Consider the following 51,721-nt stretch of genomic DNA (forward strand, 5'->3'; position numbering starts at 1 on the left):
TGATTTAGCGTATAACACGGATGTGTTTACAGCGACTTTCTGTTTTTGCCCGTTGCCGGTGCAGGCACCGTAATCTCCCGGCTCTGTCTGTTTCAGATACCGGAACCCCGGTTTTACTCTTTCATCCTTATCTTGAATCCCCGGCGGATTGCCTGAATAATAGTCGCCACTGAGATAAGGAAAATACGATGAAACAACTGATTATCGGATTACTGGGTGTGGTGGTGCTGGTCGGCGTACTGCTGGTCTCCAATTACAACAGCATCCAGACACAGGACGAAGCGGTGACCGCCTCCGCCTCTGAAATGCTCAACCAATACAAACGCCGCGCGGACCTGATCCCGAATCTGGTGAAAACCGTGCAGGCTTCCTCGGACTTTGAACGTCAGGTCTTACAGGATGTTGTGAATGCACGGGCAAAAGTCGGGCAGATGAATATCAATGTCAGTGACCTGAGCGACCCGGCACTGCTCGCCAAATTCCAGCAGGCGCAGACTGAACTCGGCTCCTCGCTCTCCCGCCTGCTTGCAGTATCAGAACGTTATCCTGATCTGAAAAGTAACGCACTCTACAGTGACTTAATGGTACAGCTGGAAGGCAGCGAAAACCGGATCGCCGTGGCGCGCGGCCGCTATATCGAAAGTGTCCGTGAATACAACACCACTATCCGGAAATTCCCGGCCGTGATTATTGCTGACTACATGGGATACACCGGCAAACCGAACTTCAGCGTTGAAAATGAAGCGGAAGTCACCACCGTTCCGGATGTGCAATTTCAAAAATAAGCTGGCTGAACATCCTTAACAGATGGCAGGATAAATTGAGTTTCCGGGCAAAATCCGTTAGAAGGAGAGGATAATACTAAGGAGTTATCGTGATTACCGAAGAGTTTCTCTCCAATAATGTGCTCAGCCTGATTGTGCTGGTGCTGTGTCTGCTGGGTTCCGGCGGGCTGATGATTTATAACCGTAAACGGGAAAAGGGTGAGCATGCCACATTAGTACATGTTTCCCAGTTTATCATGTGGGCGCTGGGGGTCATTATCCTCGGGGATTTCGCCGAACAGGGGATTGACCACTTTCAGTGGCGCTTTATCACCGCAGATACGGTCGGGATGATTTGCACCACACTGATTGTGCTGATGCTGATCCGCAAACTGTTCCTGATGATAAACCGCCTGGCCGCCGCACAAATCAAACGCGGCAGTGATATCACCTCGGCACATATTGTCTCCCGCGTACTGAAAATCCTGATTGTGATTGTGGTGTTCCTGTTCTACGGCGAACACTTCGGCATGAGCCTGTCCGGCCTGCTGACCTTCGGCGGTATCGGTGGCATTGCTATCGGTATGGCGGGGAAGGATATTCTCAGCAACCTGTTTTCCGGCATCATGCTCTATTTTGACCGTCCGTTTAAAATTGGTGACTGGGTCAGTTCACCTGACCGGCAGATAGAAGGAACCGTGGTGGAAATCGGCTGGCGTATCACCAAAATCATTACCTTTGATCACCGCCCGCTTTATATTCCGAACTCGCTGTTTTCCTCCATCAGTGTGGAAAACCCGGGGCGCATGACCAACCGGCGGATCAAAACCACCATCGGGCTGCGCTATGAAGATGCGGAGAAAATTTCGCAGATTGTCAGTGAAATACGCGCTATGCTGAAAGCGGAGAGCAGCATTGATCAGCACCAGACATTGCTGGTCTATTTTGATGAATTCGGTGATTCCGCCCTCAATATTATGGTGTACTGCTTTACCAAAACCACGGTCTGGGCAGAGTGGCTGGCAGCACAGCAGGCGGTGTATCTGAAGATTATTGAGATTGTGCACCGCAACGGTGCGGACTTTGCTTTCCCGAGCCGGACACTCTATATGGAACGCAACAGTGTCTCCCGCGAACCGCCGGGAGTGTGATCTGACACCTTGCACCATCCCCCTTGTTTCCGTTATTGTGCCGCCGGTTAATTCCTGAGACGTTCATCAGAGGCGGCACAATATGGCGAAATATTTTTCCATCGGTGAGATGGCAAAGCTCCATAAAATCAGCATTCAGACACTGCGTTATTATGACCAGCTGGGGCTGTTCCGCCCGGTGTATGTTGATCAGGAAAGTAACTACCGCTATTACACGATCGATCAGTTTTCCCAGCTGGATATTATTAAGTATCTGAAATACCTGGGTATGCCGCTGAAGGAGATCAAACATCGCCTGGAAGACAGCGACACACAGATCCTCAGCCTGCTGACCCGGAAAATTTCTGTGGTGGATGAGAAAATCCGCGAGCTCGAGCTGATTAAAAAAGTCCTCTCCACCAAAAAAGAGACGCTGGAAAAAGGGATTGATACCGACAGTATCGGCAAAATCACCCGCCGTTATATTCCGCGCCGTCATATTTTATCGATGAATTATGAGCCTGGTCTGAGCTTTGAGGAGACCATGGAGTTCTCACGGCGGCACATTGCCAATATCCTCGAGGAAAACATTTCTATTTTCTACGGCGGCGTCAGTGGTCTGGTCTCCCGCGAAGAATTTCTGGCCACACAGCAGGTGCATTATCTGAACAGTTTTGTGATTGTCGAGCGCGACCTGTTTAATCCGCAGGTGCAGGACAAAATTACAGAAATTCCCGACGGTGAATTTATCTGCCTGATGTATCAGGGGTCTTACAGCGAAAATACGGCAGCATTTAAAGCGCTGACGGATTATGCGGAATACAAACGCATTCCGGTGGATGACATGATGTATGAAATCCCGGTGATTGACCCGCTTTCCACCAATGATGAGCGCCAGTTGCTGACAGAAATTCAGATCAAAGTGAAACGGCGTGAAATTGATACCCGCTGCCTGGTGTAAAACTCTCCCTCTGCTATAGGTATTAATGCTTTCAATACAGAAACAGGCTGACATTGCTCAGCCTGTTTTGCTTTTCTCCATCGTATAATTACCCGTTTTGTGATGCGTATCTACTATCTCTGAATTGACTCTATAGTAGCTGGAGAGTCTATAGTTATCCACATTACAGCAATGGTTAAAAAGGTCGTTACCGCCACACTATTACCCCCGCTGATCCTGAATCAGCAACCCGAACTCACTAATGATAATAAATGATGACATGCGGATCAGAGTGCTGATCTCATGAGGAGTCTGTTGTGCAAAAAAATACTGATTATGATTTGGAAACCAAACTGATCCACCAGGGTCATTCACCGGATCCGGCCACCGGCGCGCTGGCCAGTCCTATCTACCAGACCGCCACATTTGCGGCGCATTCTGTGGAGCATTTTGAAGAATTGTGCCGGACATGGGGCTATGTCTACAGCCGCGAGTGCAACCCGAACCTGACTGAACTGGAGAGCAAACTGGCGATGCTGGAAGGGGCGGACAGTGCGATTGTCAGCGCATCCGGCATGGGGGCGATTGCCTCAACCCTGCTGTCACTGGTGAAAACCGGCGATCATATTGTCAGCGCGGACGGGATCTTCTCCCACACCCGGCTGCTGATGACAGAACTGCTGGCAAAATTCGGCGTGGAAATCACCTTTGTTGATGCCACGGTCAGTGACAACATCCGCGCTGCCATGAAACCGGCGACAAAACTCGTGTATGTGGAAAGCCCGCTTAATCCGTCTCTGGAGCTGGTGGATATCCGCGCGGTGGCAGACATTGCCCATCAGAACAAAAGCCTGCTGATTGTTGACAGCACCTTCTGTACGCCGATCCTGCAACGCCCGCTGGAGCTGGGTGCAGATCTGGTGGTTCACAGCCTGACCAAGTTTATGAACGGCCACGGTGATACCCTGGGCGGCGCGGTTATCGGCTCCCGCGAGCTGATCGAACTGATCAAATGGCCGGGGTTATGCTGCTTTACCGGCGCGGCACTGGCACCAAACAATGCCTGGATGATTATGCGCGGGATGAAAACCCTCGATATGCGCATGAAAAAACACTGTGAAAACGGCCTGGCACTGGCGGAATTCCTGACATCTCAGAACGAAATCGAAGAAGTCCGTTACCCGGCACTGAAAAACCATCCGCATTATGAACTGTGTCAGTCACAGATGAACGGCCTCGGCGGCGGTATTGTCTCTTTCCGTCTGAAAGAGGACATTCACGGCCTGACCCGCGACCAGGTGAGCCGCAAATTTGTGAACTCCCTGAAACTGACCACCATTGCCACCAGTCTGGGTGAAGAGCACACCCTGGTCCAGATGAACGGCGAAAACCTGATCCGTATTGCTGTCGGACTTGAATCAGCAAAAGACATTATTGCGGATTTCCGCCAGGCCCTGGATGCAGTTCACGGCTGATAAAAAGAGATAATAATTATGGCAAATCACATGGCAAATCAATCCCGCGTCAGACGGATGCTGATTCTGTTTCTGCTGGCATTCGGCACTACCGCAATGTACAGCCTGCCTTACCTGAAGTCTTCGTTCTATGATCCGATGCAGCAGGCGCTGGGGCTGACACACATTGAGATTGGTAACCTGCTCAGTCTGTATGGCCTGATCGGTATGTTTTCTTACTTTTTCGGCGGCTGGTTTGCGGATCGTTTTTCACTGCGTAATCTGATCACGTTTTCGCTGATCGCCTCCGGGTCACTGGGATTTTGGTTTGCGACCTTCCCGTCGTATAACACGATCCTGCTGATCCACATTCTGTGGGGTGTCACGACGATCCTGACATTCTTCGCCGCATCGATCAAAGTGGTGCGGATGCAGGGTACGGAAAAAGAGCAGGGGCGGATCTTCGGGTTTTACGAAGGACTCTCCGGCGTATCCGGCACACTGATCTCGTTCACCGGTCTCTATTTCTTCGGCAAATTTGCCGAGGCGGCAATCGGCTTCCGTTACGTCGTCTGGCTTTACTCCGGCGCTTCTGTGATCTGCGGCGTGCTGCTGTTCTTCCTGATCGCGCACCGCAGCAGTACCACTGACAGCGGCGAACCGGAAGAAAAAACCACATTCCGTTCGCTGATGAGTGTGGTGAGCATGCCGAAGGCGTGGCTGATCGGGCTGATTATTTTCTCCACCTATGTGGTGTTCTCCAGCCTGACGTATCTCAGCCCGTATCTGTCACAGGTGTATGTGGTACCGATTACCCTGGTGACGGCGCTGTCGATTATCCGCACCTATGTGATCAAAATGGTGGCCTCTCCGGTGGCGGGGATCGTGACGGATAAAGTCGGATCATCTATCAGTGTGATGTTTGTCGGCTTTATCATCATGGCCGTGAACTGTGCTCTGTTCCTCGTGATCCCGAAAGGTAACGCCTTTATGTGGTTTGCGGTGGTGAATATGGTGGTACTGAGTGCGTTACTGTTTGCCTTCCGCGGTATCTATTTTGCCTCTGTTGCAGAATCGAAAATCCCGATGAAAACCACCGGCGCGGTGGTGGGTTTTGCCTCCTTTATCGGCTTTTCCCCGGACGCGTTCTATTATTCCGTTGCCGGCTACTGGCTGGATAAATACGGCGAAACCGGCTACAGCTATATCTTTATGCTCTCGGTCGCCTGTGCGCTGCTGGGTGTGGTGGCAACCTTCCTGCTGCGTCAGATCAACCGCCGGGAAGCGGCGGGCGGCGGAATGACACTCTCTCCGTCAGTCTGAAGATACAGAAAGCCCCCCGAAACGGGGGGCTTTGCACAAAAAGCGTCCTGCTGATTAATAGCGGTATTCCACGCCCAGCCAGAAGTTACGGCCTTCTTCCATATAGCCGTTGGTGTACCCGTAGGATTTATCAAACAGGTTATTGACGGAGGCATTGGCGGAAATGCCGTAACCGAAGTCATAATCCACGCGCAGGCCGGTGAGAGCATAACCGGCCACTTTGTCATTATTGTCGTTATACTGATAGCTCCAGGCACGGAACTCTTCGGACAGGGTGATCGACAGTGGCTCTATCGGTGTGACTTTCACCCAGGCATACATTTTATGCTTCGGCAGCCCTTCAGCATGATCAACATCTTTCGGATCACTGTGGATGTAGCTGTAGTTGATCCCGGTTTTCAGCCAGTCACTGACTTCGCCTTTCACGCCCAGATCCAGCCCGGTGTAATCCACACGGCCACTGTTCTGGTTCTGGAAGTAGCGGTCACCGTTTTTAATCACTGTGTGCGCGAGGATCGCATCATCCACTCGGTTGTGATAGATGCTGGCCTGGTAGCCCCATTTATCGGTGATATTCCCTTCATAGGTTAAATCGAAGGTCAGTGCGCGTTCGGCTTTCAGGTTCGGGTTAATGATACCCAGCGAACCGTCTTTTGGTTTTTCAGTGGTATAGCGCTCTTTCTGTGTCGGGAAGCGGCTGCGGTCAGACACGGAGAATCGCACGTTGTCCTGGTTGGCGAAGGTGTATTTTGACATCACTTCCCAGTTAAAGGCGTGCTGATCATTATCATCCGCACCTTTATCCGCCTGGCGGCTTTCGCGCCAGTCATAGCCGATGGCACCGATAAAATCGAGATCAGACGTGGCCGCCCACTGGTATTCGGTGGCGACAGAATAAGTGCGATCTTTGTAACGCAGAATATCCCCGTTACGCTGTTTCTGTGCGCGGTGAACGTCATCTTTCCAGTGCGCGGAGAATGACAGCAGATCACGTTCACGCATGTCGATCCCTAACTGGAGAGAGGCACCGTTGCTGAAATCATCGTAATAGCTGTAATCGTACCCTTTGCCGTCTTTTTTATACATCAGCAGGGTATTTTCAAACTTGTCATGGAACAGACGACCCTGGAGATTTACGCCGTCTGTCAGCTGAGTGGTACTGTTGAAATAGTAGCTCTCTTTGTTGTAATCCGGCCATTCCCACCAGCTGTATTTGCCTTTGCCCGGCACTGCAGACGGCGAACTGTCTTTGCTGCCATCCTGCTTCAGATAGGTAAAGACATACTGATCGGTTTCACGCGGGGTCCAGCCCACTTTCACCATGCCGCGTTTATCATCGGATGAGGAGTGCGCACGGCGGCCGTTGCTGCCAGCCAGGGCATTGTCATCATCGGAGCCCGGCAGGCCGAGGAAACGCTGTTTGTACTGGCTGCCGCTGACCTGGATAAACCCGAGGTCGCTGCGTGCGCCGACACGGGCGCTGGTGTTATAGGCATTATCCGCGCCGCGTGCGAAGCCCTGGCTGAATGATACGTTGGCCTCAAACGGTTTTTTCGGGGTGGCGGTGGTGAGGTTGATTGCACCGCCCATCAGGTTCGGGCCCTGTAACAGCGAGGTATAACCTTTGCTCACCTCAATACTTTCCAGTTCGCTGGTCATAAAGCGGCCGAGGTCAAGGTTGCCGTCATACGGGACATAAGTCGGGATCCCGTCGAAGAACACCGGCACCTGGCGGCTGTCAAAACCACGGACTTTAACGGTCAGCTCATTACGATTGCCGGATTTTTCGAGAACCACACCCGGCATGGTGCTGATGGCTGTCGCCGCATTGGTTTTGTTCAGCGACTGCATCTGCGGCTGTGTGATGACATCCGGATTGGAGGCCACCGGGCTGCCCCAGACGGTCAGAATATCTGCGCTTTCTGCCTGTACCGCAGGCGCGGTTGCCAGCAGAATAGCTGAGCAGAGTAGAGTTCGTTTCATTGTTATTTTTCCTGTTACCGATATGTATTTATTTATATAACGACTTGCAAAACAAAAGGATAAAACGGCCGGTTCAGTGACCTGACCGGTTTATCCCTTAACTCACTATAAGGTTGTGCGGTTTTCCGTCAGCGCGGATATAACCGGACTTTAATATCCGCCGGGGACGCATAATACGGCGCGGACGTGACAAACAGCTTCACGCCGGTATCCGCATACTGCCCGATGGTCTCTGCATTCAGCCCGCCTGCAGCAGACAGTGTGCAGTCCGGTGCCAGCACCGCCGCGTCTTTGACGAGACGGCGGATATCATCAGGACTGAATTTATCCAGTTGCAGCACATCAGGGCGGCCTTTCAGCGCCTGATAAGCTTCATCCGGATTGTCCGCTTCGGCAATAATGGTCTTTTCCGGGGCTTCACGGCGCAATGTTGCAATCGCTGCACACCAGTTTTCCGGCTCTGCCAGGAAACGGCGGTGATTGGCAAACAGCAGAATAGTTTCCGCGCAGCCCTGACGGTGAATAATGCCTTTCCCGGCCAGTACAGCAGCGGTTGCCAGCAGCTTGGTACCGGGGATATTTTTACGGGTGCAGGCCAGCTGTGCGTCCGGCTGATACTGACGAAGGGTATCCACCATGCAGCGGGTCATCTGTGTTACGCCGCTGCTCCACTCAATCACATTCTGGACAATCTTCCAGCCCTGATGCAGTGCTTCCGCACGACCGGTTGCGGTCAGCAGCAGAGCGCCTGCTTCCGTATGATCGCCGTCATTAGCGTGTAATTGTGTCTGTAATCCGAGTTTTTCCAGTAACTTCTGACCCAATGTCAGCCCGCTGACATAACCGGCCTGCTTGCGGGAAAAGTGCATTTCCCCGCTCTGTGCGCCGATGCCGAGTGCGCGGGTGGTGAGATCACCGTAATGGATGTCCTCCAGCAGGAGGCTGTCCAGAAAGGCATCACTGTAGTAGATCACTTCTGACCTCCCGGCAGCAGCAGGGCGGATTCCGGTACCACACTCCAGGAAACCATGGCCCAGTCGCGGGTGGCCGGCACCACCGGCAGGCCGTCAGCCGCCTGCTGGTCGTAATAGCGGCGCAGCAGTGTCATTTCATGGTCATCAAGCTGTCCCAGCGACCAGATCACACCTTCGGCAAACTGCTCAAAGGTCATATTGTCGCGGCTCTGGCAGTTCGGACTGCGGATAAATTCCACATCCGGATGAATGCCGAGCTGGTTGAGAATATTCACCGCGTAAATATAAGTCGGCAGTGTGACCGGTGTGCGGCCGATGGCGCGGATCACGCGGATATCGACAAATGTCGGGCTGACAGTGTGGGTGGTGTAAACCCGCAGCCGCGCGTGACGGTTCAGTTTCAGCAGCGCGGCCTGTAAATCCATCACCAGGGTGGAGCGGGAAGCCACAGCGATATCGCACGGCGGCAGGGCTGACCAGTCATCTTCCCAGGCGCAGTGACGGAAGGTGACGTGTGAGCAGCCCTGAGTCTCAGCCCGCTGACGCCCGACTTTCAGCATCCCTTCGCTGTAATCAATACCGGTGACCTGCTCAAAGCTGTCTGCCAGCTGCAACGCGACAGAGCCCGGCCCGCAGCCGACATCCAGCAGGGTTTTCGCGCCGGTGGTATCGACAATCTCTTTAAAGCGGATCAGGTACGGATCGGCGGGATTCGCACAGTTTTGTGCCATTTTCTCCGCACGTTTGTCCCAGTGTTCCGGATCTTTGCGGGTACGTTCGGCCTGTGCGAGATGGGCGCGGTAGAGTTGTGCGAAATCGATATCATCAATAGTCATGAGCATCCCTTATAAGCTGGCTGCGCGAAGTGGGCAGCAATATGTTCTGGTGTCACATGATAGAGTGCCGCCAGGGTTTCCGGTGTGAGCAGCGCGGCAGGTTTATCCTGGCAGGCGGGGCTGTCTTTGCTGAGCATCACAATGCTGTCTGCCACGGCGGCCGCATGCTGCGGGTGGTGGGTGGACATCAGCACGGTGATCCCTCTCTCACGTAACTGTTCGATTTTATTCAGTAATTTTATCTGATTGCCGAAATCGAGGCTGGCCGCCGGTTCATCCATAATCAGCAGCCCCGGCTGTTGTACAAGGGCGCGGGCAATCAGTACCAGCTGTTTTTCCCCGCCGCTCAGGCAGGAATAGGAGCGCTGTGCCAGATGGGCGATCCCCATATGATCCAGTTCCTGCTCTGCCATCTGCCGTTCAGCGCGTCCCGGGGCGGCAAACAGGGAGAGATGGGCACTGCGTCCGAGTGCGACCATATCCGCCACCCGGAAAGAAAACGGCATATTGTGCGCCTGCGGCACATAGGCAACGCGGCGGGCGAGTGCGGCGGCACTCCAGTCACGCAGCGGTGTGTTATCAATGCGGATCTCCCCGGCCTTTGGTGGTAACAGGCCGAGCAGGGTTTTCATCAGCGTGGTTTTGCCGCAGCCGTTGGCACCGAGCAGACAGATAATTTCTCCCTGATGTAATTGCAGATTTATGTCAGTGAGTATTAACTTCTCTCCGTAGCCGACCGCCAGGCCGCGGGTGGTCAGGACATCGCTCATCCGTTCCTCCGGGTCTGCAACAGCAGAAAAATAAAGAAAGGTGCACCGACCGCAGATGTCAGAATGCCGAGCGGCAGTTCAATCGGGGCAATGGTGCGTGCCAGTGTGTCTGTCAGCAGCAGCATGATGGCGCCGATCAGCAGTGACACCGGCAACTGGTGGCTGAAGTTAGCACCCACTAACAAGCGGGTGATATGCGGGACAATCAGCCCGAGCCAGCCGATAATTCCCGCGACAGAGACCGCACTTGCGGTGATCAGGGTGGCGGAGGCAATAAAAATCAGCCGCGTCACGGTGACATTCAACCCGAGTGCGCGGGCTTCTTCATCACTCAGGCTGAGCAGATTCATACGCCAGCGCAGCAACAGAAGCGGCACCATCCCGGCGAAAATCAGCGGGGCGGTGGTTTTAATATCATCCGGTGAAATCGCGGACAGGCCGCCGAGCAGCCAGAAGGTCATGGCGGGCAGTTGGGTATAGGGATCGGCCAGAATTTTCATCAGGGAAATGGCCGAGCCGCACAGGGCACTGACAGCGATCCCGACCAGCACCAGCGCCAGTACCGGATCATGCTGACGCGCCAGCCGGGCGACAGAATAGACCAGGGCAACCACACACAGCCCGCCGGTGAAGGCGAACAGCTGGATAGTGAGCATTGACTGACCTGCAAAAATTCCTAGGATCGCACCAACCCCGGCACCTGCGGAAACACCCAGGATATCCGGTGAAACCAGCGGGTTACGGAACATGCCCTGATACGCCGCCCCGGCTATCGCCAGTCCGCCGCCGATAATCAGTGCGGCGGCAATGCGCGGCAGACGGATTTGCCAGAAGACCGTCATATCGCGGCTCAGTGCCGGATCATCCGCGCCGCTGTTGCCGGTGATTTTTGCCTGGATCACATCCCACAGCTGCTGTGGAGTCAGTGAGAACTTACCAACATTCAGAGCAATGCCGGTGACCAGCACCAGCAGCACAAGCAGTAACAGGGTTTTGGCGGAGGTGGTCATCGGGCGGATAACAGACTGTTAATCTGTGCCTCCGATAGCGGAGAGTGATAGAACAAACTGAAAAACAAACCGGTGTCTGCTTTCAGATCGGTACTCTCCGGCTCAAACTGTGCCTGAAGGCGGCGCAGTCCTAAAAGCCGGTTCAGCCCCGGCGGGCTGTCGAGCCAGCCGAACGGCAGCCCGGCATAGTAAAATACCTGCTTATTCTTCACCGCATCCAGGCTCTGCCAGACCTCACTCTGCATAATCGCATCATACGTCACGGCATCCTGGGCGATAATAATATCGGGGTTCCACTGCAGTAATTGTTCGAAAGAGACTTCCGCCAGTCCCTGCATATCCGGGACATCCGCGACATTCTCAAACCCCAGTAATTCCGGGGCTTCGCTGTGAATCGAACCACGCAGACCGGTTTGCAGGCCTTTCGCGCCGCGAGCCAGATAAAAACGGCGTTTGTGTGTCTGACGATCGGCAAAAGCAGCAGCATCCTGCAGCCATTTCTCTGCCAGCTGTGCCTGGTGTTCCGTGCGTTCTGTTTTTCCCAGCAATGCACCGGCCTGACGCAGCAGATCCGGGGTTTGTGTCAGATTGCCGGACAACAGAATATACGGAATACCGGTCTGGCGGCTGAAACGGGCGGCCTGAGAGCGGTAAGTGTCATCGGTTAGCCCGCTGTCAACAATCACATCCGGCGCCAGCGCCAGCAGGGTTTCCGGGGAAAGGGTACTGCCGCGTCCGGAGAGGCGTCCGGTGACCGGCAGCGCGCGCCAGCGGGGCGCAAAATACGGGTTATTTTTTACCGACAGAGAAGCAAAGCCCGGCAGTTTTTCCGGGGCGACCGCAAACAGCAGCTGATCAGTCGGCGGGCCGCTGCTGACCACACGGTGAATGGCTTCCGGCGGCGGAAGCTGACCATAAATAAAAACCTGAGAGGCGGTTTCCGGTGCGGCAGCGGCTGACAATGCCGGGAAAGTGAACAGCAGTGCGCAGCAGAAAAGAAATCCGGAGCAGAGGCGGTTAAGTGTCATCGTGATCAGTCGTCATTATCGTTATATGTATTGTTATACAGCGGACGTTAGCGCAGAGCATGAGGTGAGTCAATAAAATCAGCGGTAAATAGGGAAGTAAGTCAAAACAAGGTAAAATTCCGGGCGGAATACGGTATAACTACGGCCTCTTTCGGCGGATATGACGACACACAGACCAGTCTGTATTAAGATAAGCACTATGAAGAAAAAACGCCCTTCGTTACAGGACGTGGCTGACCGCGTTGGTGTAACCAAAATGACTATCAGCCGCTTTTTGCGTAACCCTGAACAGGTTTCCGAAAAACTGCGCGGCACGATTGCCCGTACCCTCGATGAACTGGGGTATATCCCGAACCGGGTGCCGGATATTCTATCCAATGCCACCAGCCGGGCTATCGGCGTGCTGCTGCCTTCGCTGACCAACCAGGTGTTTGCGGAAGTGATCCGCGGTATCGAAACCGTGACGGATGCCGCCGGTTATCAGACGATGCTGGCGCACTACGGCTATCAGGCGGAGAAAGAAGAAGATCGCCTGGTCTCCCTGTTGTCTTACAATATTGACGGCCTGATCCTGGCCGAACGCACCCACACCCCGCGCACCCTGAAAATGCTGGCCACCGCCGGGATTCCGGTGGTTGAGCTGATGGACAGCGTCTCCCCTTGCTATGATTCCGCCGTCGGGCTGGATAACATGCGCGCCGCGTATGAAATGACGCAGGCCATGATTGCACGCGGCTGCCGCCGTGTGATTTATCTCGGCGCGCGTCATGACGAACGGACATTCATGCGCCTTCAGGGTTATGTACAGGCCATGCGGGATGCCGGGCTTGAACCGGGTAATGTGATGACGCAGGAAAGCTCTTCGTATTCGCTGGGGGCGAGACAACTGCACCAGGTCAGAGCCGATTATCCGGATGCTGACGGGCTGTTCTGTACCAACGATGACCTTGCTATCGGGGCTGTTTTTGAGTGTCAGCGCCTCGGGATCCGCATCCCGCAGGATCTGGCGGTTGCCGGGTTCCACGGCCATGATGTCGGCCGTGTGATGACCCCGAAACTGGCGAGTGTCCTCACACCTCGTGACCTGATGGGCCGCCGTGCGGCAGAAGTGCTGCTGGCACGTCTGCGCGGCGAACTGCCGCCTCAGCAGATAGTGGATGTCGGCTTCGAATTATTACCGGGAGAGAGTATTTAACGGCTCCCGGCCCTTCCTGAAGTGACAGGAATTTCATTTGAGATAACTGTCACAATTTGTTCATCCGAAAACAGTGTTTGATTGCATTGTAACCATATCCGTTGGTAATGTTACCGGTAATAGTTACCGGTAACATATCCGGTGATAATGACCGCATAAGAGGAATTGTTATGAGGGATAGCCAAAAACCACATCACGCCTTTGTTTTGATGGGGGTTTCCGGCTGCGGAAAATCCGCTGTGGCTAACGGGGTTGCTACCGGGCTGAATGCGGCCTTTCTGGACGGGGATTACCTGCATCCGCGTGCCAATATCGAAAAAATGGCGGCCGGGCACCCGCTGAATGATGCCGATCGTGAACCGTGGCTGAAAGCCATCAACGACGCGATTTTTGCTATGCAGCGGACCAATGAGCTTTCGGTGATTGTCTGTTCGGCGCTGAAAAAAAGCTACCGCGATATCCTGCGCCGCCAGAATAAAAACCTGTCATTTATCTGGCTGAAAGGGGATTTTGAGCTGATCGAAAGCCGCCTGAAAGCCCGCAAAGGGCATTTCTTCAAACCGGAAATGCTGATCACACAGTTTGATACCTTAGAAGCACCGGACACTGCCGCAGAGCAGGATGTACAGGTGCTGGACATTCAGCCGCCGCTTGAGGATGTGATCGCGGGCGCGGTTCAGATTATCAGACAGGTTTCCGGAGGTCAGTCATGACAACATTAACCCTGGTGTTAACCGCCGCCGGGTCGGTATTACTGCTGCTGTTCCTGGTGATGGTGGCGCGGCTGCATGCGTTCGTGGCACTGATGATTGTGGCTATCGGCGCGGGGCTGTTTTCCGGCATGCCGCTGGAGCAGATCACACAGACCATGCAGAACGGCATGGGCGGCACGCTCGGTTTCCTGGCGATAGTGGTCGCGCTCGGGGCGATGTTCGGCAAAATCCTGCATGAAACCGGCGCACTCGACCAGATAGCTGTCAAACTACTGAATTCCTTCGGTGAAAAACGGGCGCATTACGCGCTGGGGATCGCCGGGCTTATCTGCGCTCTGCCGCTGTTCTTTGATGTGGCGATTGTCCTGCTGATCGGTGTGGTCTTCGCTGTTGCCCGTCGTACCGGCGGTAACGTGGTGCGCCTGGCTATCCCGCTGTTTGCCGGTGTGGCGGCGGCTGCCTGCTTCCTGCTGCCGGGACCGACCCCGATGCTGCTGGCAGACCAGATGAATGCAGATTTCGGCTGGATGATCCTGATCGGCCTGTGTGCGGCGATCCCGGGTATGATCCTGGCAGGACCCCTGTTCGGTAACTTTATCAGTAAGTTTGTCACCCTGGAGCTGCCGGAAGACCTGACTGAACCGGCTCTCGGACAACACAAGATGCCATCGTTTGGCCTGAGCCTGGCGCTGGTACTGTTCCCGCTGGTGCTGGTCGGTCTGAAAACCATTGCTGCGCCGATGGTGGATCCGGATTCAAAACTGCACGCCTGGCTGGTGTTTATCGGACACCCGTTCCTGGCGATCCTGATTGCCTGTCTGGTGGCGATTTACGGCCTGGCAATCCGCCGTGGCATGAGCCGCAATAAAGTCATGGAAATCTGTTCTGCTGCTATTCAGCCAGCCGGGATTATCCTGCTGGTGACCGGTGCCGGCGGTGTGTTCAAACAGGTGCTGGTGGATTCCGGCGTAGGTCCGGCACTGGGTGAATCACTGATTGGTGCGGGGCTGCCGATTGCTGCTGCCTGTTTTGTCCTCTCTGCCGCCGTCCGTGTGATCCAGGGCTCTGCAACCGTTGCCTGTCTGACCACCGTCGGTCTGGTACTGCCGGTTATCGGTGAACTGGGCTATTCCGGCGCACAGCTGGCGGCTCTGTCTGTTTGTATCGCGGGCGGCTCTATTGTGCTGAGCCACGTGAACGACTCTGGTTTCTGGCTGTTCGGTAAATTTACCGGTGCCACCGAAGCACAGACCCTGAAGACCTGGACACTGATGGAAACCATCCTGGGAACCACCGGGGCGCTTGTCGGTATGCTGTTCTTCGCCTTCCTGTAACACTTCTGTTTTCACTCTCCGGCAGCGGGTTATTAAAATCCGCTGCCGTTTTTATCACTCCCCGCCGTCTGCATAAAGCCTCCGTTTTCTCCGCCGATAGTTAATGTGTCCCCGGCGGCAATCTGCGCTATTTCCCTGAGTTGTGTTATCTGTCTTAACCGGAATTAACATGCTGAATATAATGAAAAAATGGTTTTTTCTGCAAAAGAAACAGTCCGCAATCCCCGGGGAAGTGCCGGCGGTTTTTCCGGAACCGGCAACGCGAGCGGTGATGGCAGACAGTGATGAACAGCAGTGCGTTCACGGTGAAATTTTGTGCCGGCATTTGCTGGAGGGTATGGCGGTGATAGAAATTATCCGCAATTCTCTGCTGGATTCCGGCACCCGGCTTGCCGGGGAGCAGGGCACTCTGGATGAAATCGCGCTGCATAACAGTGAAACACGCCGCTACATGCAGGAGTTGTGCAGTGTGCTGGATGATATCAGTGAGCACGCGGATAAAGGGCTTGATTACACACAAAAGCTGATCTCAGTGCTGGGGCAGATTAATCAGAACATTAATAATATCGAACGCCTGGCCAACCAGACGAACCTGCTGGCGGTTAACTCAGCGATTGAAGCTTCCCATGTCGGCAGCCGGGGGGCCGGGTTTTCGGTCATCGCCCGGGAAATAAAACAATTATCCGGCGAAATTCAGAACGAAGCCATCAATATCACCGCTTTTACCGGCAAAATAAAGTCACATGCCAACTCGATTTATACGGATGCGGAAGATAACCAGAAGCTGGTGAGCTGTATCCGTAATATTGCGGTTCAGACGGACGAACGCTTACAGAGTATGATCACCATTTCTTCGCGGATGGAGGCGATCATCCGGTTTGTGGCGGTGCAGCAATTTCTCAATACCGTCAAACTGGATCATGTTATCTGGAAAGGGGATATCTACCGCCGCCTGCTGGACGGAAACGCTGATTTATCGGTTAATGACCACACACAGTGCCGTCTCGGCAAATGGTATTACGCGGACGAAGGACAGCGGTTTACCGGCCATGATGCCTACCGGAAACTGGAAAGGCCGCACCGGCTGGTACATCTTTCCGGGCGCCTGGCGCTGGAAGCCCGGGCGAAGGGCTCACTTCATGATGAAGAACTGCATTTGTCGGCAATGGAAGATGCCAGCCGCGAAGTGATTGAAAACATCGATGATCTGCTGGTATCGATCAGTTACTGAAAGAAAAACCCCCGGAATCCGGGGGCTGAGTGAACATCGCTGTCGGGTAAACGGGCGGTGTTTCAGAGGTGGTGATGTAAAAACTCACTCAGTTCAGAGCGGGTGGGTGCGCCGTCAGAGCCCGGGCGGCTGACCACAATGGCCGCCACCGCATTACCGGTCCGTACGGCATCCGTGAGCGGTTGTCCGCAGGCCAGTCCGGCGAGAACACCGGCACAGTGGCTGTCTCCGGCGGCAATGGTATCGGCTACCGGCACTTTGTACGCCGGGATTCTGACCGGCTGTTGTCCCGGCTGGCACACCACAGCGCCTTCTTTATCAAAGCGGGCGATCAGCGGCAGGCCGTAGCTGTCGGCAAACGCCTGTGCATCGTCTGTCTGTATCTCAGACTGTTTTCCGCCCTGCGGATTGAGCTGTGCCAGCTCATCACGGTTGACGGTCAGCAGCGGCTTTTTCGCCAGCAGCTTTTCAATAAAGTCCGGATCAATGTCCCGCAGACGCGGACCGAAATCCGCAAACAGGGTTTTATCCGCACTCTGTGCCAGCAGCCAGTTGCGCAGCGGCGCGCTTTCCGGACTGACCAGTTCGTAACCGGAGACATAAATCAGGGCATTGTCCGGTACCGGAATTTGTGCGAGCAGCGCGTCACTCCAGTGCTGCTCACAGCCTTCGATGGTGATGAATGTGCGTTCTTTGCTTTCCTCCACCAGCGCCAGACACCAGCCGTTATCGTGCGTCGGATGGCGCAGCAGAACCGGCAGATTTTCCTTTTCCATCGCGGCGGTGACCTGTTTTCCCCAACTGCCGTTTCCGGCGGGAATGCCATTGACCGGTGTAATACCGAGACGGCTCAGCGCGCGGGCGACATTAAAGGCGCAGCCGCCGATCTGCTGCCCGAGCGGCAGGGCGCTGATATCATCCCCGCTGTGCGGCAGTGCATTCACTTCCAGCATCACATCGCCGAAAGCCGCGCCGATAACCACGACCGGGCGCTGTGGTGTCAGTAATGTTACATCCATCAGTTCCGTTTAACTCCGTACCGGTTTTATCATCAGTGTCAGGCGGTACGCCGCCATGCTCACCAGGAAGGAGACAAACAGCCCCAGACTGGAATTCTCAAACACACCGGTGGCAAACGGTCCGTTAATAAAGCCGGTGTTGGTGACCAGCAGCCCGGCAACCGAGCCGCCGAGCCAGCACAGGAAGGTCGGCCAGATAACCCCGGTGTCGCCGTAGAGCGAAACTTCGTCGTAACCGGCGGTTTTGTGTTTGCAGTAGTAATCGGTGATAAAAATCGCCGCCCAGGATGCGAGGAACAATCCGCAGAACACCAGGAATGAAATAAACGGCCCGAGGAAATCACCGGAAACAAACAGAACATAAATCGCGATCGCCAGCACAATCACGCCATCAAGAGCAACGGCGGTGCGCTGTTTGAGTTTGATGCCCATGCTCAGCAGGTTGAGACTGGCGGAATAGAGGCTGAGGACGGCGATAGTGACAATCCCTGCCACCGCAGCGGCCAGATACGGCACCGCCATCCAGGACGGCAGCAGACCGCCGATTGCGGCAATCGGGTTCTCTTCCGCTGCCAGATCAGGCAGTTGCGCGGTCAGCAGAATACCGGTCAGGATCAGAAGTAACAGCGGCAGTGCGGCCCCGCCGACCACTGAGCCGAAAATACGGCTGTGGGATGAGGACGGGCTCTGGTCACGGCTGTAATCTGCCCCGGCAATCGCCCAGCTGATCCCGGTTCCGGCGGCGATAATGGACACCGCAGGCAGGAAACCGGTGATCCAGTTACCGGAAGGACGGCTGATCAGCGCCTGCCAGTCTGCGGTCGCAAGCAGCCAGAGGACGACAAACAGGGTCATCGCCCCGAAAATACGCGTGATCCATTTCTGCATCAGCAAAACGGTGTTCTGCCCGAGAATACTGACCAGCACCGTCAGTCCGCCGAACAGTATCAGCGCGATAGCGGTCATCAGGTGTCCGCTGCCCAGCCCGATGGCGGTGAACAGCGCCGCCAGGGTCAGGGTGCCGGTGATGATATTCACCGCTTCCCAGCCCATCAGGTTAAACCAGCAGAAAGCCGTCGGCGCGATATTACCGCTTTTGCCGAAGCTGGCGCGGGAAAGGGTGAGGGTGGTGGTCCGGCCGATTTTACCGGCGATACTGGTGATCCCCACTAAAATAAAGGAGGCGACACCAACCACTGCCGCTAAAACCGACTGAAAGAAGGACAGCCCGAACGACACAATAATCGCGCCGTAGACCACGCCGAGAATGCCGATATTAGCGGCACACCAGACAAAGAACAGTTCGGCGGGTTTTTTGGTCTGCCGGGAAGGCGGGATCAGGCCGATCCCCAGTTCTTCGATGGTCGGATCGGTTTTGTTCAACGCTGAAGGTACAGATTGCTGACTCATGACATCATCCTGTTCGTCGCGGCATACTCCTGTCTGAACTGTGCCAGACGGCGGGCATACGGCGTAAAATCGATATTATTTGTATGATTTATCAATGCGATACTGTCAGCATCAAAACTGTCAATGCCGTGAATTGCGCCGCAGATGGCCGTCGCCATGGCACCGATGGTGTCCGTGTCGCCGCCGAGATTTGCAGCCAGTACCGCACAGCGTACGGGATTGGTGTTGGCTAAATCCGCGAGTGCAATTGCACACGGGATAGACTCAATATTATCCATACCGGCGCCGACTATCTCATAGAGATCGGTCAGTGCCTGCTCTTCGTCCGTGCGCCCGCGGACCACATTGAGGGCGTACATAATCCTCCGTCCCAGCAATGGGCTGAAGGTGGACTCAAACCGGCGCTGAACAGTGTCAGCCAGCGGTATGACAGCCTGTTTTATCGCAGACCAGTCAGTGCCCTCAACAGCCAGACTAACGGCCCGCGCAATCACAACAGCACCGGCAATGGCGATATCGGATTTGTGGGTCGGCAGACAGGAGAGCCTGACCTGCTCAATAAAACGATCTGTATTATATGATGGCATCAGGCAACCGACGGGCGCGACACGCATCGCGGAACCGTTGGTCACACCATTTGCCTCTATTTTATCTAAAGGTATTCCCTGGTGTATGGCATTCAGCGCAGCTTTTGATGTCGGCCCCAGAATATTTTTTTCAAACGCGTTTATCCGGGTGGCCCACGCCATTATGTGACGGGCGATCGTCTGCGGGACAACAGCACCGTGCTCCTCAATAATGGCATCCATCAGGGCAACACACTGACTGGTGTCATCGGTAAATTCCCCGGCAACAAACTCGTTGGCGGCAATATTCTCCTCAGGCCCCGGCAGGAAAGTATCAATCCAGCCGAAGTGCTGACGGACCCGGCTCTTCGGCCAGAGTTCCGACGGCATGCCCATGGCGTCCCCGGTTGCCTGCCCGTAAAGACAACCGAGAATACGTTTTTCTGTCACATTTAACGGGACTGCTGCTGATTGTGTCATTTATTATTATCTGAACTGGTGTTGAATGAATTAAGAACAACAAATCATATTATTGGTATAAAACTGCTGTGGAGCCTTTGTCTTTATAGAGTATATAATAGACGACAAATAAGTCCAGTTGTAGTCCAGTTGGATTGATTTTAATCAGTATGTGATAGCGGACACAAAAGTTGCTACACTGTTTTCAGCCGTTATCCGCAGCATGACAGGAACCTATTTGTGGAACATGATTTTCTCACTTTTTTACAGCACAGGCTTGATCAGCAATCAACTGTTCCGTTATATCTTCAGCTAAAACAAGGGATTGAAGAAGCCATCACACAAAAGCAGCTGACGCACGGTTGTGTTCTGCCGTCTGAACGCCGTTTGTCGCAGTCGCTGGGGGTATCCCGCGTTACGGTGGTGAAGGCACTGGACTTACTGCTGAAACAGGGCCTGGTGGTGAAACATCACGGCAAAGGCACGCAGATTAATCTGCCGGTGCAGTACAACCTGTCCGGCGGCGGTTTTTCCGCGCAGGCCGCCGGCAGCGGCAAGGTGTCCAACCGCTGGCTTATTCGTCAGCTGGACTCTGTGCCGGACTCACTGGCCCCGGAACTGGAATTATCCGCAGGTGATACGATGGCGGTGATCAAACGTGTCCGGCTGGTGGATGATATTCCGGTCTCGCTGGAAACCATGTTTATCCCGGAGGCGTTTCTGCCGCGTCCTGATCTGCTGGACGGTTCTCTGTATGCGCACTGGCTGGCGCAGGGAATTGAGCCGGATGTGCAGGAATATGCTCTCTCTATCTGTCACCCGACCGCGGAGGAGGCAAAACTGCTTTCTATTCCGCCGACAGCCTCACTGATGAAAATTATCCTCAGAAGCCGCGACAAGCTGGGCAGGGTGCTGGAGTACGGTACGGCTATCTGCCGCAGTGATTTTTATCATTTCCACTTTACGGTAAAAGCCTGAAAGCAAAAAAGCACTGTAAAAACAGTGCTTTTGTTTATATTACGTTGCTGTTTATCAGGCCATCGCAGTGATGGTTTTATTCAGAAACGCATTGGCGAGGGTGTCTGCGGTGAGGGTTTCATTGGTGTTCGCCGCCAGATCCCACAGGCCGACCTGGCCGTCACGGTTGAGCGTCACGATGTAACGGCAGCCGGATTTCAGCGCATTGCTGTGCTGACGCTTCAGTTTGGCACTGGTGAAATCATTGAGGATTTTATATTGCGGCAACTGATGGCGCAGTGTGTTAGCCAGTAACAGCGCTTCCACATTCTGTGCCGGATCTTCATAAGTCACCACAATATCCGGCTGATTCACAATATCTTTATCCAGGCCGAGAGTCTGGATCAGCAGTAACAGCCGTTCGATCCCGATAGCAAACCCGGAAGCCGGTAACTGTTTGCCGCTGAACAATTCAACCAGACCATCGTAACGGCCACCGCCGCAGACTGTCCCCTGTGAACCCAGCTCTTCCGTGATCCACTCAAATACGGTACGGGTGTAGTAATCCAGTCCGCGGACCAGACGCGGGTTGACCACATAAGCAATATTTTCACTGTCCAGCAGACGGCGCAGATCATCAAAGTGCTGCTGTGATTCCTCACCGAGGAAGTCCAGCAGGCGCGGTGCTGCTTCAATCATCTCCTGCATATCCGGGTTTTTGCTGTCCAGGATACGCAGCGGGTTGGTTTCCAGACGGCGCAGGCTGTCCTCATCCAGCAGCGCTTTGTGCTGCATAAAGTAATTCACCAACTGCTGACGGTGCTCTGAGCGCTCTTCCGGTGTCCCGAGGGAGTTAATCTCAAGGCGGACGTGTTTATCCACGCCGAGCGCCTTAAAGATATCTTTCACCATAAAGATAAGCTCTGCATCCACATCCGCCCCCGGCATGCCGAAGGTTTCCACCCCGAACTGAGTGAACTGGCGCAGACGGCCTTTCTGCGGACGCTCATAACGGAACATCGGGCCCTGATACCACAGGCGCTGCGTGGTGTTGTAGCACATGTTGTTCTCAATCACGGTCCGGACGCAACCACTGGTACCTTCCGGACGCAGGGTGATGTGCTCGCCGCTTTTATCGAGGAAGTTATACATCTCTTTTGAGACGATATCGGTGGATTCACCGACCGCGCGCTCAAACAGGGCAACCGGTTCCAGAATCGGCAGCCTGACCTCCTGATAGCCGTAGCGGGAAGTGATATTCCGGATCCGGTTTTCCAGCCACTGCCAGACCGGTGTTTCTTCCGGAAGCACACTTCTCATCCCTCTGATTGACTGAATCTTTTCCATTTTTAGTCCTCTATATACAGTTTCTCTGTGAGAAATTCCGGCTGTCATCATTGTCAGCCGATAACGCCATCTCAGCGGTCTGCTCAGCGCAGATCCCCGGGATGTACGACAGGGCGAGCCCGGGACGGGGATCAGTAGTGTTTTTTTCGCGGCGCATAATAAAAAACAGATACAGCGGAATGGTAAACATCTGCAGCACCATGCCCCAGAACAGCGGTTTGGTGCCGGCGCCTGTCAGCGCGACCATAATGAATCCCAGACCAATCAGGCTCAGAGTGGCGTAAATAATAAAGGTGCGCCCGTACTGCATTTTTTTGGCGATCATGGCGATCGGCAGGGAAATCACAGCAAATGCATACGGGATCAGACTGGCGGAGACCGCAAGAATAATGATATTGCGGAACTGCTGTTCCAGGCTTGGTGAGATGGTGAGCAGCAGCACGGCGCTCATCATCCCGGCGGTACAAATCAGCCCTTTATACGGCACGCCGTGGCGGTTCACATCAGCAAAAAAACGCGGGAATGTGCCTTCTTCCGCCGCAGAGCGGGGAACTTCAGTCTGTAAAATCTGCCAGCCCGGTAATGCACCGAAGCAGGCAATAATGGCGAGCGCAGAGATAATCTGTCCCGCATGTTCGCCCCACAGATAACGGGCGGTATCAGCAAACGGTGCGGTGGAGTTAACAAGCTGTTCGTGGGGCAGGATCCCCATCATGACATTGGTGGAACTGAGATAGCAGGCGGCAGCAATAACCAGCCCGATAATGGTTGCCAGCGGAATATTGCGGTGCGGATTAGTCACCTGGGCGGATGAAACCGACGCGGATTCAATTCCCAGATAGCCCCACAGCGAAATCGCGGCGGCGGCAAAAATAGCATCTGTGTTACTGGTCTGAGTAACATTAAAACTGGTGATATAACGTGTGTAATCAAAACTGGTCCAGCCGAAAATACTGATGCTCAGAATAACGGTGAGCATACAAAGGCCGGTAAAAATCTGCGCATAGCCGACGACTTTTGCGCCCTGCAAACCCAGCAGAACGAAAGCCCAGAGAATAATAATTGCGGTAATAGCGGCGTAAAGCGGAGTGTGAAGCTGCGGAAAGAAATAAGAGAGATAACCGACACCGGAGATCAGTAAGGCACAGTTGCCTATCCAGGTCGAAAGCCAGTAAAAAAGTGATGTCTGTAACCCGATATACTGCCCGAATGTCCGGCCGATATTGGCAATCACACCGCCTTTACAGGGGGAGATTTCACCGGTCTTGGCGAACACCAGCGCCAGTGCCAGCACGCCGCAGAAGGTCAGCAGTCCGCCCCACAGCGCGATGGAGCCGATATGCGCGAGGGAGGAGGGTAACATAAACACGCCGCTTCCCATCATATTGGAAGCCGTCATAATAATCAGGGCTGTCAGGCCCATGCGGTGGGTGGATTTACCATTGGGAACCATACCATTTTGTCCTCACAGAAATACTCCAGCTGCGGATGAGGGAGCAAAAAATCTCACGATCAGAGAACTGAGCCGTGTTTTTTGGTCTTTTTTCTTGCATCATCCTGTGTCGCTGTATAGGTTAGAGAGCGTTGCCGGCAGGATTGGCGTCTGCGCCGGCAACGAACCGTAAGGGGGCAGTGGATAATTACCACTGCCTTTTTTTATGCCGCGTGTAAGTTAAAATCTGCGATAACGTCGTCGATCAGTTTGTCGATCTGCGCGGTATCCAGATGGTGCGCGGTGGTGATCAGGTGAGCCACGTCGCCGGACGTTGCCAGGCAATGTTCTCTCCAGACGCGTTCTGACGGGCAAGGGAACACAACAGTGATGGAGTTTTTGTTGCGCCATGCATTGATACCGGCTTTCTGCATACGGTCAACAGCATACTGAGCCATATCCAGACTGCGGGTGATGCGGCGTTTCCATTCTTCAGTTGAGTGTGAACGGATAGCTTCCCACAGCATCAGTGGTGTGTGACCGTTACGTGAACCGGTGATGGTTTTGTCGTGTGCGGAGATGTAGTCGATTTCAACAGAAATACGATCCACGTTTTCTTTCTTCGCAACAACGATACCGCAAGGGATTGGCGAACCAATCATTTTGTGGCCGGAAACACCGATTGAGTCGATACCGTCAGCAAACGTGAATGGTTGTGCATCATCAACGAATGGCAGGATCATGCCGCTCAGTGCCGCATCAGCGTGCAGGTAGTAATCTTCACGTTTGATACCGGCTGCTTTCAGGCGTTTCTGGATTTCAGCGATATCATCAATAGCACCGCGGACAGTGGTACCGATGTTAGCGAAAATGATCGGATGCGCTTCTTTATCGTCAGCGATTTTTTTCATCAGATCGTCATAGTCGATTTCGCCGTTTGGCAGAGATTCAACAACCTGAGATTTGATACGCAGTAATTTAACGATTTTCGCAACGGAATAGTGAGTATCTTTTGAATAGTACAGGGTACCGTCAGGGAAGATTTCACGGCCCAGGTAGCAACCGAACATGTTACCTTCGGTACCGCCGTTGGTCACATAACCCCAGCTTTGTTCAAACGGAATTTTGAACAGGTCTGCGAAATACTCCATCACTTCTTTCTCGAAATCGAAAGAGTTCAGCAGGTAGTTGCAATATTCGCCCCAGTCACCGCAGTTGTTGATGGAGAAACGTAAGAAACGTTCCAGGTTGGTGTAATCGAAATCTGCTGATTCAGGATAGCCGATGTTGAAATACTGGTTTTTTACGCAATAAGCCCAGAATGCATCAAGTTTGTTTTGATCATTGATAGACAGAGTCATACTTAATTACCTCTTGTTTTTCAAAAGTTAAGACTGTGAAGCGGAGCAAATCACGCTTTGTTTTGTTCGTCGTTGATGTACAGAATCTCGTTGCCTTTTTTCGCACGGCCTGCGGCCACGAAGCTGAACAGCGGGATAGTGATTGACATCATGACCAGACCCCAGAACATAGAATCAGAACCGGAACCTAACAGGGCAAAGACACAGTAGATAATGCCGATAACCACCAGGACGTTATAGAAAATGAAGGTGCTGCCGCGGTTCATTTTTTTGGAAACCATGATGATTGGCAGAGAAATCAGTGCGTACATGTATGGCAGCAGGGATGCGAAGACAGACATCAGAATGACGATTTCGAACTGTTTGGCCAGGTTTGGTGACGCGGTCATTAACAGCACCAGGCTCATCAGCACACCGGTGAAAATCAGGCTTTTCATCGGAACGTCATTTTTGTTCACATCGGAGAAGAATTTAGGGAACAGACCCTGGTTTGCACCGGCACGAGGACCTTCAGACTGCAGGATTAACCAGCCGGAGATAGAGCCGAAGCAGGCGATGATACTCAGGATAGAGGCAACAGTACCGGCAGTTTCACCGAACATGTAACGGGCAGCATCCGCAAACGGCGCAGCTGAGTTAACCAGTTCTTCGTGCGGAACCAGACCCATGATAACGGTGCAGCTGCCGACGTAGCAGACTGACGCGATCAGCAGACCATAAACGGTGGCACGCGGAACAGTGTATTCAGGTTTGTCGACCTGGCCGCTGGAAACCACAGCAGATTCAACACCCAGGAAGCCCCACAGCGCGATAGATGCCGCAGTGATAATGGCAGTGGTATCGCTTTTACCGGTACCGTTATAGACCTGAGTGAACATCTGCGGATCGAACCAGAACCAGCCGATCACACCGACACCCAGAACAACAACCAGCATGCAGCTTGCAGTGAATGACTGCGCACGGCCGGCGACACGGGCACCGAAACTGGCTAATACCACGAAGCCCCACAGAATCGCGATAGCAACGACGCTGCCGATAGCAGGGTTTTTCAGTTCAGGGAAGAAGTAGCTGAGGTAACCGACACCGGCAACCAGCAACGCGACGTTACCGACCCAGGCACTGATCCAGTAACAGACAGTGGTCTGGAAACCGATAAACGGACCGAAAGCATCGCTGGCGTAAGCCACGATACCGCCGTTACGCGGTGTGATAAGACTGGTTTTGGCGAAAACTAAGGCTAATGCGATAACACCAATGATTGTAAATAACCATCCCCATAAGGAGATGTAACCGACGCCCGCGAGGTTAGTCGGCAGCATGAACACACCGGAACCCATCATATTTGATGCGGTTACCAGGGTCAGCGCGACCACCCCCATTTTATGGGCGGAACTGGCACTCATGTTTCCCATAATGCTTTTCCTGTAATGATTGTTTAATTGGAAAGGTGCACCCGATGACAATTACCGAGATACGGGAAACTTAATTTTTAAATGTCGTTCTAAATTTGATATCGATCAAAAAAAACAGCGCTTCTATAACAGTTTCAGCTGAAAATGAATATTTTATGTGCCGTTTTGCAGTAAGTGACTCTGTCCCCCTTTTTTGACGTGAATAATCGGACTTCTGGTGTGGTTATTATTTTACTTTTGTCATGTATTAATTAACAAAGCAGGTAAGTAAAAAATAAATATACTTTTTTCAATACGATAAAAAAGAATGGCATTCAAAAATAAAAACGGGTTTTATGATATGAGTTAAAATAATAAAACCGGTTTTATATTATATTACTCATTAGATAAATTTATTATTTTTAGCGATTGGAGCGCTGACCTATGCCAAGAAGAGAGCGCCTTTATTTCCCGGGATTACCACAGCTGATTAAACTTAACGGACACAATCATGAAAAACTCTTTCAGGAAGAGAATGATTACGCCCGCTTCCTGACCTGTGTGGACAGGTCTTTAGAATCATACAATTGCGAGCTTCATGCCTATTCACTTCAGGCAGATACGGTATTGTTGCTGCTGACACCAAAATCAAAAGAAGATTTAAGCCGCTTTATACAGCACATCGGACGCCAGTATGTTCCTTACTACAATAATAAATATCAGCGTACCGGGGCATTATGGGACCGGCGTTATAACAGCTGCCTTATTGAAGCAAACTCCTATTTTCTTTTAGTCTCTCAATATGTTGATACATTCACATCCGACCAGTCGGAATATAATGATAAACATAACTTAAATTATTCAAGTTACGGTCATAACACCGGGGAATGCACTATTCCGAGAATGACTGAACATCAGTGTTATTTGCAATTAGGTAAAACACCGGAAGAGCGCGGGATCCATTATCAGCATTTTTTATATACCACTATCAGCCAGTCTGTTATTGAGCGTATTCAAATCTGTCTGAATCAGAATTGCGTGTTGGGCACCAATCAGTATTGCCAGAAACTGGAATTTGAAGTAAACCGGACAGTGCGCCCGCATCAGAGCGGACGGCCGCGCAAGCATTACAGTAATGATGTGGCGGACTGGATCTGGCTGGAAAACCGCGCCTCTAAGCTGCTGGCACGCTACTGTTATCAGGAGATCCGCTTTCCGGTGCTGGAATACTGGGATGACCATATGAAGAATGCCGCGGCATTCGCGGATGATAACCATAACGGCCCCAAACTCAACTGCAGCCATCCGGCACTGCTGCGCGGTGAGGGTACGATGGGCTGTCTGCGGGTGATCGCACAGCATCAGCGTTTACAGTCAAAAAGCAAATTATGGTATATCGGTGCGATGTTCCGGAATGTGGCCGGGCAGAAACAGGATTTTGAACAATATCACCAGATCGGTGTGGAAGCATTCGGCTACGATAATATTGATATCGAGCTGGAACATATTTTAATGCAGTATGATTTTTTCAGTTCATTACACCTTACGCCGTACATTGAATTAAAAATAAATACCGCCGGCAGCGAAGAAGAATTCAGCCGGTTTCGTCAGGCACTGAGAGAGTATTATCAGCCGTTTCTGCCATTCTTTGAGGAGCTGTGGCTGGTTAAACTGAAAGAGAAACCGGAGCAGTTATTATCCACACCGCACAAGCTGCTGGATATCGTTAATAAAAAAGCGCCCCGGCTCAGTGAGTTTCTCTCTGAGGCTTCCGCCGCCCGCTTCCGTCAGTTGCTCGAATCCCTCAACCGCCTGAAAATTCCGTACAGTGTGACGCCGGGACTGTATCCGGTGAATAATTACTGTCACACCCTGTTTGAATGGCGCACCACGCATCCTGACAGCCACGATGAGCTGTTATGCCGCGGCGGCCGTTATGATGCCAGTGCGTCGCATCTGCTGGATAAACAGGTGGCGGTCAGCGGTTTTGCGTTTATGCTCGACCCGATTATTTTCCTGATCCGCAAATGTCACAAGCAACTGCTGCGTCAGAATGCGACCGATGTGGTGCTGATCCCGGAAAACACCCGTGCCGCCGGGCATGCGCTGATGGTCGGCCGCCGTCTGCGGATACTGTTCCCGCATTTCACCATTAAAAATGACTGCTCGGGGATGCGGATCAGTACCTGCCGCAAGAATGCGGAGCGCAACGGCAGCCGTTTTATCATTGTGGTGCCGTCAGAGGATGACAAAGCGCTGGAGCTGACTGATAAAGACAACGGAATGATTCAGTTTGTGAATGAGAATGCCATGATCGGTGTGCTGGGACACAGCGTAAACTGCTGAGGGGAGAGGATCCGCAGATAATCAGCTTATCTGCGGATAACCTGTTACTGCTGGCTGAGGAGAGATTCCAGCGCGTTATAGAGTGCTGTTGCGCTCTTTTCATAACCCGGACCGGAGAGATGGACTTTGTCCGGCCGTGCCAGATCACGCAGCACCCAGCTGTTAATTGCACAGTCGCCGCCCATGAACTGCTGCCAGTCCCAGTAGAGCAGACCTTCACTTTTCGCCACAGACTGCTGAATCCGCATGACATTGTGCAGATTGGCAGGCTGCTGTGAGCGGCAGTCAGGCGCGGTTTTGTTCTTGATACTGTCGCCCGGGCCGACCAGCAGGATCACCGCATCCGGCATGTTGCTGCGGATACTGCGCACCACATTGGTCAGCTGCTGACGGTAGAGATCCAAATCCAGCGTGTCATTAAAGGCTTCATTGGTACCGTAAGCCAGGATCACCATTTCCGGATCGGTCTGTGCCAGGGTATTCACCCACTGCGGCTGCCATTTTCCCGTCATGGCAATTGTCGCGCCGTTGATACCGACAGACGAGAGCATCACGCCCGGATGGTTGCGGGTGATAAACCAGCCGCCGATATTCAGCGGGCTCTGCTCATTCGCGGTGATTTCTGCCGGGAAGGTTACCGGTACACTGTCAGAAAAACGCCATTCTGAGGACGGTGCCAGGTTCAGCGTGCCGCCTTTGCCGCCGCGTACCGTAACGGAGGCCGGGTAGCCGGTCTGGTACAGCACCTGCATATCATACTGATAAGAGGACGGATTGCGTTCTTTCATGGTCAGGGTGCTGTGTGAGGTCAGCGGCGAAATAACAAAACCGCCCAGCGGGAAGTTTGGTGCATCATCTTTCCGGCTGGTCAGGAATGACCACTGTTTTTTCGGCTCGGTGAAGACAAAGTTTGCCGTGCGCTGTCCGGCGATAATGCTCGGCGGCACAAAGCCGATCCCCGCGTTGCCGTAACGCGCCTGGAATTTGTCACGCAGCGTGCCGGAGAAAAAATCCGCTGCTGTATGGGAATCGCCAATCTGGACAATATGGACACGCGCGGACGGATCCCGCAGGCGGTGTGCCAGGCGGCTGAGGTTCGGATCGCCGTAGTTGGTCAGATCATTACGCGACACCGGCGGTGGTGTCTGCGGCTGTATCCACGGCTTATCCGCATCGTTCTGGCAGGAGAGCAGGGAGAGCGCTGCGGCAAACAGGGCTCCCGCACCGGCCAGTTTAAGGTGCCACGACGGGCGTTTTTGTTGTTTCATCATGTGTTTCTGTTTTTTCCTGCTCCGCCGGGGTTTCCTCCGGCGCAGCATTAAATTTAATCAGATCAAATACCGTGTCAGCGATGGCTTTCTGACCTTTGTAGGTAAAGTGAATACCGTCGCCGCTGCGCAGCTTGATAGTGCTGCTGCCGTCACCGGGGTAATCTGAATAGATCTTATCCTGATATTTGAAAATGGTATTCGCGGACAGCCAGATTTCACCGGCATTGTTAATTTCCGACTGATAGACCCCGCTCAGATAGTGTACACCATCTGACAGCTTGTCTTTGCGCATATTCGGCGGTCCTATCCATATGACGTCCACATCCTGTATCCGGGCCGTTAACAGAATATCCTGAATCCGTTTACGGTACTGCGCCTCCCACTCCGGAGACATAAAGCGCAGGTAGCGCCCGCCGCCTTCCGGCGGCATGTCCCACGGGTCATTCGGGCCGAGGAAAACCACCATCAGGCGGATATCCGGGTTGGCTGCCAGCGTGGTTTTGATAGTTTCCGGCCAGTTGAAAAACTTCGGATACGTCAGGCCGGTACTCTGTTTGCTGAGGTTGATACTTTCAATGCCGTAGGTTTTGGCCAGACGGGATTGTAACACAGGTGCAACGCCCTGCATGAGGGAATCGCCCACGAAGAAGACTTTATCACCGGCTTCCAGATCAATAATTGATTTTGGTGTTTTTTTCGTCAGAATGTGTTCCGCAACCTGCTCCGGGTTCAGTTTCAGCACAGAATTGCCGATCGCCGGACGCTCCCGGTTCAGCAGCTCAGGGAAGGTCACAGACAGTGCAGCGGCCGGATAACGGTAGCCGTTGATAAAATGCAGCCCGACCTGAAACTCCTCCGGAAACGCGGTATTGCCGGGAACAGCCTCTTCCGCTTCCTCAACGATATGATTGCCCTGTGCATAGGTCCACAGGGTCTCTCCGGCAGCCACCACGCCTTCCTGAAGGTAACCTCCCAGATCCCACGCGTAATGCCCCTCCAGCTTCGCCCACGGCGCAGGCTGGTGGTAGGTTTGTTCCCAGTAACGGGCCAGCGGGTTCTGGTTCAGCCAGACCAGTGCCACGGTTGCGGTCAGCACAATAAAGACGACCTTCAGTGCCCGCTCGAGATTTTCTGTAAAATCAAAAATTCGCATAGATAAAACCCGGCATTCCTGAAGGAGAGAAAATAAAGACCAGCGTCATAAAGAGCGCGAGCGGTAAAGGATACCAGATCCATGAGATCCGCTGGTAATAGTGTCCGGCGCGGTGATACAGGCTGACACACAGCGGATAGATAAACAGCAGCAGCCAGAAGGCGATAATCAGCGGGGCACTGGCTATCACTGAGGCAATAAAGCCGTCGGCGGTCAGTTGCGTCAGCATGGTGACAGCATCGCTGAGCGTGGCGCTGCGGAAGAAAATCCAGGTCAGGCAGAGCACATGGAAGGTGAAAATCCGGGCGGTCCAGACCCCGGTTTTCTGCCACAGGGTTTCCGCAGGTTCTGTACGCGGCGGCAGCAGTTTGTGTTTGATATTCATCAGCACAATACCCAGGCCGTGCAGTGTACCCCAGATGATAAACGGCAGCCCGACACCGTGCCAGATCCCTGAAATCACCATCGCGATAAAGGCATTGAGGTTCATCCGCAGCCAGCCCTTGCGGTTACCGCCGAGCGGGATGTAAATATAATCGCGGATAAAGGTCGACAGACTGATGTGCCAGCGCGCCCAGAACTCTTTGAGGTTGGTGGCAAGATACGGCGCACTGAAGTTCAGCGGTACCCTGAAACCAAGCAGCATGGCAATCCCGGTCACCAGGTTGGTATAGCCGGAGAAGTTAAAATAGATATTCCAGGCATAGGCGTACACCGCCACCAGAATCTCACCGGCGCTGTAGTTGACCGGCGAACTGAAGACCGGGTTGGCAAAGTTTTCTGACAGATAAGCACTGAATAAAAACAGTTTCACCATCGCCAGGGTGATCAGCAGCAGGGCTTTTTTGTAATCAATAATTTCCCGCGAGGCCGCCTGTACCTGCGGCATAAAGGCTTTGGCGCGGTTTATCGGGCCGGCGACAATGCTCGGGAAGAAGCAGAGATAGAGCACCACATCCAAAAAGGGGGCTTTTTCAATCTCTTTGCGGCAGACCGACACCACATAGCTGACAGAATGGAACGCGTAGAAGGATAACCCCAGCGGCGCCAGCACGGAAAGCACCGGCAGTTCAACCTCCACACCGGCCTGCAGCAGCGCGCTCTGCAGAGATTCCTGCATAAATCCGTAGTATTTGAATACCGTAAAACAGCCGATGATCCCCGCCGCCAGCAGGCTGTAAACTGCCCGTGCGGACAGACGGCTGCTCAGGACATTCGTCAGCAGATAAATAAACAGGGTATATCCGGCCAGCACATACGCGAAGCTTGCCCGGAATAAGAAGACAAACAGATAACTCGCCGTAATTAAAAGGATATTCTGTAAACGGGGCTTTTTTTGACAGAGCCAGTAAATCAGAAAAAAGGCAGTAAAGGAGGCAAGAAATTCAAATGAAAAGAAATTCATATCAGGCTCTGTGCAGGCTTGTTGAAAATGTCATAATTAGCGTGCTGAGTATAATATAAGTTATCAACCACGATTCAATAAGAATGATGAGAAGCCATAAAAAAACCCGCGTAATACTCAGATTAACGCGGGTTTTCGGGTGTCTGTTGCAGTGAACAGAACGATTATGAGTTTTGGGCGACCTTCTGTGCCGATGTGATCAGTGTTTTGTTACTGTCATACATCTGGCGGAGGTAACGGTTATAGGCATCTCCTTTTTGCGAATAACCTTCCAGCTGACTGATAAGTTCCGGTGTGCTCAGTGAGTCATCATCACCCAGACGCTGTTTTGCCCTTTCTGAACGCAGTGAATTATAAGCACGATGCGTATTCAGATTCTTCATGTAAGCAGTGACACTATCCTCAATAGTGCTGTACGCGTAGTAGCCCTGAACCTGTCCGGCTTTGGCACTACAGCCCCGTCCGCAACGCATACCAAAAAGGTTATTGTTGGACTGAGCCAGTTTTGATGTTCCCCAGCCTGATTCGGTTGCCGCCTGTGTGGCAACGAAGTGGGTGGGCAGGATATCGACACGGCTCAGCAGCGCGTTCCAGTTGGTGCGCTTAGGCGAGCTGCATGTCATATCATAGCTCCGGCAAAGCTTTCCGAGCTTTGCAATATCACTCTGTGACCAGTGTTTGGCATTCCGGCGTTCCAGTAACCAGGTGCGGTCATTCATGATTTCGCGATTCACTTTGTCAATCGCAGGGACAATGGCATTTAAAAACGCTTTCTTACGGGGTGTACCTGACGCGTATTTTTTCAAATCAGGCAGCGTCTTCTGTAGCTGCTGCGTGTTTTGATGTGAATACGCCAAGCTTGTCGTGGTACTGGTTGAGGCAAAGCCCGAACCGGTAAAGAATAGTAAAATCAAGAAAGCGAAGACTGCATTTGTCCTCATCGAAAGAGAGGGCATTGCTTTTTCCTCGTTTTATTGTCTGAACAAAAATCGAACGAATACTAGCAAAATAGAAAAACCAAGGCCAGCCTTATTATCCATCGTTTAATATTAATCGGGTATGCTTTGGCAGGATAAAATTCTGTTTTCTGATTTTGTGTATGTCTATTAGTAAGTTAAAACGGACATCAAACGGCTGCGGATTTTGGCAAAAATGGCGGAATTATCCGGAAAATTAATGTTTTTTACGCGGTGACCGCCCCTGTTTTCACTTTTTTCTGCGGTTTTTACCGGCCATTTTTATCAGAATTTATGATTAGTAGTACTCGAAATTGAGGATTGCCGTGGTATTGATGCGACCTGCACTGAGCCGGGCGGCATCATAGACATAGTAATACGCCCAGAGATTAAAGCCGTTATTTACTTCAATAAATTTGTCCTTTCCCCATTCAAACAGATAGGAATCCGCACGCGGCTGCCGTCCCGGCGGGTTGATCACCAGTGCACTGTTGTCATTGGTATCCGCATAACGGCCGACCCGGATCCCCACACCCTGTGCCGCGCCCTGTGAGGTATCAATGAGGGTTTTCATATCCCGCAGCCAGACCTGATTGCTGGCCAGATAGGCTTTTACCGGACGGCTGGTGCGGCCGTTCAGGCGATCCCGGCAGGAGATATCCAGATGGAAACGTGTCATCCCGGCGGTTGTGTTACGCAGCAGCTGTGCTCTGTCCACCTGCGGCAGCTCGACTAATAAATCCGCATTATCAAAGGTACAGGTGGTTTCACGGGGCTGATAAATGACATCCAGCGGCTGCAGGAACAGATCCTCATTATGCTCCGGCCAGTGCCCGGTCAGCAGATAAGTGAGGATATCCAGCCCGAGGCGGACAAAGAACTGAAGGATGCCGACCCGCGTGGTGTCAGCGGCGATCACCGCGCCGTCAAAGCGGTACTGGCTGCCGGGCACTGTCACATCACTGCGTGAGTTCTGCGGCATCACCCGTGCGCTGAGGGTGAAACGTGCCTGAAGGCGGTCCGCCGGGTACGGGTTCCTGCTGTAAGCGAATTTTTGGGTACTGCCGGGCTGGAGATCGATCACCCGGAACTCCACCGGATAGCGGCCGTTCTGAAAACCGACCACAATGGAACGTTTTTGCAGGTAAGAGGCGTTGGAGACGCTGCTGCTGTAGCCGTTACAGCTGAATTCCCCGCTGTAGCGGGTATTAAAATAGAGGGTTGTTTCTGTCTGACGGTAAAAGGTTTCCGACAGATCAGCCGTCAGCGGCGGCGCCTGTTTGTTGCCGTCGTTGTAGCACTCCGCCTGCGCATAACCGGTGATCAGCATCAGCAGACCGGCAAAAAAATGGGTTTTTCTGAGCATCGGTGATGTCTCCTTTATTCTGCACAGGGCAGAGGCGCACTCTGCGGATCCGGCGTGAGTGTGATGCGGCAGTAGCCGCTGTCCGTATCTGTCAGGCGGACATTGATCTGTTCCGGCCGCGTTTCGCTTCTTATATAAAGGAGGCTGTTCTGCCCGACATAGCCGATGCTGTTATTATTTCCGTCAGTGACTTCTGTACCGAACGGCAGCGGTCTGCCGTCCCGGCGCACGGCATGCAGATAAAATTCCTGCCGGGTATCCGTTCTGAAGTTGACGAGTGTCACCGCCCCGGCGTAAGGCACGATATCCTGCACATTGCCCAGCAGTTCCGCGGCATCTTCCGGTGCCTGTGAGGCATCCAGGATCAGCGCGTTTTTGCGGTAAGCGGACAGATACGGCACCAGCACCTGACCCTGCGTGTTGGTGGTGACATTACGGTCATTGTTTACGATGGCATTGGCGGTGCCCGGCACATTCACCACAGCAAAGGTTTCCCCCGGCTGATTTGCGGTGAGAATACCACCGGACCAGGCCACCACACTGCCGGTGGCTCCGGCTCCCAGCTGGCGGTAACGGCCGGATTCACTGTAAGAAGCGTTCAGTGTCGCCGGGGCCGCCCGGTAAGCAGCACTGGTGCTGAAGGTGGTACCGCCGGACTGCTGATGCGCGGCATTCATGTTATAACTCAGCGCGTTGCTCTGTCCGGCGGTACCGCTCAGGCCGGTATTACTGCTCTGATAGCGGCCTTCTTCCGTCATGCTGTTTGCGGTCAGATACACCTTGTGGCCGGACAAGGTCAGCGGAACGGAGAGTGTCAGGTTAATCCGCGTCTCTTCATTATTATTACTGCCGGCCGGATTGTTACTGTCTTTGCTGTAACGGGTCCGGCCTGCGCTGAGGGTATAATTGATATCCTGCCAGTTATTGGCATAACCGAGCTGGTATTCACGGGTGCTGCCCTGGCCGCCCCAGTAATCACGCAGTGTACCGGCGAGATAAACCGAGCCGTAATCCGCGCCGATCCGCTGGTTGATATTGATATTAAAGGTACTGCGCTGGCGGTAACTCTGTGACTGCGGGGAGAGATCGCCTGTAATGTCCTGCCGGTTAAGCAGTTCCTGATACTGCACCGCATCCGTCAGGCTGAAATAACCGCTGGTGGAATAACGGTAAGCCGCCAGTGAAAAATTGGTATTGGTCTGATGAATAAAACGGCTGTAAGCCACTTTGTAGCTCTCACCCCGGTAACGCGGCATATCCTGGCCGAAGCGGGCATCGGAGTGCGTGATATCCACGGATAACGCACCGATCGGCAGGTTAAACCCGCTGCCGAGCAGAAACGCCTGATAATTTTCCGCCGCAATCACGCCGCCGTAGCCGGTCAGCGTGTTATTAATGCCGTACTGAAGATTAAGCTGCGCAAAATCCGGATGGTAAGCGGTATCCGTCAGACGGACTTCACCGGCATTCAGCTCATATTTAAAGAGTCCTTCCTTTAACATATTCGGTACGGCAGAGAAGGGCACCATAAAGCGGTTAATTTGCCCGTCCGCTTCATTCACTTCCACCTGCAGATCCCCGCCGGAGCCGGTCGGCAGCAGGGAATCGACCACAAACGGGCCGGGCGGCACGCTCTGCTGCCAGATAAGCTGTGAATCCTGATAGATTCTGACCAGTGCGTTGGTCTGTGCCACGCCGCGCACGACCGGGGAAAAGCCCTGCCAGGCATCGGGATACATGCGCATATCCGTTTTCAGGGTCGCGCCACGGAAACGGACAGAATCGAACAGTTCGTTGGAGGTGTAGCTGTCGCCGGCCCGGAAATCAGATTTGATTGCCGGAAAACCACGCTGCAGGTAACGGGTGTTGTTATTCCATTGCGTGCTTTGTCCGCTGCTGTAGGTCACTGAGGATTGATCCCGCAGCTGCCAGCCGGCCAGATTCAGACCACTGCTCAGGGTCAGATAAGCATTGTCGTTATCACTGCCGTCACGTTTATTGGTGGCGTGATAATAGTTAGCGTTATAACTGACCATCGCGGCATTAATGCCCTGATCCCACCGCGACGGGTCGACATATCCTTTAAGTACGGTATTCAGCATTGCCTGCGGCACATTCAGTGCCAGCTGAAACTGTCCGGTGTTCAGGGTATAACTCTCCGGCGGCACCAGACTGCTCAGCACGACATAGCCGTCTTCATCCGCCTGCGGCGGCGGTGTACTGTCACGAAGTCCCAGTTTCGGTACATCATCCTGCGGGATCAGAATCGTGTGTCCGCTCTGTTGCAGACGCAGCGGAAATCGTCCCTTCCATTCTCCGTTCACACTGATTTCAACGGTGTATTCACCGTCGGGCAGGGTATCGTCGCGATCAAAGCGGGACAAATCCGCTTTGGCGGAATCACCGTAAAGGAAGTTGGTATTAAACCCGGCCCCGGCTGCCGGTGTGCTGAGCAGCACCGGCAACAGTGAAACAAGGGCGGAAAAACGGCGGACAGGGCGCGGCATCAGGCGGCTGTTCAGTTCAGTGACAGCGGATAGGTATTGATGGCACCGAAATCGTCGATCAGTGTCAGCGAATAGTGATTTCCGGCCGGTAATCCGGCTGCGGCAGGCAGCGTAAACTGAGAATAAGGTGCAATCATCGTGCCTTCTTCCGCCAGATCACGGCTGTTCGCGGTCTCTTTCAGGCCGAGAATATTAATATGATACGGAGAATCATTTTTCAGAATATAGTGCTGGCCGTCACGGGTGAATGTCAGACGGGTGTGGGCTTTATCCGCGCTCAGCGTCAGGCCGGAAGGGCGGTAAAACAGTTTGATGCGGGAGCGGATAGCAATCTGCATCATGTTTTTATCGGCACTGTTTTCCGGCAGCGGCGGAATATCCAGTAAATTCAGATAAAACAGGGACTCTCTGTCAGCCGGAAGCTGTACCGGGGTCATTTTCACCCGCAGTTGCTGACCATTTTTACCGTCGATTTTAACCACCGGCGGTGTCAGGATAAACGGGACATTCGCCGTTTCCGGTGTGGAATCGGGGTTGCCGTCATCAATCCATGCCTGGACTAATGCCTGCTGTGTTCCGGTGTTAAATAATTGTACCGGAACCTCTTTACTTCCCTGCGGATAAATAACACGGGTGGAATTAATAATAACGTTTGCCGGACTGACAAATGTCACTGTTAATAACAACAATGTTAAGATGATTTTTTTCATGATGTGTATTTTCAAAAATCAGGCCCCTGAATTAAAGAGGCCTGAAAATATCAGAAGTAAGACAGATTATATGTCAGCATGGTATTGATTTTACCCGGCTGAGCAGGTTCGCTGCCGACTTTGTAATATTTTGCATAGAACTGCATAACACCATTATCAGCAATGATTTTTGTATCGTATGGCGTGTTTAAATTAATAACTTCATCACTTTTCTGTGATGTTAACGCAATACCGACATTTTTATGATTACCTTTCTCATCCGTTTCCTGGTTGATCAGGTAATTACCGTTATTGGCAATAAGGTTGGTGGAGGCGAAATTAATATGCAGTGATTTTTTATCTTTATCACTGGCGTTACAGTCTGATAACTCGAGAGAAAATGCTTTCTTTCCTTCCTCGATTGCGCCGGAATGTGTGATCTGATTGACAGTAATTGGATCTAATAATACCGACATGTTCGCATTACCGTTATTAATGGTGCAGGTAGCATCAGTAATAAAGCCGGTGAAATTGATTGAACCACCTGATGCGGTAGTTGCCGCAGACGCAGAGTTAGCAACAAAAATAAGGGAAAGAGACGCTGCAAGAGCGAATTTTTTATTCATTATCCTCTCCGGGATGGAATATATAATAAATACGGAAACGAAATTAATTACGCTTTCCGTAAATTTATTTTTAGTCATAGTGATTTTTAGCCGATTCTGAAAAAACAAATCAGCAAGGTTTATTTAGTTAGTAGCATCAATAAGAAATAATTTCCCCAGTAATTTTTTATTACCGTTAACGGGAAAGAAGATTCTTATACATCAGAATGGAAGGCATAACTAAAACGAAACAGAGTATATAACCATGAAATGATTAATTGAAGTATTTTTCTGATTTACGAATTAAAAGGTGAGTTTTCTCTGTAATATCCGGATACAGATAGTTACTTATGGTTTTATATACTGCATTTTTATGTTATTGCGATGTTATGCATTGATTGTTGTTAATATTTTTAAATATTCATTTAATATATGTTAAAAAATGAAGTATTTAATATTATTTTTTCTTTATGATTATTGATTGCAACAATTAAGAATAATTATCATTAGCGATATTAACAACGTAAAATCAAGCACTCAGAATGCTCCCGGTAATGATTATCGGCACATTCACAGGGAACTTTAATTATTTTCAACTTTATTTTAAGTGCAGCAGGATAACTATCGGAATAGACTGATAACGAATGTAATTATTTATATGGCGATTATTTCAGGTGGGAAAAAAGCAGCGGGCAGCGTTGCGGCTGCCCGGGCAGGATCAGTTTTTGTTCTGTTTATGGAAAGCCAGACGTTCTTCAAAATAGGCTTTCAGGTGAGATGCCAGCCCGTGGATTTTGTCATCCAGCTGACGAACCAGAAATTCATCGCTGTTCATATCATCAACCCGCTGCATCGCGAGGTCATCAACATATACTTTTTCTTCCTGGGTCAGTTGTGCCATTGTCTGTCTCTCTGAATATAGTGTGAATATGGTATGTTATCACGATTTTAACGGATAACACGCAGGTGTCACGATGGATGAAAAACAACTTTATCATTATGCCATATGGCTGCTGGGACGGCGGGAATATGCCGGCGCGGAACTGACCCGCAAACTGAAACGGAAAATTGCTGAAAAGCAGGAAACCTCCCCGACGGAAGAGCATGTTCTGCCACGGGTGATGGCGCGGCTGACAGACTCACAGTATCTGGATGATACCCGCAGTATCGCGCTGTTTTTTCAGGCCGGTGTGAGAAAACTGCACGGACCGGTGCGGATCCGTCAGGAATTACGTCAGAAAGGGTTTGACGGTGAATTGATTGATGCGGTTTTTTCCGCGCAGGAGACCGACTGGTTTGAGCAGGCCCGTGAGGCAAAAATGAAGAAATTCGGGGAAAGCAGCCCGGCAGACTATAAAGAGAAGCAAAAACAGATGCGTTACCTGATGTACCGGGGTTTCACATCTGATCAGATTTATGAACTGTACTGACGTGCAGGCATTATTTATTTTTATTCAGTGCCTGTTGTATGGCGTCATGGTAACGGTGATACAGAAAATCCGTATTGAGCCCCGCCTGCTGCATCTGTAATGCCAGCAACCGTAACCGCTTGTTTGTCTGCTCATATTCTGCGCTGTCCGGCGGCAGAGCGGACAATAAATCCGCCAGTGAAACCGCCTCCTGCCGGGCCAGTAATGCCGGGGGAAGATATCCTGCATTTTTCAGCAACCGGTAGCCCACCCGCAGTTCAGGGGGAACATGGCTGTCATCATCCAGTGTGAGCGGCTTACCTTCTCCTGCCAGTCCCTGTAATTCTCCGCTTTCAAGCGCCGCCTGAATATGGCGCTCAGCCAGTGTGTCAAAAATCGTCATGCTGCGTCCGTTTCCCCTGTTACCTGTTGTCACTTCCTTATTATAACAGAGCCTGATTTTGCCGTATAAATAACCTGTTTTATGCATAAATGCACTATTTACCGCTGCATAATAACTGAATCAAATTCAGGTCTGTAATGCATGAAAATGCATTTTCTGGTGAAGGGACATTTGTTTTGGGTACGATCTGAGTAGTACCTGCTGTTTGTATCGTTATACGTATTAAATGCGTATTTGATCGTGGGGAAGTGCTCTTCTGCGTTTCTCCTGCACTGCTATTTTTCACTGCTATTTTTGGTTATATGACGAAAATAGTGTGCTTAACCGCTTAAATAAGGCAAAGCTCTTACTTTAAACACCTCAAATAAGTAATTTAGCTTAATGATAACGGAGGTGCCTTCCCGCTGGCAGCGCTTTTTTGTTATTTTTTTGTTTTATTTGTGTTTGTTAATTGATCGGCAGTTTACTGTGATTTGTATCACGAAAGCTGCTTGTGAGTTAAAGTCTGTACGCGTTTAATACGTAAAATGAGCTATTTGTGCTTTTTGTAAAAAATAATCCAAAAAAAGCTAAAGTTTTTTAAATTCATATTTCATGAATAAAAATTCACGTAATAATGTAACGGAAGTATGCATTACGTTATGTTTGGAAACAAATTGAATGAATTATACATTGCAAAATGATTAGTTAATAAATCCAAAAATAAATCTTATTATAAATTAAGTATTCGATTATTTTAGTTATTGACACATTAAATGTCAGTGAGTGGCTGTATTCGGGTGAGGGAAATCAAAAAAATAATCAGTACTACCTATAAGTAATTACGCGTCCAATTTGTAATTTTGTGGTTATTTATCTTTTTATGATCATTTTGTAGTGAATTTCGCTTAGGATGATTCCTAAAACCGCTATAGACATTCGAAATCCCCTCTCTATAATACGCCGCCGATTCAACCATAAGTAAAATTTTCTGAGTCCGGATACAGGGCAATTCAGGTGAACGTTAAATAAATTAATTAAATAACCCAATTACGCTGATAACCGTCAGCCGCTCAGGTGACGGCACATTTTTTTCTGTGATGCATTAAATGCGTCAGGGTTTTCTGCACCTGGAATTTCCTTATTCACGTCCTTCAATTTTGAGAAAAATAAACAATGAATAAAATATTCAAAGTCGTAAAAAATCAACGGACAGGGAATTCTGTTGTCGCATCTGAATTCGCAAAGGGTGCAAAGAAAGGAAAAAAACTGGCGCTGTTATCACTGGCAATGCTGATGGGCTGCGGGCTGAGCGTGTCTGCACCAGCAGCTGACCCTGCGGGCCAGTGGTTAGAAACTGAGTATCGCCCTGCGCAATATGACAGCACAACTAAAACGTGGGTAAATAATTCAAACGAAAAAGAACAATCCCGGGTTATTAATGACGGCAGCGTTAAAGATCTTAATTTAAATAATGAAAAGACGAAATTCACCAATAATCTTGATTATCATGAAACCTGGTTTTCATTGCAGGAATTATGGGCGAAAAACACGGATGCAAATAAGGTTATTTCGATTACCGAATACCGTGATGGTGTGGCAGTTCCGGGTGATGCATCCCTGAATGCGATCGAGGACTGGCAGGTCCCGGACAACCCGTCAGCGATGGAAGAGATTACCTGGAAGAAGGAAGACGGGGAAACTGCCGTCATGCAGGCCTACAACACCGATGCCTTCAAAAAAACCATCGATCCGCAGTTGGGTGTCTATCTGCTGGAAAAACAGCCGGAATTATCCCCGTTCTATCATCTGACACTGGCAGAAGTTAAAGACGGTACGCTGAATATGACAGCGGCTGACAATGTTGACTGGAATATCAATTACATCAAAGACAGTTCACTGTTTGTGGCGGCCGCAGACAGCGGAAAATCCGCGACTATTGATACCACCAGCAAACTTCACGTTACGTTCGGTGAAGCTTACGGCATGTATTTATCTTCCGGTGAATACAAATACACCTTCCAGCCGCAGAATGAACTGGTTGAGAGTGTCGCTATCCCAAAAGAGCTGAACGGGTTCACATCGAAAGGAAAAACGTATGCCCTTGGTGACACTTTTGCCATCGGCAATGCACAGGGACTGGCGGCGTATAACGCGTTACTGATTGACGCAGTAACACATAACGTATTACCCGGGGCGGAATACAAAGCGCTGATTGAAGCGACGGTTGTCCCGCGTCCTCAGGATAAAGATTATTTTGACGTTAATATCGACCTGAAAGGTCTGGAAGATAAAGACATCCGCCTGAATAAGGCCATTACCGCTGATATCGGCAGACGCTCCATTTTTGAGGCCGCCGGTGACGGCAGTGTGCTGAATATTAAAGACGGTGCGGATATCCGTGGTGAAACTTCATCAAATTCAGGTCGTTATCGTGCGTACCATATTTTTGCGCATGATGGCGCAAAAGTATTCCATGATGCCACAACCTCTGTGCCGAATTACAAAGGGCAGAATGCGTTAATCGATAATGCGGAATTTACCAACCGCGGTACGTTACTGCTGGGCGACGGTAAAACCCGCATCTACGGTGATCAGGTTACCGGTGAAAATGCACACTATACCAACCTTGGTACCATTGCCGTTGAAGCCTTCAACCTCGTCAATAATGATCCGACAGATAAAGATGTAATTGCCAACACCGGTGTGACTGCATCCGGCGGTTCTCTGGTCACCAACGAAAAGGGCGGCAAACTGCTGCTGGGGCAGAAAGGGATCGGCAAAAATGAAGGAACCGTGACCGGCGTGCAGGTCAAGGGCGCTTCATTTATCAATAACGGCGATATTCTGATGGGTAAAGACGATGTCAGCCTGTCCGGCGGCCGTGAGGACGATACCTGGGATATGCGGATTATGTCGAACGCCGTGGCTGCACTGCTGGATGAAACCGCAAAAGCCGGTGAAAAATATGCGATTGAAAACAAAGGAAAAATCGATATTAACAAAGGTGTCAGTAATGCGGTCGGCATTAACGTGGCATCAACGCCGAACCGTAATGCGGATTCACAGCTGACTGTCGTTAACAACGGTGAAATTGATGTGGCGGGTACCAATACTGTTGGTATGCGGGTGTCAGGCACGAACCGTGTTAAGGATGTTATTGAAAACAACGGCACGATTAATGTTTCCGGGGCAGGCTCGATTGGCCTGCTGGCGCTGGGCGACAGCACGATTACTCACCACGGGCAGGTGATTGCCACCAACAACGGAACCACCACCGGCGGCACCAAACCGGCACGCACTACCGGGGTACGCGCGGATGATGCGAAAGTGATTATCGACGGCGGAACCGTTGAGCTGAAAGGCAATAACACCGTCGGGGTCTTTGCCCGTGTGGGCGGTGAAATCGACCTTAACAGCGGTCACGTTATTTTTGATAAAAACTCCATTAACCAGACCGGTTACTGGATCGCCGGGCGTAAAGGGGCAGATGAAACCTTCAGTTCGCGGATCAATTTCGGCGCAAGTGATGTAGCTCTGACACTGGATAATAACGATTCCACGTTATTCCGTGTTGACCAGAAAGCGCAGTTCCTGGGTGACAGCAGCAAAGGCACAACTTATACCTTTGATATCAACGGCGAAAAAAGCCGTGGTTTCTATATTGCGGATAACGGTACTGAAGTAAAAACCGGCAATATGCAACTGAATGTCAACGGGAAAGATGCGACCGGGCTGTATCTGGCCAATGGTGCCGGGGCGGACAGTGAGGTTGTTCTGGATAAGGAGACCACCATTAATGTTACCGGCGAAGGCGGAACCATCGCGGTGATTGACGGCAACTATTACGATATTAACGGTAATACAATCAAAAATGGATCGGACAAAACCACACTGACCTCAAAAGCATACCTGAAATCAGGCGAAACGGGTGACAATATCGCGAAAAATGCCATCGGCTATAAGCTGATCAACGGCGGTGTGCTCAATCACGACGGTAATATTGATTTCAGCAAAGCGGATAACGCCACCGGCATCCGAGTGGAAACCGGGACCGTCAATAACACTACCGGTATTACCGTGAATGGTGTGGGTGTGGATATTTACGGCAAAGATTCCGTGGTGAATAACAAAGGCAATATCACCGCCAATGACGGTATCGCGGCTGTCCGCCTGAACAAAGATGCCTCAATGACCATCGGCGGCAGCGGTACCATCCTCGGTGAAAATTTGGCGGATGCGGTACGGGCACATTCCGGCTCAGACGTGACACTGGATAACGCCAATATTGAAGTCACCGGCAGCGGTAGTGGTCTGCATCTGCTGAATGTTGATGATGATAGCGGTGCATTTACATTATCCGGCAGCGGCACGATTAACGTCAGCGGTGAAAAGGCCTCCGGTCTGAGACTGGAAGCTGATGGTCCCGAAGACAACATGGCGAAAAGTGCTCTCAACACCTCCGGCGCCAACGGTACTACTATCAATGTGAAAGGTAAGGGCGGCAACGGTATTGTGACCAATACGTCCGGTGATGTTATCAGCGGAATGAATGTCAATATCGAATCAGCAGAAGGGAAATCTGCACTGGTGGTCCTTGGTGAGACTAAAAACATCACACAGAGCGGCACACTGACATCAGCATCTGACCACAGTGTGGTGGATCTGACTGCACTGAAAAATGCGTTCAGCTTCACCAACACCAACAGCGGCGAAATTACTGCGGCGGACACAAAAAACGGTATCGCGGTTGATGCACGTCAGGACAGTAATATCCGCTTTACCAACAGTGGCACGATCAGCGGAAAATCGATACTCGGCAATGGGGCCAACGGGATTGACCTGAGCGGTAAAACCAGTGAGCTTATCACTGGTCACGGAGTCAATACTGCGACGATGCACGGCAATGCGAAAACCGGAAAGCTGTCCGCCGGTGACGGTAATAACACCATTAAAATGCAGGACTCTGCTCAGACTGACATGCTGATGGCGGGCCACGGGAATAATACCATCACGCTGAACGGCGGCACGGAATTGGTGAACGGGATTGTCGGTAATGGTCAGAATAATGTGATTCTGCAAAATGTTACTGAAGCACAAAGTGATGCCCTGTTCGGTAAACTGACAGCAGGCGGCGGTGGGCAGGATACGCTGACACTGAAAGGTACGGATAGCCACTATGTGTTACAAAACAGCAGTAAAATTGACGGTTTTGAAAAACTCAATATTGAGGAAGGCCGTTTTGAGCTGCGTAACACCGATATCACGCTGAATGAACCGACGGCAGATGACGGTATCACGGTGAAACAGGACGGTAAGCTGTTTATCAATCAGGATAAAGCACATACTTTTGCCCATCAGTTACAGGGTAATGGCCTGGTTACCACCTCAACGGCGGGTCAGGCGTTTGATTTTAATAATAAGAGTGCTGTTTTTGCGGGGAATAACTTCACCGGGACACTGCGTCTGACAAACGGCACCTTTGATATTGCCGGTGACAACACCCGCGCACTGCAAAAATCCCGTCTGGATATCGGTGATAAATCTGTTGCAACAGTCCGCGCAGGCGTCGGCACACAGTCATTTGATCGCCTGGCAATGAGCGGCGGGACACTGGCCTTTAACGACAATATCACCGGCAGCAGCAAGGCGGATGGTCATATCAGCGTGAACTCTCTGGAGCTGGACAGCGCGAAAGGTACTGTTCGGGTGAAAGCGGACGGTTTTGATAATCTGCCAACGCCGTCAGCGGATAACAAAGTGCCGTTGCTGGAGCAGGATGAAGGGGATTCCGTGGTGCAACTGGTCAATGCCGGTAAAGCCTCGGATTATACCGGCGGGCTGAATCTGCAACTGACGGATAAAGACGGTAATGTGATCCCGTCAAATACGAAGACAGAGCAGGATCTGCGCCAGGACGGCAAAGTGGTGGCTAAAGGCACTTATGATTACGGTTTACAGACCAGAGCAAACGCCGGCGGTAAAGCGGACGGGCTGTATGTGGCTTATCAGCTGACCGAGGTGGATTTACAGGGCAAAGGCAGTGATGCACTGGTGCTGGCAGCACAGTCCGGAAAAGCCGGATCGGCGGCTAACCTCGGGGCGAAAATCACCGGACAGGGCGACCTGGCAATTGATACTGTAAGTGAATATGTCACGCTGTCTAATAACAGTAATGATTACACCGGCAGCACGTTTGTCCGTCACGGCAAATTACGGGCAGAAGCGGATAATGTGTTAGGGAATACGCAGTTACTGGATCTGGCGTCCGGTACTGCGGTTGAACTGACCAGCACCGCCGGTGCCGGTACAGAGCAGACCGCCGGGAAACTCACGTCTGCGGCAAACAGTCTGGTGGCGCTGGGTAACGGCAAACTGACGGTGAAAAACGGTGGTGAGGTAAACGGTTCTCTGAGCGGTACTCAGGCGGGTCAGCTGGTGGTGAATAATGACACACTGACTGTCACCGGGGCGAATAGCGGGATGCATTCCGCAGTGACTATCGACCAGCCTGCACAGGTCACTATCCGTAATATCGCGGGTCTGGGCGACAGCCTGGTCGCCGTGGCGGGTACCCTGCGTACGGAAGGCGCGCAGGGTCTGCTGCGTAATCAGCTGACCGGCAGCGGCACCACCGAAATCGCGCAGAAATCGGATGCTCAGCTGACAGCGGATAACAGCGGGTTCAGCGGGCGTTTCACCACGGATGCAGACAGTACACTGCGTGCCTCACAGGCAGAGCATATCGGCAGCGCGGCCATTGAAAACGCCGGTACGCTGGTGCTGACGCACAATGACGGCAAACAGCCGTGGGATCTGACCAACAGTGTCACCGGGACAGGGACACTGGTGAAACAGGGCGCGGGCCGTATCACGCTGACAGATAAATCGGCGCAGTACACCGGTGCAACGGAGATTGAGAACGGCACATTACAGGCGGGGACCTATGATTCCGAGCTGGTGATGAACAGCCGTCAGGTGAATATCGGTACTCAGGGAACATTTGCCGGTCAGGGCACACTGAAAGGCAGCGTGAATAACGCCGGTCAGTTCTATGTCGGTGAACCGGATAAGAAAGATCTCGGACAGGCAACGGATTACCGTGTTGACGGTAACTTTGTCAACAACGGCGGCAGCATCTGGCTTGCGAGTCAGAAAGAAACCGAAAGCCGTCTGAATGTCGGCGGGAATTTCACTGCGAACGGTGGTTCGATCACACTGAATACCGTGCTGAACAGAGGTCACGAAGACACAATGACTGACCAGCTGGTGGTTGACGGTAATGTGTACACCGGGAAAAACGGCGCGACCACACTGAATATTAATAATGTTGGTGGCGAGGGGGCGGATACCCTGAAACAGCCGGATGCGATTAAAGTGGTTCATGTCGGCGGGAAATCCGATAAAAATGCCTTTAAACTGGGCGGGCCGGTTGCTATCGGGGTATACGAATACCTGTTACACAAAGGGTATAAAGATGACAGCTGGTATCTCGACTCTTTCGATACCAATGTCTATCCGCCGGATGAAAACAAGGAAGATCCGAACCGTAACGTGAACCCGGAAATCGGCGGACACATGGCTAACCGCACGGCAGCGCTGGGCATGTTCTCCATGACCCTGCATGATCGTCTGGGCGAGCCGCACTATGCCGACAGCTTTAAAGGGGATGAAAATGCCTCTTCCGTCTGGCTGCGTATCACCGGGGATCGTCAGCGTCAGGATGCGGTCAGCCGTTCACTGCGTCTGAAAGGGGATACCTACACCACCCAGCTGGGCGGCGATATTATCAACTGGAATAATGATGCACAGGATACCACGATCCGCGGCGGTATCATGGGCGCAATCGGTAAGTCTGATTACACCAGCAGCGCCAAACGGACCGGTACGAAAGCCGATGCGAAAATTGATCGTGCTTACAGCGTCGGTTTATACGGCACCTGGTATCAGAACCGCGAAGATGAAAACAATGCTTATGCGGATGTCTGGGCACAGTATTCCTGGTTTGATAATAAAGTCTCCATGGCCGGCAGCTCATCGGATTATAAGAGCCGCTTAGTCAGTGCTTCTGTTGAAACCGGCTACAGCATGGCGGTGTACAAACCGGATGCGGATAAACAGTGGCTGTTAACACCGCAGGCGCAGGTTATCTTTAATTCGTATGATTCTGATGACAGCAGCAGCGGCACCGGTCTGGTGATGAAGGGCGGGCGCAGTAACAGTGTGGATACCCGTCTGGGTGCCCGTCTGACCTACGCAAACCAGAAGCAGTCAGATAAATCCGCGCAGCCGTTTGTTGAGGTAAACTGGCTGCACAGTACGGCGAAGAGTGATATGACCTTTAATAAACACTACACCTTCAGTGATGATCGTCCGGCGAACCGGTTTGAAATCAAGGCCGGTGTGGAAGGGCAGATTTCACCAAACTGGACAGTCTGGGGTAACGTTTCTCATCAGATGGGGGCGGATGATTACTCCGGTGACCGTGCGATGATCGGCGTGAAATACCAGTGGAAATAAGCTGAATCAGGCCTGAACAGGAAGTATCTTTTGTGAGATAAAGATACTTCCTTATATTAAATAATATGATGTAATCATGATAAAAATAACCTGGTTATATCCTTTATAATTTTACTATCTCTTATGGTTTATCATGAAAATGAAGAAAACTAAAAAATTGTATCCGATAAAATATATTGAGAATTCAGGGATGACACTGCAGGAGTGTGTCGGGATCTTACTTCGTAAACTACGGATAGAAAAAGGATTGAGTGGTGAGGAATTAGCTTTTTATGTAGGAGTGAGTCAACAGCAAATTTCACGTTACGAGCGGGCTGAAAGTGAGATGACTCTGGTACAGTTACAGATTTTTTCGGAAGCATTGGGAATGAGTATATGGAAGTTTATGGATATATTACGATTATTATTAGATCCGGAAATTAATGAAAACAAACAATATTAATTATTGACATCAAGAATAATGTATTTTATTTAAATCACCCATGCAATTAGCGTATAATTAAATTACGGTAACTTTGCGTTATTCACAATAAATTTAATTAATTAACATTTGTGTTGTAAATATAATTAACATGTGGTATTTGTTGAAAGTGAGAATAATAATCAATAAATACTACAGGTTTATTTGATGGCGATGTTAAGTGAAAAATAAATCAATCATTTTCTTTGTGGCTAAAATAATTACTATTACTTTTGTGATAGTAATGTTATTTATTTTTGGTATTTCTTTTACCAAAACTGCTGACGTTGACTCCATTAAACAAAGGAAAGTGAACGTTTCCACTTTGCCTGAGTATCAGGGAGTTGTAGAGTTCAGGAGGGGAGCAAAAGTGGACAAGGTGTGATCTCTTCCCTTTCTTCAGTACCGGTATAAAGTAGAGTTTCCGGCCTTTCTTCTCCTGAAAAAAGAGGTCATCTGACATGAAAAAGACACGTTATACCGAAGAACAGATAGCATTTGCCCTGAAACAGGCTGAAACCGGTACCCGGGTAGAGGAAGTGTGCAGAAAGATGGGTATGATCCTACCCACGTAATGTGGACGCAGCCCTAAGCGAGGTTTTCGTTTTCAAATTGTTCCGGGCTGAGGCCGCCACAGGTACTGTGACGACGCCACCGATTGTAATCGCATTCGATGTAATTAAATACTGCTGTCCGCATCATATCCCAGTTGATAAAGCGTTCACCGTGGATGCATTCCACTTTCAGCGTGTGGAAGAAGCTCTCCGCACAGGCATTATCGTAACAGCAACCTTTGGCGCTCATGCTCCCACGCAGATTATGCCGTTTCAGCAACACCTAATAAGCCACTGAACAGTACTGGCTGCCACGGTCAGTGTGAACGATAACATTCTCCGGCCGTTTACGCCGCTACAACGCCATATGTAATGCATCGCAGGCAAGCTGTGCTGTCATTCACGGTGACATCGACCAACCGATAACAGCCCGCGACCACAAGTCTATAATCACCGCCAGATACAGCCAGCCTTCACCGGTGTGCAGGTACGTGATATCTCCCACCCATTTCTGGTTTGGGCCGCTGGCGTGAAAGTTTTGCTTCAGTAGATTCTCAGTCACCGGCTGTTCGTGCTCACGGTAGCTGACCGGTCTGAATTTGCGGCTGGCTTTTGCCCGTAATCCTTGACGGCGCAGACTGGCTGCGATGGTTATGATATTGTATTCGGGCAGTTCTTTGGCGAGACGAGGCGCTCCATAGCGTTGTTTTGCCTCAGCGAATGCGTTGCGAACAGCATCATCACAAACGAGCCGGAACTGTTGACGCGGGCTTATCTGACAACGGCGGCTACACCAGGCATACCAGCCGCTGCGGGCAATCCTCAGGACCCGGTATATGGCTTTGACACTGAACTCAGCCTGATGCTTTTCGATGAAGACATACTTCATATCAGGCGCTTCGCGAAGTATGTCGCGGCCTTTTGGAGAATGGCCAGCTCTTCATCCTGTTCAGCCAGTTGTCGCTTGAGGCGCGCATTTTCGGCCACCAGTTTATTCTCGCGGGCAGAGAAACTCATTCGTTGCTGTTGCTTACTGCGCCAGTTGTAGAGCTGGGATTCATGCAGGCTGAGTTCACAGGCAGCGGCAGCGATACCGGTGCGTTCAGCGAGTTTCAAGGCGTCATCGCGGAGTTCGGGTGTGTACTGTTTACGGGCCGTTTTGCTGGTTGATGCTGTTTTTGTCATGCGAGTCACCTCTAGTTGAGAGTTTACTCACTTAGTCGCGTGTCCACTATTCGCGGGTAGGATCAGACACTGAATGAAGTACGGGAGATCATGGAACACTGCCTGGGGGAATATAACCGAGAGCGCCCACATGTATCAACATGAACCCTTGAATAATCTGACACCGGAAGAATACCGGTTATTAGCTGAAAATAACGAAATCTCAAAAAGTGTGTGGAACTGAAACGGGTGTACTTACACCTTTGTCACCTTTGGTCCACTTGTATATCAAATAATGATAATTTAT

General features: G+C 51.5%; 38 protein-coding genes and 3 pseudogenes. 17 read left to right on the forward strand and 24 right to left on the reverse strand.

Annotated elements, in window-relative coordinates; translation table 11 throughout:
- The first annotated feature begins 188 nt into the window (after window positions 1-188).
- The 5 genes from HMPREF3119_RS02435 to HMPREF3119_RS02455 all read left to right on the forward strand — a co-directional run bounded on the left by HMPREF3119_RS02435 (window position 189) and on the right by HMPREF3119_RS02455 (window position 5,611).
- Window positions 189-785, forward strand: a complete 597-nt coding sequence (locus tag HMPREF3119_RS02435) for a LemA family protein (protein ID WP_036422433.1) — start codon at window positions 189-191, stop codon at window positions 783-785.
- Between the two features lie 92 nt (window positions 786-877).
- Complete coding sequence (locus tag HMPREF3119_RS02440; RefSeq protein WP_369750278.1) at window positions 878-1,915, forward strand: mechanosensitive ion channel family protein; 1,038 nt, start codon at window positions 878-880, stop codon at window positions 1,913-1,915.
- Between the two features lie 82 nt (window positions 1,916-1,997).
- The gene (locus tag HMPREF3119_RS02445; protein WP_004234834.1) at window positions 1,998-2,855 is read left to right on the forward strand and encodes a MerR family transcriptional regulator; all 858 of its coding nucleotides are present in this window, start codon (window positions 1,998-2,000) and stop codon (window positions 2,853-2,855) included.
- 296 nt (window positions 2,856-3,151) lie between these two features.
- The gene (locus HMPREF3119_RS02450) at window positions 3,152-4,309 is read left to right on the forward strand and encodes a trans-sulfuration enzyme family protein (protein WP_036408255.1); all 1,158 of its coding nucleotides are present in this window, start codon (window positions 3,152-3,154) and stop codon (window positions 4,307-4,309) included.
- A gap of 30 nt (window positions 4,310-4,339) precedes the next feature.
- Window positions 4,340-5,611 (forward strand): MFS transporter, encoded by a 1,272-nt coding sequence (locus HMPREF3119_RS02455; protein ID WP_004234837.1) that lies wholly within the window; start codon window positions 4,340-4,342, stop codon window positions 5,609-5,611.
- Between the two features lie 54 nt (window positions 5,612-5,665).
- On the opposite strand, the gene HMPREF3119_RS02460 is transcribed toward HMPREF3119_RS02455, so the two are convergent.
- The 6 genes from HMPREF3119_RS02460 to HMPREF3119_RS02485 all read right to left on the reverse strand — a co-directional run bounded on the left by HMPREF3119_RS02460 (window position 5,666) and on the right by HMPREF3119_RS02485 (window position 12,212).
- Window positions 5,666-7,594, reverse strand: a complete 1,929-nt coding sequence (locus HMPREF3119_RS02460; RefSeq protein ID WP_070578288.1) for a TonB-dependent receptor plug domain-containing protein — start codon at window positions 7,592-7,594, stop codon at window positions 5,666-5,668.
- 128 nt (window positions 7,595-7,722) lie between these two features.
- Window positions 7,723-8,568: a ModD protein gene (gene modD, locus HMPREF3119_RS02465; protein WP_004241224.1), complete on the reverse strand. Its 846-nt coding sequence runs from the start codon at window positions 8,566-8,568 to the stop codon at window positions 7,723-7,725.
- The gene (locus HMPREF3119_RS02470) at window positions 8,565-9,404 is read right to left on the reverse strand and encodes a class I SAM-dependent methyltransferase (protein ID WP_070578291.1); all 840 of its coding nucleotides are present in this window, start codon (window positions 9,402-9,404) and stop codon (window positions 8,565-8,567) included. The genes modD and HMPREF3119_RS02470 overlap by 4 nt, the downstream gene beginning before the upstream one ends.
- Window positions 9,401-10,174, reverse strand: coding sequence for an ABC transporter ATP-binding protein (locus HMPREF3119_RS02475; RefSeq protein ID WP_004234844.1), 774 nt, complete (start codon window positions 10,172-10,174; stop codon window positions 9,401-9,403). The genes HMPREF3119_RS02470 and HMPREF3119_RS02475 overlap by 4 nt, the downstream gene beginning before the upstream one ends.
- Window positions 10,171-11,184, reverse strand: a complete 1,014-nt coding sequence (locus HMPREF3119_RS02480; protein ID WP_049242864.1) for a FecCD family ABC transporter permease — start codon at window positions 11,182-11,184, stop codon at window positions 10,171-10,173. Before HMPREF3119_RS02480 ends, HMPREF3119_RS02475 begins: the two co-directional genes overlap by 4 nt.
- Window positions 11,181-12,212, reverse strand: coding sequence for an iron ABC transporter substrate-binding protein (locus HMPREF3119_RS02485; RefSeq protein ID WP_070578294.1), 1,032 nt, complete (start codon window positions 12,210-12,212; stop codon window positions 11,181-11,183). Before HMPREF3119_RS02485 ends, HMPREF3119_RS02480 begins: the two co-directional genes overlap by 4 nt.
- Window positions 12,213-12,411: 199 nt before the next feature.
- On the opposite strand from HMPREF3119_RS02485, the gene gntR reads away from it, so the two are divergent.
- The 4 genes from gntR (at window position 12,412) to HMPREF3119_RS02505 (ending at window position 16,685) form a co-directional block, all read left to right on the forward strand.
- Complete coding sequence (gene gntR / locus HMPREF3119_RS02490; protein WP_004234848.1) at window positions 12,412-13,407, forward strand: gluconate operon transcriptional repressor GntR; 996 nt, start codon at window positions 12,412-12,414, stop codon at window positions 13,405-13,407.
- Window positions 13,408-13,577: 170 nt separating this feature from the next.
- The gene (gene gntK / locus HMPREF3119_RS02495) at window positions 13,578-14,120 is read left to right on the forward strand and encodes a gluconokinase (RefSeq protein WP_070578297.1); all 543 of its coding nucleotides are present in this window, start codon (window positions 13,578-13,580) and stop codon (window positions 14,118-14,120) included.
- Window positions 14,117-15,454 (forward strand): gluconate transporter, encoded by a 1,338-nt coding sequence (gene gntU, locus HMPREF3119_RS02500; protein ID WP_004234850.1) that lies wholly within the window; start codon window positions 14,117-14,119, stop codon window positions 15,452-15,454. The genes gntK and gntU overlap by 4 nt, the downstream gene beginning before the upstream one ends.
- Window positions 15,455-15,623: 169 nt before the next feature.
- The gene (locus tag HMPREF3119_RS02505) at window positions 15,624-16,685 is read left to right on the forward strand and encodes a methyl-accepting chemotaxis protein (RefSeq protein WP_046025010.1); all 1,062 of its coding nucleotides are present in this window, start codon (window positions 15,624-15,626) and stop codon (window positions 16,683-16,685) included.
- A gap of 62 nt (window positions 16,686-16,747) precedes the next feature.
- Here HMPREF3119_RS02505 and HMPREF3119_RS02510 read toward each other — a convergent pair whose 3' ends face one another.
- Genes HMPREF3119_RS02510 through HMPREF3119_RS02520 form a run of 3 tightly spaced genes read right to left on the reverse strand, consistent with a single transcriptional unit; the run spans window position 16,748 to window position 20,130 of the window.
- On the reverse strand, window positions 16,748-17,704 hold the full coding sequence (locus HMPREF3119_RS02510) for a PfkB family carbohydrate kinase (RefSeq protein WP_004234852.1): 957 nt from the start codon (window positions 17,702-17,704) through the stop codon (window positions 16,748-16,750).
- A 9-nt stretch (window positions 17,705-17,713) separates the two neighbouring features.
- Entirely contained in the window at window positions 17,714-19,114 is a 1,401-nt protein-coding gene (locus tag HMPREF3119_RS02515) for a purine-cytosine permease family protein (RefSeq protein WP_004234853.1), read from the reverse strand.
- Complete coding sequence (locus HMPREF3119_RS02520) at window positions 19,111-20,130, reverse strand: ADP-ribosylglycohydrolase family protein (RefSeq protein ID WP_112548151.1); 1,020 nt, start codon at window positions 20,128-20,130, stop codon at window positions 19,111-19,113. The genes HMPREF3119_RS02515 and HMPREF3119_RS02520 overlap by 4 nt, the downstream gene beginning before the upstream one ends.
- 249 nt (window positions 20,131-20,379) lie before the next feature.
- On the opposite strand from HMPREF3119_RS02520, the gene HMPREF3119_RS02525 reads away from it, so the two are divergent.
- Window positions 20,380-21,117, forward strand: a complete 738-nt coding sequence (locus HMPREF3119_RS02525) for a GntR family transcriptional regulator (RefSeq protein WP_004241238.1) — start codon at window positions 20,380-20,382, stop codon at window positions 21,115-21,117.
- Between the two features lie 54 nt (window positions 21,118-21,171).
- Here the strand turns inward: HMPREF3119_RS02525 and hisS are convergent, their stop codons facing one another.
- From hisS to hdcC, 4 genes are all read right to left on the reverse strand, one after another.
- Window positions 21,172-22,443 carry a histidine--tRNA ligase gene (gene hisS, locus HMPREF3119_RS02530; RefSeq protein ID WP_004241239.1) on the reverse strand — a complete coding sequence of 424 codons (1,272 nt, stop codon included), beginning with the start codon at window positions 22,441-22,443 and terminating at the stop codon, window positions 21,172-21,174.
- A gap of 10 nt (window positions 22,444-22,453) precedes the next feature.
- Window positions 22,454-23,896, reverse strand: a complete 1,443-nt coding sequence (locus HMPREF3119_RS02535) for an amino acid permease (protein ID WP_004241240.1) — start codon at window positions 23,894-23,896, stop codon at window positions 22,454-22,456.
- Between the two features lie 203 nt (window positions 23,897-24,099).
- Window positions 24,100-25,236 (reverse strand): histidine decarboxylase, encoded by a 1,137-nt coding sequence (locus tag HMPREF3119_RS02540; protein ID WP_004234859.1) that lies wholly within the window; start codon window positions 25,234-25,236, stop codon window positions 24,100-24,102.
- Window positions 25,237-25,286: 50 nt separating this feature from the next.
- Complete coding sequence (hdcC, locus tag HMPREF3119_RS02545; RefSeq protein ID WP_004241242.1) at window positions 25,287-26,648, reverse strand: histidine-histamine antiporter; 1,362 nt, start codon at window positions 26,646-26,648, stop codon at window positions 25,287-25,289.
- 423 nt (window positions 26,649-27,071) lie between these two features.
- Between hdcC and HMPREF3119_RS02550 the strand changes: the two genes are divergently transcribed.
- A complete protein-coding gene (locus HMPREF3119_RS02550; RefSeq protein WP_070578300.1) occupies window positions 27,072-28,973 on the forward strand; it encodes an ATP phosphoribosyltransferase regulatory subunit in 1,902 nt (633 codons plus the stop codon).
- 44 nt (window positions 28,974-29,017) lie between these two features.
- On the opposite strand, the gene HMPREF3119_RS02555 is transcribed toward HMPREF3119_RS02550, so the two are convergent.
- The 9 genes from HMPREF3119_RS02555 to HMPREF3119_RS02595 all read right to left on the reverse strand — a co-directional run bounded on the left by HMPREF3119_RS02555 (window position 29,018) and on the right by HMPREF3119_RS02595 (window position 39,826).
- Entirely contained in the window at window positions 29,018-30,244 is a 1,227-nt protein-coding gene (locus HMPREF3119_RS02555) for an SGNH/GDSL hydrolase family protein (protein WP_225903323.1), read from the reverse strand.
- Complete coding sequence (locus HMPREF3119_RS02560) at window positions 30,207-31,397, reverse strand: SGNH/GDSL hydrolase family protein (RefSeq protein ID WP_049242722.1); 1,191 nt, start codon at window positions 31,395-31,397, stop codon at window positions 30,207-30,209. The genes HMPREF3119_RS02555 and HMPREF3119_RS02560 overlap by 38 nt, the downstream gene beginning before the upstream one ends.
- A complete protein-coding gene (locus HMPREF3119_RS02565) occupies window positions 31,384-32,802 on the reverse strand; it encodes an MBOAT family O-acyltransferase (protein ID WP_070578304.1) in 1,419 nt (472 codons plus the stop codon). Before HMPREF3119_RS02565 ends, HMPREF3119_RS02560 begins: the two co-directional genes overlap by 14 nt.
- Window positions 32,803-32,966: 164 nt before the next feature.
- Window positions 32,967-33,758 (reverse strand): protein bax, encoded by a 792-nt coding sequence (locus tag HMPREF3119_RS02570; protein WP_015423011.1) that lies wholly within the window; start codon window positions 33,756-33,758, stop codon window positions 32,967-32,969.
- 298 nt (window positions 33,759-34,056) lie between these two features.
- Window positions 34,057-35,124 carry a fimbrial protein gene (locus HMPREF3119_RS02575; protein ID WP_024474401.1) on the reverse strand — a complete coding sequence of 356 codons (1,068 nt, stop codon included), beginning with the start codon at window positions 35,122-35,124 and terminating at the stop codon, window positions 34,057-34,059.
- 14 nt (window positions 35,125-35,138) lie between these two features.
- Window positions 35,139-37,631, reverse strand: a complete 2,493-nt coding sequence (locus HMPREF3119_RS02580) for a fimbria/pilus outer membrane usher protein (RefSeq protein WP_070578307.1) — start codon at window positions 37,629-37,631, stop codon at window positions 35,139-35,141.
- An 11-nt stretch (window positions 37,632-37,642) separates the two neighbouring features.
- Window positions 37,643-38,356 (reverse strand): fimbrial biogenesis chaperone, encoded by a 714-nt coding sequence (locus tag HMPREF3119_RS02585; protein WP_004241253.1) that lies wholly within the window; start codon window positions 38,354-38,356, stop codon window positions 37,643-37,645.
- Window positions 38,357-38,391: 35 nt separating this feature from the next.
- Window positions 38,392-38,946, reverse strand: coding sequence for a fimbrial protein (locus HMPREF3119_RS02590; protein WP_004241255.1), 555 nt, complete (start codon window positions 38,944-38,946; stop codon window positions 38,392-38,394).
- Between the two features lie 697 nt (window positions 38,947-39,643).
- Entirely contained in the window at window positions 39,644-39,826 is a 183-nt protein-coding gene (locus HMPREF3119_RS02595; RefSeq protein ID WP_004234871.1) for a hypothetical protein, read from the reverse strand.
- 73 nt (window positions 39,827-39,899) lie between these two features.
- Between HMPREF3119_RS02595 and HMPREF3119_RS02600 the strand changes: the two genes are divergently transcribed.
- Window positions 39,900-40,355, forward strand: a complete 456-nt coding sequence (locus HMPREF3119_RS02600) for a regulatory protein RecX (protein ID WP_036418124.1) — start codon at window positions 39,900-39,902, stop codon at window positions 40,353-40,355.
- Between the two features lie 10 nt (window positions 40,356-40,365).
- Here HMPREF3119_RS02600 and HMPREF3119_RS02605 read toward each other — a convergent pair whose 3' ends face one another.
- A complete protein-coding gene (locus tag HMPREF3119_RS02605; RefSeq protein WP_062772003.1) occupies window positions 40,366-40,737 on the reverse strand; it encodes a DnaJ family domain-containing protein in 372 nt (123 codons plus the stop codon).
- A gap of 1,155 nt (window positions 40,738-41,892) precedes the next feature.
- On the opposite strand from HMPREF3119_RS02605, the gene HMPREF3119_RS02610 reads away from it, so the two are divergent.
- The 4 genes and pseudogenes from HMPREF3119_RS02610 to HMPREF3119_RS18630 all read left to right on the forward strand — a co-directional run.
- Complete coding sequence (locus HMPREF3119_RS02610) at window positions 41,893-49,236, forward strand: autotransporter outer membrane beta-barrel domain-containing protein (protein WP_070578310.1); 7,344 nt, start codon at window positions 41,893-41,895, stop codon at window positions 49,234-49,236.
- 133 nt (window positions 49,237-49,369) lie between these two features.
- Window positions 49,370-49,678: a helix-turn-helix domain-containing protein gene (locus HMPREF3119_RS02615; RefSeq protein ID WP_083297241.1), complete on the forward strand. Its 309-nt coding sequence runs from the start codon at window positions 49,370-49,372 to the stop codon at window positions 49,676-49,678.
- Window positions 49,679-49,877: 199 nt separating this feature from the next.
- Complete coding sequence (locus tag HMPREF3119_RS02620; RefSeq protein ID WP_070578313.1) at window positions 49,878-50,081, forward strand: hypothetical protein; 204 nt, start codon at window positions 49,878-49,880, stop codon at window positions 50,079-50,081.
- A gap of 76 nt (window positions 50,082-50,157) precedes the next feature.
- A pseudogene (locus HMPREF3119_RS18630) lies at window positions 50,158-50,256 on the forward strand (transposase); the annotation flags it as partial.
- 28 nt (window positions 50,257-50,284) lie between these two features.
- Here HMPREF3119_RS18630 and HMPREF3119_RS02625 read toward each other — a convergent pair.
- Window positions 50,285-51,435: pseudogene (locus HMPREF3119_RS02625) on the reverse strand (IS3 family transposase).
- A gap of 63 nt (window positions 51,436-51,498) precedes the next feature.
- Here HMPREF3119_RS02625 and HMPREF3119_RS19060 point away from each other — a divergent pair.
- Window positions 51,499-51,658, forward strand: a pseudogene (locus HMPREF3119_RS19060) (IS3 family transposase); the annotation flags it as partial.
- Window positions 51,659-51,721: the final 63 nt, after the last annotated feature.

It is taken from the genome of Morganella sp. HMSC11D09 (assembly GCF_001807955.1).
Taxonomy (GTDB): Bacteria; Pseudomonadota; Gammaproteobacteria; order Enterobacterales; family Enterobacteriaceae; genus Morganella; species Morganella morganii.

Excerpts from the sequence above, each read along its gene's own strand:
- HMPREF3119_RS02435 (WP_036422433.1), top strand. The coding sequence starts at position 189 with ATGAAACAACTGATTATCGGATTACTGGGTGTGGTGGTGCTGGTCGGC.
- HMPREF3119_RS02445 (WP_004234834.1), top strand. The coding sequence starts at position 1,998 with ATGGCGAAATATTTTTCCATCGGTGAGATGGCAAAGCTCCATAAAATC.
- HMPREF3119_RS02455 (WP_004234837.1), top strand. The coding sequence starts at position 4,340 with ATGGCAAATCAATCCCGCGTCAGACGGATGCTGATTCTGTTTCTGCTG.
- HMPREF3119_RS02460 (WP_070578288.1), bottom strand. The coding sequence starts at position 7,594 with ATGAAACGAACTCTACTCTGCTCAGCTATTCTGCTGGCAACCGCGCCT.
- HMPREF3119_RS02470 (WP_070578291.1), bottom strand. The coding sequence starts at position 9,404 with ATGACTATTGATGATATCGATTTCGCACAACTCTACCGCGCCCATCTC.
- HMPREF3119_RS02475 (WP_004234844.1), bottom strand. The coding sequence starts at position 10,174 with ATGAGCGATGTCCTGACCACCCGCGGCCTGGCGGTCGGCTACGGAGAG.
- HMPREF3119_RS02480 (WP_049242864.1), bottom strand. The coding sequence starts at position 11,184 with ATGACCACCTCCGCCAAAACCCTGTTACTGCTTGTGCTGCTGGTGCTG.
- HMPREF3119_RS02485 (WP_070578294.1), bottom strand. The coding sequence starts at position 12,212 with ATGACACTTAACCGCCTCTGCTCCGGATTTCTTTTCTGCTGCGCACTG.
- gntR (WP_004234848.1), top strand. The coding sequence starts at position 12,412 with ATGAAGAAAAAACGCCCTTCGTTACAGGACGTGGCTGACCGCGTTGGT.
- gntK (WP_070578297.1), top strand. The coding sequence starts at position 13,578 with ATGAGGGATAGCCAAAAACCACATCACGCCTTTGTTTTGATGGGGGTT.
- gntU (WP_004234850.1), top strand. The coding sequence starts at position 14,117 with ATGACAACATTAACCCTGGTGTTAACCGCCGCCGGGTCGGTATTACTG.
- HMPREF3119_RS02505 (WP_046025010.1), top strand. The coding sequence starts at position 15,624 with ATGCTGAATATAATGAAAAAATGGTTTTTTCTGCAAAAGAAACAGTCC.
- HMPREF3119_RS02510 (WP_004234852.1), bottom strand. The coding sequence starts at position 17,704 with ATGGATGTAACATTACTGACACCACAGCGCCCGGTCGTGGTTATCGGC.
- HMPREF3119_RS02515 (WP_004234853.1), bottom strand. The coding sequence starts at position 19,114 with ATGAGTCAGCAATCTGTACCTTCAGCGTTGAACAAAACCGATCCGACC.
- hisS (WP_004241239.1), bottom strand. The coding sequence starts at position 22,443 with ATGGAAAAGATTCAGTCAATCAGAGGGATGAGAAGTGTGCTTCCGGAA.
- HMPREF3119_RS02535 (WP_004241240.1), bottom strand. The coding sequence starts at position 23,896 with ATGGTTCCCAATGGTAAATCCACCCACCGCATGGGCCTGACAGCCCTG.
- HMPREF3119_RS02540 (WP_004234859.1), bottom strand. The coding sequence starts at position 25,236 with ATGACTCTGTCTATCAATGATCAAAACAAACTTGATGCATTCTGGGCT.
- hdcC (WP_004241242.1), bottom strand. The coding sequence starts at position 26,648 with ATGGGAAACATGAGTGCCAGTTCCGCCCATAAAATGGGGGTGGTCGCG.
- HMPREF3119_RS02550 (WP_070578300.1), top strand. The coding sequence starts at position 27,072 with ATGCCAAGAAGAGAGCGCCTTTATTTCCCGGGATTACCACAGCTGATT.
- HMPREF3119_RS02555 (WP_225903323.1), bottom strand. The coding sequence starts at position 30,244 with ATGATGAAACAACAAAAACGCCCGTCGTGGCACCTTAAACTGGCCGGT.
- HMPREF3119_RS02560 (WP_049242722.1), bottom strand. The coding sequence starts at position 31,397 with ATGCGAATTTTTGATTTTACAGAAAATCTCGAGCGGGCACTGAAGGTC.
- HMPREF3119_RS02565 (WP_070578304.1), bottom strand. The coding sequence starts at position 32,802 with ATGAATTTCTTTTCATTTGAATTTCTTGCCTCCTTTACTGCCTTTTTT.
- HMPREF3119_RS02570 (WP_015423011.1), bottom strand. The coding sequence starts at position 33,758 with ATGCCCTCTCTTTCGATGAGGACAAATGCAGTCTTCGCTTTCTTGATT.
- HMPREF3119_RS02575 (WP_024474401.1), bottom strand. The coding sequence starts at position 35,124 with ATGCTCAGAAAAACCCATTTTTTTGCCGGTCTGCTGATGCTGATCACC.
- HMPREF3119_RS02580 (WP_070578307.1), bottom strand. The coding sequence starts at position 37,631 with ATGCCGCGCCCTGTCCGCCGTTTTTCCGCCCTTGTTTCACTGTTGCCG.
- HMPREF3119_RS02590 (WP_004241255.1), bottom strand. The coding sequence starts at position 38,946 with ATGAATAAAAAATTCGCTCTTGCAGCGTCTCTTTCCCTTATTTTTGTT.
- HMPREF3119_RS02595 (WP_004234871.1), bottom strand. The coding sequence starts at position 39,826 with ATGGCACAACTGACCCAGGAAGAAAAAGTATATGTTGATGACCTCGCG.
- HMPREF3119_RS02600 (WP_036418124.1), top strand. The coding sequence starts at position 39,900 with ATGGATGAAAAACAACTTTATCATTATGCCATATGGCTGCTGGGACGG.
- HMPREF3119_RS02605 (WP_062772003.1), bottom strand. The coding sequence starts at position 40,737 with ATGACGATTTTTGACACACTGGCTGAGCGCCATATTCAGGCGGCGCTT.
- HMPREF3119_RS02610 (WP_070578310.1), top strand. The coding sequence starts at position 41,893 with ATGAATAAAATATTCAAAGTCGTAAAAAATCAACGGACAGGGAATTCT.
- HMPREF3119_RS02615 (WP_083297241.1), top strand. The coding sequence starts at position 49,370 with ATGAAAATGAAGAAAACTAAAAAATTGTATCCGATAAAATATATTGAG.